Source organism: Paenibacillus sp. JCM 9796, assembly GCF_055379675.1.
Genome location: NZ_AP043723.1, coordinates 4714426 through 4772096 on the forward strand (window position 1 = coordinate 4714426; position 57671 = coordinate 4772096).

The window sequence follows — 57671 nt, forward strand, 5'->3', positions numbered from 1 at the left end:
CGATCAAGATCGTCATGCTGATCGCCCGGCAGTTCCGGATCATCCTGCAGGTCAAGGATATGACGCAGCAAGGTTATTCGCAGCAGCAGATCGCGGGGCAAATCGGCGTGCACCCGTATGCGGTCAAAATTGCGGCGGGGCAGGCGGGACGCTTCGATACCGGGCGGCTGATGAGCATCCTTCAGCAGCTGGCCGATCTGGACTACCGCATGAAGAGCGGGAAGATTGACAAGGTGCTCGGGCTCGAGCTGTTCTTGCTCCGGTTAGCGGCGGCGTGAGCGGCTTCTTGCAAACAAAAAGACCATGTGTCCTGTTGAAGGCACATGGTCTTTTTGTTTGTCGCATGCTTGTATCGGGACGCTTAGCCTTGAGCGGCAAGCGCGTTCAGCTTTTTCGCGAGGCGGGACTTTTTGCGGGCAGCTGTGTTTTTATGGACTAAACCTTTGGTCACCGCTTTATCCAGCTTTTTGCTGGCAGCGATCAAAGCATCTTTAGCAGTTTCCACGTTGCTACCTGCTGCAGCCGTTTCAAAAGCTTTTACAGCAGTACGAAGTGCGGATTTGTGAGATGCGTTGCGCAGACGGCGCTTTTCACTCACTTTCACGCGTTTGATAGCGGATTTAATGTTTGGCATGACGTTCACCTCCTACAACAACTTGCAAACAAACAAAGTTCTTATTTGTTGACAACTCTAGATATTCTAACATGGGCGGTATCAAAATGCAATAGAACGTCAGGCCGTTAGCGGAACATTTTGTATAACGCCCTCTTGTTTATCACACAATATACGAGCGAAACGATGAAGAGAGGGGATACGTTCATGGATTTGGATTTAAGCGCGTATTCGGTGCGAACGGACCTCGCGTTAGAAGCTCACGACTTGGCTTCCGCCTCCGGCTCGGCCATTCCCGGCGTACATACGTCCAGCAAAGACGAGGAGGGCATCCGGGTCAGCCTGATCGACATCACGTCGGAGGAAGGCTCCCGGGCGATCGGCAAGCTGCCGGGGCATTACATTACGATCGATGTTCCCGAGCTGCGCAAAAAAGACAGCGATCTGCAGGACCGCGTCGCGACCGTGTTTGCCCGTGAATTTGAAAAATTTCTACTCAAGCTGAATGTTCCCGCTAATGCCAGCGTGTTGATCATTGGACTCGGCAACTGGAATGTGACCCCCGACGCGCTCGGTCCGATGGTCGTTGAGAACGTGATGGTTACCCGCCACTACTTTGAACTGATGCCGGGTCAAGTCAGTCCCGGCTATCGGCCGGTCAGCTCGGTGGCGCCCGGCGTACTCGGCACGACCGGGATTGAAACGAGCGATATTGTGCAGGGCATCGTTGAACGGTCCAAGCCGGATCTTGTCATCGCCATCGATGCACTGGCTTCCCGTTCGCTCGAGCGGGTAAACACGACGATCCAGATCGCGGACACGGGCATCCATCCCGGCTCCGGCATCGGCAACAAGCGCAAGGGGCTGACGCTCGATGCGCTCGGCGTGCCGGTCATCGCCATCGGCGTTCCGACAGTCGTTTACGCCAGCACGATCGTCAACAACGCCTTTGACTTGATGCATGCCCATTTTGCGCGGCAAACGTCCAACACCGGACAAATCCTCGGTTTAATGGATACGATGCAGGAGCAGGAACGGCTTGAGCTCGTCAAAGAGGTGTTGAATCCGTTAGGTCACGATCTGCTCGTGACGCCGAAGGAAATCGACCAATTTATCGAGGATATCGCCAACATCATCGCCAGCGGCCTGAACGCCGCGCTCCATGAAGCGGTTGATGTGGACAATGTATCGGCTTACACGCACTAGCATCGGTATGAGCGGGAGGCACGCACAATTGTGTTACGGTCCCCGTACAGAGGCCATCCTTAAAGCGCAGCGGCTTTAGGGATGGCTTCCTGTTTGTTAAGTCATTTTGAAGCGGCTTAGCAGCCTCTGCAAGTTACCGGCCCTTACAAGCAACTGCGTGGTAGACGATTGCGGATGAGCCTGCCTGACTCGGCGATGGAACCGTCGATTTCCCGGAACGAAGACCCTGCGCTTTGCACCGCTCCCCCGACCTTATCGATTTCAGTTGTTACCGCACGCACCCTGTGACGGCTTGTTCCACGTACTCCTTCACGTCCTGAATCAGCACGCCTGCCTGCTCAGAGCCTGCGAGCCCTATGAAATTTATGGTTCTATCTCCCGAACGAGACTCATAGAGTAGTTACTAGAGAAGCGGGGGACACGAATCACGAATCGTTCCCCTGCCGACATCGCAGCAACGGTCGTACGACGCGATCCGGTAAAGAGGAGGAACAAGTACATGAAATGGTCTGCCGTCACCGTCAATCTAAGCAAAGTTCGCAAAACGGGACAAATGCTCGGGGTTTATTCGAAAACGTTGTCCATGTTGATGATAGGGTGCTTCATTTTTTTTATGGTGCTGGGCGTGCTCGGCTACGTGCAATCGCGGGTGTCGGGCGCCTCGCCGAACGCTTCGATGAAGGGGCTTGCCGCGTCCGTATCCAGCCGCTTTTTTATGGATATGATGGGGCTTGAGGTACCGGGCTTGCCGGCCGGCGGCAAATCGTTCACGTTCTCGCAATCGAACGTATCGAATTTTTTGTTCGCGCTCGTGACGGATTTGAATCCGAACGATCCGAAGACGCTGATAGCCCGCGAAGTGCCGGGGATGTCGCAGACCCGTGCGGTGCCGCTGAATAATGTGGGAAGCATCGATACGCCGGAGGATTACAGTCCGCGGTCGGATGTATTTGAGGGGAAGGAGCTCGGGAGCGAAGGGACGATCACGGCGAATCCGGGATCGGCGGGCGAAACGGGCGGAGCGGTGCTCGGACCGCAAGCGCCGACGGCTCAGCCTCCCGCTGCGGCAGGCAAGAATGTCGCCTTTATCTATCAGTCTCACAACCAGGAATCGTATTTGCCGGAGCTGCCGGGCGAGAAGGATCCGGATAAAGCGTACGATCCGAAGAAGAACGTCACCCAGGTCGGTCTCAGGCTTGCGCAGAGATTGGAAAAGGAAGGCATCGGCGCCGTCCATTCGGATAAAAACTATCCGGCTATCGAGAAAGGCTTCAATTATTACTTTTCCTATAAATATTCGTTAAAAACGCTGCAGGAAGCTTCGGCCGGGCATCCCGATCTGGATTATTACTTCGACATCCATCGCGATTCGCAGCGGCGCTCGAAAACGACGGCAACCATCAAAGGGGTAGACTACGCGCAAATCTATTTCATTATCGGGGGCAAAAACCCGAATTATAAACAAAATTACGAGTTTGCCGAGAAAATTCATGAGGCGTTGGAAGCGAAATTCCCCGGCATTTCCAAGGGTATTCATGCGAAGTCGGGGGAAGGGAACGGCGTATACAACCAGAACTTCTCGCCGAACAGCGTATTGGTCGAAGTGGGCGGGGTCGATAACAGCCTGGAGGAATGCTACCGGACAGCGGATGCGCTTGCTGCAGCGATCGCCGAGGTCATCCTGAACGCGGAGAAGGTCGATGCGAAACCGTCGCCCGCCTCGGACGGCACGTCTGCAAAAAAGCCAAGCTGACACGGCCAGGGGAATGAAGCGGCCAAGCCAAATCGTTGAGGACGCGGACAGGTAAGCTACAGGCGGAAGCGCGGAGAACCCCGGGGAACCCGATTGGCGCGGTTGGTCATGCGAAACCGAAACGCGGGAAGAAGAAAGGGCGCTGAGGCGGCCTGAAGAGACAAGGCAAGGAGCGTGCAAAGGATCATGAACGGAAGCGGCTGGTTCAAATTCGGCGCCATCGCATTGGCGATGGCTTTTTGCCTTTTTTTCGGGGTATCGCTTGCGACGCAGGGAACCGAACGCATTCACGGTCCGCTGACGAAGCCGCCGGGCGAAGCTTCCGCCGCCGGAGTGCGCCCGAACAGCGCAGCTCCGGCAGGGGCGAAGAAGTCGGCGCCGCCTGCGCCCGAGAAGTCGGAGCCGGTGAAGAAAACGGCCGAGAAGAAGACGAAGCCTGTAGCGAAAGCGCCTCAGGAGCCCGCCGCCGATACCGGCATCAACCGGGTCGGCAACAAGGCGGGAGAGCTGCTGCAAATCATCGCCTATCACGGCATCCGCGCCATTGTTTCTTTGTTTGAGGCGATGCTGAAGTAATGGCGCAGGCAGGGGGACTTCTCTGCAAGGCTGTCGGGGCCCGCAAGCAGGAAACAGCGCGGAATTTCCGTGCATTGATGCAAGACCCCACAACTGCTATAATGAAAAGTATTGTACAAAAAGCGAGTTTAGTGAGGTTTTGCTGCCGATGGATATCCAAGCCAGACAAAAGAAAATTAGAAATTTCTGCATTATCGCCCATATCGATCACGGGAAATCGACGCTGGCCGACCGGATCTTGGAATTTACCGGCGCGCTGACATCCCGCGAGATGCAGGATCAGGTGCTCGACCAAATGGATTTGGAGCGGGAACGGGGCATTACGATCAAGCTGCAGGCCGTACGCTTGAACTACCGCGCCGACGACGGCGAGGAATATATATTGAATCTGATCGATACGCCGGGACACGTCGATTTCACGTACGAAGTATCCCGCAGTCTGGCCGCCTGCGAAGGCGCCCTGCTTGTCGTTGACGCGGCGCAGGGGATCGAAGCGCAGACACTGGCTAACGTGTACTTGGCGCTCGACAACAACCTGGAGATTTTGCCGGTCATCAACAAGATCGACCTGCCCAGCGCAGATCCGGAACGGGTGAAGCAGGAGGTCGAGGACGTCATCGGTCTCGATGCGAGCGAAGCGGTCTTGGCTTCGGCCAAAGCCGGGATCGGCATCAAGGAAATTCTCGAGCAGGTCGTGCAGAAAGTTCCGGCGCCGACCGGAGATTCGACGCAGCCGCTGAAAGCGCTCATTTTCGACTCGCACTTCGACCCTTATAAGGGCGTTATCGTGTATGTCCGCGTCATCGACGGATCGATCCGGGCCGGTTCGAAAATCAAGTTTATGGCGACCGACAAAACGTTCGAAGTCATTGAGGTCGGCGCGTTCAAACCGCGTATGGGCATCGTGGATTCGCTTGAAGTCGGCGATGTCGGCTTTATTGTGGCCGGGATCAAAAATGTCGGGGACACCCGCGTCGGGGATACGGTGACTGACGCGAAGAATCCGACGCCGGAACCGCTGCCGGGCTACCGCAAAATCAATCCGATGGTGTTCTGCGGCTTGTACCCGATCGAAACGAGCGATTACAACGATTTGCGCGATGCGCTGGAGAAGCTGCAGCTGAACGACGCTTCGCTCAGCTTCGAGCCGGAGACGTCGACAGCGCTCGGCTTCGGCTTCCGGTGCGGCTTCCTCGGGCTGCTGCACATGGAAATCATCCAGGAGCGGATCGAGCGCGAATTCAACATTCCGCTCATCACAACGGCGCCGAGCGTCGTGTTCCGCGTCACGCAGACGAACGGCGAGGTGCTGAACATCGAGAACCCTTCGCTGTTCCCGGAGCCGGGCAAAATCGATTTCGTCGAAGAGCCGTTCGTAAAAGCCAAGATCATCGTGCCGAACGATTACGTGGGCGCGATTATGGAGCTGTGCCAGGGCAAGCGCGGCGAGTTCGTCAACATGGAATACCTGGATACGACGCGCGTGACGCTTACCTACGACATTCCGCTGTCGGAGATCGTATACGATTTCTTCGATCAGTTGAAATCGAGCACGAAAGGGTACGCTTCGTTCGACTACGAGCTGTCGGGCTACAAGCGGACGAATCTCGTGAAGATGGACATCCTGCTGAACAACGAGCAAGTCGACGCGCTCTCGTTCATCGTCCACCGCGACAGAGCTTACAACCGCGGACGCATCATTTGCGAGAAGCTCCGCGAGCTCATTCCGCGTCAAATGTTCGAGGTGCCGATTCAAGCGGCGATCGGGCAGAAGGTCATTGCCCGCGAAACGGTCAAAGCGATGCGCAAGAACGTATTGGCCAAATGCTACGGCGGCGACATCAGCCGGAAGCGGAAACTGCTGGAGAAGCAAAAAGAAGGAAAAAAACGGATGAAGCAGGTCGGCAGCGTGGAAGTGCCTCAGGAGGCGTTCATGGCCGTCTTGAAGATCGACGAATAGATCAAAAGCAGTGCGGGAAGCAGGTGTTCGGCATAACGCGAACGCCTGCTTTTGGCATTAAGGGGGGGACTAAGCATGTTGCAGCAAACGCAAACGCCCAAGGCGGTGTATCTTCATATCCCGTTTTGTACGAACAAGTGCCATTACTGCGATTTCAACTCATATATATTGAAGGGGCAGCCGGTCATGGATTATTTGGATGCCTTGGAGCGGGAGATGGAACGGACGGTAAAGAGCGTGCCGCCGGGTGAGATCGAGACGATCTTCGTCGGAGGCGGGACGCCGACGGTGCTGACGCCGGAGCAGATGGACGTATTCCTTCGCCGCGTGCGCATGTATTTTGGCAATTGGGCGGCAAATATCGAGTTCTCCATGGAAGCGAACCCGGGGACGACCGATCTGGAGAAGCTGCAGGCGATGAAAGAGGGCGGCGTGAACCGGATCAGCTTTGGCGTACAGTCGTTCGACAATGCGCTGCTCGAGCGAATCGGGCGCATTCACAATACGGACGACGTGTACCGGAGTCTGGAGAATGCGCGCAAGGCCGGGTTTACGAACATGTCGATCGACTTGATGTTCGGGCTGCCGAAGCAAACGATCGATATTATGGAGGCCACGCTGAAGGAAGCGCTCGCGCTGGAGCTGCCCCATTATTCGATCTACAGCTTGAAGGTAGAGGAGAACACGCTGTTCCACTCGCTCTACGAACGCGGCGATTTGCCGCTTCCGGAGGAGGATGAGGAGGTCGGCATGTTCCTTCATATAATGAAGCGGTTGAAGGAGGCCGGGTACGGCCAGTACGAAATCAGCAACTTTGCGAAACCGGGTTACGAGAGCAGGCACAATTCGATGTACTGGCTTAACCAAAGCTACTACGGTCTGGGGGCCGGCGCTCACGGCTATGTGCGCGGGACGCGGCACGTTAACATCAAAGGGGTTCAGCCTTACATCGACGCTACGCGCAGCGGCCTGCCGCTTCTGCAGACGAGCGAGGTCGAAGAGGTTGAAGCGATGGAAGACTTTATGATGGTTGGTTTGCGCCAGCTGCGCGGCGTGCGCAGATCCGACTTCGAAGAGCAGTTCGGGCGGCCGCTGGAATCCGTATTCGGCGGAACGATACGCCGGTTGTGCGCGAAAGGGCTGCTGGAAGAGACGCAAACCGGCTACCGGCTGAGCGATTCGGGCGTTTTGCTCGGCAACGAGGTGTTCGCGGAGTTTTTGGAGGCGTCTGAATTAAAAATAGGTTGAAGCCTTTATACGTTTTGTTGTATATTTATTCATATCATTTCATTTTCTTCATAATGCGATTGGTGGGAGCCCGTATGACTTTGACCCTGACCTGCCGGAAGGCGAACGAACAGGATATCGATACTTTATATGACATTATTCAAGGCTATGCGGAGCAGGGCATTATGCTGCCGCGTTCCAAAGAAACGTTAGCGGCTCAGCTGGATACGTTCGTCGTCGCGGAAGTCGACGGTCGGCTGGTCGGCTGCGGCTCTAACACGCGTCTCGGTCCGGATCTCGTCGAGATCCGTTCGCTCGGCGTGACGGCCGGATACAAGGGCCTCGGCATCGGCAAATCGATAGTCAACAAGCTGGTGGAAGAAGCGAGAGCTCAAGGCATTCCGAAGATCATGGCGCTGACATACGAGGTGGCTTTCTTCGAAAGAAACGGCTTCACGGTCGTGCAGAAGGAAATCTTTCCGGAAAAAGTATGGCGCGATTGCATTCACTGTAAAAAACAGCACTGCTGCGACGAAATCGCCGTGCTCAAACGGCTGGATTGACTTGACACAGACCCTTGAGGTCTGTTATTTTTGTATTAGCTTAGCACTCGATTGATCGGAGTGCTAACGAGCCCGGAATCGGAGGTGGTTTTCGAATATGCTAACCGAACGTCAGAGACATATTTTAAGCGCCATCGTTGACGATTACATCCGTTCCGCGGAGCCGATCGGCTCACGCAGCATATCCAAACGCGGCAATGTGGGGTTCAGTCCCGCCACCATCCGCAACGAAATGTCCGATTTGGAAGAAATGGGATTTCTGGAGCAGCCGCATACGTCGGCGGGCCGAATCCCTTCGCATAAAGGTTACCGGTATTACGTGGATCACTTGATGGCTTTAGGTGCGCAAGAAGCCGGCGAAGAGGTCGACGTGATGAAACGTTTCTTTGCCGAACGCATGCAGGAGATGGAACGTGTCATTCAACAGGTCGCGTTGATTTTGTCGCAGGTGACGCCGTACACCTCGATCGTCATGGGTCCGGAGATGCTTACCACAACATTGAAGCATCTGCAAATCGTCCCCTTGAACGAGCGGACCGCCGTGGCGATCGTGGTGACGAACACCGGTCAGGTGGAGAACAAGACGGTAACGATTCCGGAAGGCATTCCGATGTCGGAAATCGAGAAGTTGGTGAATCTTCTGAACGCCCGGTTGAAGAACGTGCCGCTGCTGCACTTCAAATCGAAGCTTTACACGGAGATCGCTTCGGAAATGAGCCGTTACTTGTCCGGTTACGAAGAGCTGCTGATCATGCTGGATTCCGTCTTCGAACGCGACGAAGAAGAGCGCGTGTTCCTCGGAGGCACGACGAATATGCTGACGCAGCCGGAGTTTAAGGATGTCGATAAGGTGAAGAGCATTCTCGATTTGCTGTCGGAGACGCCGAAGATCATTCAATTGTTCGAAGGCACGGACGCAGCCGGAGGCATTCAAGTACGGATCGGCAGCGAGAACAAGATGGAGGCCGTGAACGACTGCAGCCTGATTACGGCGACGTATTCGCTCGAAGGGCAGCTGCTCGGCACGATCGGCATTCTTGGTCCGACACGAATGGATTACGCTAAAGTCATCAAGCTGTTGGACCATCTGTCCAAAGATATGACACAGTTGATGGAGCGTTGGTATAAATGAGTCAGATGAAACCTTCGGGTCCGGAAGGCGAGGAATCGTACGCCAGCCTGCGGAATAACGCCAATGCGGTACGTGCGATTTGTTCGGCCGTCGAAGGCACGCTCGGCCCGAAAGGGCTCGATACGATGCTCGTCGGCGCTCATGGCGATGTAATTATTACGAACGACGGCGTGACGATTCTGGAGAAGATGGACGTCGCGCATCCCGCGGCCCAGCTGCTCATTCAAGTCGCGCGGGCGCAGCAGGAGCGGATCGGCGACGGGACGACGACAGCGACGGTGCTCGCGGGCGCGCTCGTCGCCGAAGGCGCCCGGCAGGTGACGCGCGGCGTGCCTGTGGCCAAAGTCGTGCGCGGCATCCAGGACGGCGTCGCGCACGCCGTCCGCAGTTTAAGCGAGCGGTCGCGGCCGCTGCAGGGTCTGGACGATCCGATGGCTTATCGGATCGCTTATATCGCAGGCCGCGAGCATGCCGACCTTGCAGAGCTGATCATAGACGGCGCCAGGCAGCTTGGCGCGGCAAAGCTGCGCGAAGAATCGTTTCGCTTCGCGGATGTTGTGCAGTCGCTCGGCAAGTCGCCGGGCGAAGTGTGGCCCGGGCTCGTCATCGCGAAGAAGCCCGCCAACCTGCAGCCTGATTTCCCGTCGGACGAGGCCCGCATTCTGATGATGCAGGATGCGTTCGGACCGGAAGAGGTGGAAGATGAGGCGCTGATGACCGAGGCCGGCTTTCACCGGCAAATGCAGCTGCGCGAGCAGTTCCGCGCCTCCCTCGGCCGCTTGACCGAGCTGCGGGTCGGGCTCGTCGTCAGCGAGCGTGGCGTCGATCCGGAAGCGGAGCAGTTCTGCACCGATCACGGCATCATGGTGCTGCAGCGTCTGCCGCGGGCGCAGCTGCGCCGTCTGGCCGAATACAGCGGCGCGCGGCCGGTTCGCCGTTCCGCGCTGTACCGGCCGGCGGCTGACCTGGCCCCTTATCTCGGCTTCGCCGGGCATATCGCCTACGACGAGCGCCTCGAATGCGTGCGCATCGCCGAAGGCAGAGGCAGCGTCGAAGTGTCTATCATCGTCGGCGCAAGCACGCACGAGATCGCCGGCGAACGCCTGCGCATTGCGCGCGACGCCGCTTCGGCGGTGCAGGCCGCACTGCGCGGCGGCTGGCTGCCCGGCGGCGGCGCGGCGGAAATGGCCGCCGCGCATGAGCTTGAACGCTATCGCGAAACCGTGCGGGGCATGGAAGGTTTTGGTTTCGAAGCGGTTGCTCACGCGCTGCGCAAGCCGCTCTCGCAGATCGTCGTCAATGCCGGCTACAACCCGCTGGAGAAGGTCGAGGAAGTGAAAGCGGCGCAGATCGCATCCGCCAGCGACAAGCTTGGCATCGATTGCGATACCGGCGCCATTACCGATCTCGAGGCGCTCGGGGTCATCGATCCGGCCGATGTGAAGCTGCAGGCGCTGCAGGCCGCAGGAGAAGTGGCGTCCGCCGTGCTGCGCATTCATACCGTAATCAAGATGCGGCAGCCGCGCGAAGAAGATTAAACCTTTGTTATCCAACTGCGTTATGTAGGGTTTTGAGCCCGACTACGTGGTTAGACTAATATTTAAAAGAGAGAGCGGCGGCGCATATTATGGAATGGGCGCGGCCGCAGCCGATTCGGTTAAGGAGGTGACAGACATTGAATACGGAACAACGAGATCCGCAAAGCGGTGAACAAGCCGTACAAAACGAGCAAAATCAACCGGAGAGCGCTACATACGAAGCAGAGGGCGCAGAGACGGCGGAAGCGGGCACTGCGGAAGCTTCCGAACCCCAAGATGCTGTCCAAGCGGAGCTGGAGCAGGCGAAGAAGCTGGCGGACGAAAACCACCAACGGTTTTTGCGGGCCCAAGCTGATTTTGACAACTACAGACGCCGGACGCAAAAGGAAAAGGAAGATTTTGCGAAATACGCCTCTTTGAAAGTGATCGAGCAGCTGCTTCCGGTCATCGACAACTTTGATCGGGCGCTTGCAGCCAGCAAGGATAATAAAGATTATGACGCCCTTGCGAAGGGCATTGATATGACTTTCCGTCAATTGACCCAAATTCTTGCGACGGAGGGCTTAACGGCGATGGAAACCGTCGGCACCCCGTTTAACCCCGAGTACCATCAAGCCATCATGCAGGTGGAATCCGACGAGTACGAGGAAGGCATTGTGGTCGAAGAGGTGCAGAAGGGCTATATGCTGAAAGACAAGGTGCTTCGTCCTGCGATGGTTAAAGTGAGCTCATAGCATAAATCCGTTATATGACAAACTTTCGAAAACAAAAGGAGGCTTATCCTTATGAGTAAAGTTATCGGTATTGACTTAGGAACGACGAACTCTTGCGTCGCGGTTATGGAAGGCGGCGAAGCGGTCGTTATTCCTAACGCGGAAGGCAACCGCACGACCCCTTCGGTCGTCGGCTTTAAGAAAGACGGCGAGCGCGTCGTCGGCGAAACGGCGAAACGCCAAGCGATCACGAACCCGGATCGCACGGTTATCTCGATTAAGCGTCATATGGGGACGAACCATAAGGAAATTATCGAAGGCAAAGAATATTCGCCGCAAGAAATTTCTGCGATCATCCTGCAAAAGCTGAAAGCCGACGCGGAAGCGTACCTCGGCCAACCGGTCACGCAAGCCGTTATTACCGTTCCGGCTTATTTCAATGACAGCCAGCGCCAAGCGACCAAAGACGCGGGTAAAATCGCCGGTCTGGAAGTGCTGCGGATCGTAAACGAGCCGACAGCGGCGGCTTTGGCCTATGGTTTGGAAAAAACCGAAGACCAAACAATTCTGGTCTACGACCTTGGCGGCGGTACGTTCGACGTCTCGATCCTTGAGCTCGGCGACGGCTTCTTCGAAGTAAAAGCGACGAGCGGCGACAACCGTCTCGGCGGCGATGACTTCGACCAAGTGATCATCGACTATCTCGTTGCCGAGTTTAAAAAAGAGCACGGCATCGACTTGAGCAAAGATAAAGCGGCCGTACAACGGTTGAAAGACGCTGCGGAAAAAGCGAAAAAAGAACTTTCCGGCGTATTGACGACGACGATTTCCCTGCCGTTTATTACCGTGGTCGACGGCGTTCCGCAGCACTTGGAAGTGAACTTGACCCGGGCCAAATTCGAAGAATTGTCCGCGCCTCTCGTCGAGCGCACACTCGGACCGACGCGTCAAGCGCTTAGCGATGCAGGCCTGACGGCGGACAAAATCGATAAAATCGTGTTGGTCGGCGGTTCTACGCGTATCCCGGCCGTTCAAGAAGCGGTTAAACGCTTGACAGGCAAAGAGCCGCACAAAGGCGTGAACCCGGACGAAGTCGTGGCACTCGGCGCGGCCGTGCAAGCGGGCGTGTTGACGGGCGACGTGAAGGACGTCGTGCTGCTCGACGTGACTCCGCTCTCCCTCGGTATCGAAACAGCCGGCGGCGTGTTCACCAAAATGATCGACCGCAACACGACGATTCCGACAACGAAATCACAAGTGTTCACCACATATGCCGACAACCAGCCTAGCGTAGAAATTCACGTGCTGCAAGGCGAGCGCGCGATGGCTAACGATAACAAAACGCTCGGCCGGTTTATTCTGGGCGACATCCCGCCGGCGCCGCGAGGCGTTCCGCAAATCGAAGTCACCTTCGACATCGACGCGAACGGCATCGTGAACGTATCCGCACTGGATAAAGGCACGGGCAAGAGCCAAAAAATTACGATTACGTCTTCCAGCGGTTTGTCCGACGAGGAAATCGACCGCATGATGAAAGACGCCGAGGCGCACGCCGAAGAAGACCGGAAGCGCAAAGAAACGGTCGAAGCACGCAACCAAGCGGATCAGCTCGTTTACCAAGTCGACAAAACGTTGAAAGATCTTGGCGACAAGGTCGATCAAGGCGAAATTGACAAAGCGAACGAAGCGAAAGAGAAGCTGAAAAAAGCGCTCGAAGGTGACAACCTCGACGAAATCAAAGCGGCCAGCGAAGAGCTGACGCAAATCGTGCAGGCGCTGTCCGTGAAGCTGTATGAGCAAGCGGCTCAAGAAGCGCAAAACGCAGGCGGCGAGCCGCAGGGCGCGAAAGGCAAAGACAACGTCGTGGATGCGGATTTCGAAGTCGTTGACGACAAGAAATAATCCGTTCGCATACAACAAGTCCGGCTTGACCTTCTCAAGCCGGACACTTTCCTTTTTTTGCAGGCCAGGGAGTGGGAGTGAAGGATGAGTAAACGCGATTACTATGAAGTATTAGGGCTTAGCAAGGATGCTTCGCAGGAGGATATCAAGAAAGCTTACCGCAAGCTTGCTCGTCAATACCATCCTGACGTCAACAAAGCGGACGACGCGGAGTCGAAGTTCAAAGAAGCGAAGGAAGCTTACGATGTACTGAGCGACGAACAGAAGAAAGCGCAGTATGACCGCTTCGGCCACGTCGATCCGAACCAGGGCATGGGCGGCGGCGGATTCGGCGGCAATGCGGATTTCGGCGGATTCGGCGACCTGTTCGATATGTTCTTCGGCGGCGGCGGAGGCGGCCGGCGCAATCCTAACGCTCCGCAGCGCGGCAACGATTTGCAGTATACGATGACGATCGAGTTCAAGGAAGCGGTCTTCGGGAAGAAGACCGACATTCACATTCCTCGTACGGAAACGTGCGAGACTTGTCACGGCAGCGGCGCGAAGCCCGGTACGAAGCCGGATACATGCGGCGTCTGTCATGGTTCCGGGCAGCAGGAGGTCGTGCAGAACACGGCGTTCGGCCGCATCGTGAACCGCCGGGTTTGTTCCGCCTGCCAAGGTCAAGGGAAAATTATTAAGGACAAGTGCCAGACGTGTCACGGCGCCGGCAAAGTGAAAAAGCAGCGCACCATTAACCTGAACATCCCGGCAGGTGTCGACGACGGCGCCCAGCTGCGGGTAACGGGAGAAGGCGAATCGGGTACGCGCGGAGGTCCGGCAGGCGATTTGTACGTCGTGATCCGCGTGAAGCCGCACGATTTCTTCGAACGCGAAGGCGACGATATTTACTGCGAGGTACCGCTTACTTTTGCACAAGCGGCGCTCGGGGACGAGATCGAAATTCCGACGCTGACGGAGAAGGTCAAGCTGAAAATTCCTCCCGGCACGCAAACCGACACGTATTTCCGCTTGAAAGGCAAAGGCGTACCGCGTCTGCGCGGTTACGGCCAAGGCGACCAGCACGTGAAGGTGGTCGTCGTGACGCCGACGAACTTGAGCGATGAGCAGCGCGAACTGCTGCGCGAGTTCTCCCGGCAAAACGGAGAGAATACGCACGAGCAGCAGCAATCGATTTTCGAACGAATGAAAAAAGCATTTTTAGGCGACTGAAGCGCCTATCCGAAAGCAGCCTGCGGGATTTCCCGAAGGCTGCTTTTTTCGTGAAGCGGGCCGCATATTCCCGTTAATAATGCGGACAATAGAAGCAGGTTCTTGAACCTGCACGGTGGACCCTGGGATGGATACCGACTTGAAAGGAGGCTGGACCATGGCGGAACGATGGAAAAAGGCGTTTCAAAAAAATCGATTGCCGATCGCGAAGAACGAGGACATCGAATTTTCTGCAGAGCTGGCAGATAGCGACGACTTGGAAGCGGAGGAACGCGCCGCGCTAGCCGATGCCAGACAAGAGCAGGAATAGCTGATGCCGGATCACGGCCGTAGATTTTGGAGAAATGAGGTTTGACATATGTCAGAGAAAGGCATCATGGCCTACTTTCGAACGACGGAGGATGCACAAAGCTGTGTGCCGAAGCTGAAAGCACTGCGTGCGGCGGAGGTGCAAATCGACCAGGTGGGGGAATACCCGGGACACGGGATTGGCGAAACGTTAAATCCGTTATCCAATAGCGATTTTCCCGGTTTGTCTTATTTAACTTTGGGAACGACAAGCGCGAATCAGGATGCACGCGTCCTGATGGCCGCCGACGTCGATGCAAGCGGCATGGCGGACGGCAGCAGGGAACTGCTAATGAACGATCCGGACGATATGACGCGCCGCAATGTGTTGTTGACGGTCGTGCTCGATGAGGCGGCCGTCGAGCAGGCGAAACGCGTGATCCGCGATGCGGGCGGCAGCGTCTGAAATGAAGCGCCAGGCTCACGGTATGCTAACGGCTCCCGGCATGAAGATTCATTCATGCCGGGAGCCGTTTCGCTTGAAAAAACCAGAGGCAAAATATTCGCGACAAATAAAATGTGAGCAGCAGCGTCAGCCACGTCCAATACCAGGCCCAATGCACATAATCGATGAGCGCCAGCCTGTGCTCGATCCATGCTTCCACGAGGGTCATCACGGAGGTATAGGCAAGATAGTAACCGATGCGAACCGGAAGGGAACGCCCGGAAGGGTAATGGACGTTAAAGACGGCACAAACGGCCGGGAACGCCAAATATTCGAATGTAAAGCTGGACCGGTTTTGCTCAGGAAACAATCGCACGGGGTATACGATCCACCCTTTTTCCACGACATACAGACCGGCAATCCAAGTGATCGTCTGTTTGAACAAGAAGCCGGCGTAGGCTATTCGAGCTTTACGCTTGGGCACGCAGAAGATCAGCATCGAGATGCTGATGATCCATACGCACATAAGAACGATATATTCGATCATCATGACAAACGGGAGCACCTGGTTTAGTTGGCAGTCGGCTCTGATTTGAAATACCAGCCGCAGTACAAGCGAACAACGGTGAATTCCAGAAAAAGTCTAATCCAGGTCCAGTACCAGGAATAGCGCTCGTATCGAATTAAATTCGAATAGGTGACGAGCAGCGCAACGATACCGGTTAATGCGGAGACGGTCAATGCGAGAGCGGCCAGGCGGGCGGACAGCGCTCCCTTCGGCTCATTCGCGATATAAAGCGCGCATATTAGCGGATACAGAAAGTATTCGGTCGTAAACAGCAGGTCGGTCGCTTTCGGAAATTCGCGCACCGGGAATGACAGCAGATGAAACTTGACGTGCAGCAGCGAGTCTAACCAGGTTAACGGCTGACAGGCGAGAAATGCCATAATCGCCTCTCGCCGCTTGGGCTTGGGGATCAACAGCACGGTCGCGATCGCTCCAAGCAAATAAATCAGAGCTATTATCCATCTATCCTTCGTCATTACGGACCCGCCTTTACTGTGTGTTTGTTAGATTTAGCCTTTCCCGCACCGTTTATGTAAGAACCCGTCATTTTACCCGTATCCCTAATTGTTGTATACTTGTTCTTATGCGTGAAAATGGAGCAAATTATGGGAGGGAATACCCGGTGCGTTGGCATGAAATTACGGTATATACGACAGAAGAAGCGATCGAAATGATCTCCAATTTTATACACGAGCTTGGTGCCGGAGGCGTTTCCATCGAGGAATCAGGCACGTTGAACAAACCGCGCGACACGTCGCTAGGTCAATGGTACGAGCTGCCGTTGAACGATATTCCGGAAGGACGAGCGGTTATTAAAGGTTACTTTGCCGAAGGTTCGGATACCGAAGCGATCCTCCAGGAGCTGAAGCAATCCGTTACTCAGCTCGCGGAGTTTGATATTGATACCGGCGAGCCGACTTACGAGTGGAAGCTGGTCGACGACGAGGATTGGGCGAATGCGTGGAAGCAATATTTCAAACCGCTGCGCATTACCGACCGGCTGACGATTAAGCCGACCTGGGAAGAGTACGAGCCGCAGGCCGAAGAGATTATTCTGGAACTGGATCCGGGCATGGCGTTCGGGACGGGAACGCATGCGACGACGGCCCTCTGCCTGAAGACGATCGAGCAGGTTGTGAAGGAAGGCGACGACGTGATTGATGTCGGGACGGGCTCGGGGATTCTGGCAATCGCGGCGGCGAAGCTGGGAGCCAAACACGTGCTCGCGCTCGATCTTGATCCGGTCGCCGTCTCCAGCGCGACGGAGAACGTACATTTGAACGGCTTGGACGATCGCATTACGGTGAAGCTGAGCGATTTGCTGCAGGTGATCAATGAACATCGGGCTGCCGGTGAAAGCACGGCGCTCGGCGTGAAGCTGCCGGTGCAGGTCGTGGTCGCCAACATTTTGGCGGAAATTATATTAATGTTCGTACAGGATGTGTACGAAGCGCTCGCCTCGGGGGGCTCGTATATTGTGTCAGGCGTTATCAAGAGCAAGCAGGACATGGTGCAGGACGCATTAACGTCGGCCGGCTTCCATGTAACCGAGGTGAACGAGGATCAGGATTGGGTCGTGCTCGTCGCCAGAAAGCCGTAGGTGAGCGTCGATGGATTGGAGTAGTTTTCTGCCGTATCCGGTTGACGAACTGCCCTTCGTCTTTCTTGTGCTGCTGCTTGCCTTCACGGTACATGAATTTGCGCATGCGTATCTTGCCGACAAGTTCGGCGACCCGACGCCGCGCGCGATGGGCCGGGTGACGTTAAACCCGCGCGTTCATCTGGATTGGCTGGGCATGATCTTCTTTCTCATTGTCGGGATCGGCTGGGCCAAGCCCGTGCTGATCAACCGGGGACGATTCAAACACCCGCGCGCGATGGGTATCGCCGTGTCGTTCGCGGGCCCTTTCAGCAATCTTGTACTCGGGTTTATCAGCTTGGTGTTCGTCTACGCTTTTCACGCGTACGGCTGGCTTGACGGCATGAGTCCGGGGGTTTCGAGCGCCGTGCTGACGTTTTTGCACTGGATGGTTATTCAGAACATATTTCTATTCATTTTAAATTTGATTCCGTTCCCGCCGCTGGACGGCTACCGCATTCTGGAAGATGTGCTGCCGCGTCCCTGGGCGATCAAGCTGCAGCAATACCAGCAGTGGTTGTTCTATGCCGTGCTGCTGATGTTCTTTATTCCGCCGATCCGTGTGGTAACGCTCGGCCCGATTTTCGCTTGGCAGAACGACATTTTGGCCTTGTTCGTGGCTATACTTAAACCGATATTCGGACCTCTGGCTTTTTAGCGAAAAAACGTGTATGATGAAGGTTGACCGTTCTACGAACCTGTATAACGGTCTCACCTTTTTTTTGGAAAGCGATGGGGGTTATGCAGAGATATTTCATTCAGCCGGAGCAATTTTCCGCTGATATGGTTACGATAACGGGTGACGACGCTCACCACTTGATTCGCGTCATGCGGGCTAAAGCCGGAGATCGCTGTATCGTGAGCGACGGGGCGAACCGCGAAGCTGTTGTCGTGCTTCGTTCGCTCGAAGGCGGACAAGTGTCGGCGGAGGTTGAGACGGAGCTTCCGATGGACCGCGAACCAAGCGTCGACGTATGGATCGCGCAAAGCTTGCCGAAAGGCGACAAGATGGAGCTGGTGATCCAGAAGGGAACGGAGATCGGGGCAACCCGGTTCGTGCCTTTCACGTCGGAGCGCACCGTCGTTCAGCTGGACGGGAAGAAGGAAGGCAAGCGTCTGGAACGGTGGCAAAAAATTGCCAAGGAAGCGGCCGAACAGGCGCACCGCAACCGGATTCCGTCCGTCGACGCCGTGCGCGGCTGGAAGGAGCTGCTGCAGCTCGCCGCCGAGGCGGATGCCGCTTGGTTTTGCTATGAGAAGCAGGATGTTCAGGAGCTGCGAGCGCAGATTCGCGCAGCGCTTCAGGGGCGTATGGGCCCGGAAGCGGCGGAGACCGGCGGCACTCATGCCGCTGCTCGTCCGAAGCTGCTGCTGATCGTCGGACCGGAAGGCGGATTCAGCGAACGCGAAGCGGATGAAGCGGAACGCGCCGGCTGCCGTGCGGTCTCTTTGGGCAAACGTATTTTACGAACGGAAACCGCCGCCATGGTCGGTCTGACGTGTATTTTATATGAATCCGGTGAGATGGGAGGAGAACGGTAATTATGGCATCAGTCGCTTTTCACACCCTCGGCTGTAAAGTCAACTTCTACGATACGGAAGCGATCTGGCAGCTGTTCAAACAGGAGGGCTACGAGCAGGTCGACTTCGAATCGACGGCCGATATTTATGTGATCAATACGTGTACGGTTACGAATACGGGGGACAAGAAGAGCAGGCAAATGATTCGCCGCGCAATAAGGCGCAACCCGGAAGCGATCATTGCGGTCACCGGCTGTTACGCACAGACGTCCCCGGCCGAAATTTTAGCCATCCCGGGCGTCGATCTGGTGATCGGCACGCAGGACCGGGACAAAATTTTGACCTATGTGAAGCAGCTGGAGCGGGAGCGGCAGCCGATCAATGCGGTCCGCAACATCATGAAAACGCGGGCGTTCGAAGAGCTTGACGTGCCCGATTTCGCAGACCGGACCCGTGCCTTCTTGAAAATTCAAGAGGGCTGCAACAACTTCTGCACGTTCTGTATCATTCCGTGGTCGCGCGGATTAATGCGCAGCCGCGAACCGCAAAGCGTCATCAACCAGGCGCGGATGCTGGTGGACGCAGGCTATCAGGAAATCGTGCTGACGGGGATTCATACGGGCGGATACGGGGAAGATATGGAAGATTACAGCTTGGCCAAGCTGCTTTGGGATTTGGACAAGGTGGAAGGCTTGAAACGGATCCGCATCAGCTCCATCGAAGCCAGCCAAATTACGGATGAGGTGCTCGAGGTGCTCCAGCATTCCGAGAAAATGTGCCGTCATCTGCACATTCCGCTGCAGGCGGGCGATAATGACGTGCTGAAGCGGATGCGCCGGAAATATACGACCGAGGAGTTTGCCGCGAAGATCGAGCATATTCACCGCATTATGCCGGGCGTCGCGATTACGACGGACGTCATCGTCGGCTTCCCGGGCGAAACGGAAGAGATGTTCCGGAACGGCTATGCGTTCATGGAACGTATGGGCTTCTCGGAAATGCACGTGTTTCCGTACTCCAAGCGGACCGGTACGCCGGCAGCGCGGATGGAGGATCAGGTCGACGAAGAGCTGAAGAACGCGCGCGTGCACGAGCTGATCGATTTGTCCGAACGGATGCAGCTCGCTTACGCGCAGAAATTCATCGGCCAAGTGCTGGAGATCATCCCGGAGCGCGAGCATAAAGCGCAGCCCGGCAGCGGGATGATTATGGGCTACTCGGATAACTATTTGTCGGTTGTGTTCGAAGGCAGCGAAGACTGGATCGGGCAAGTGTGCCGGGTGAAGGTGACGGAAGCGGGCGTCAACGAATGCCGCGGACAAATCGTCGGCGCGCCGCAGCTGCCTGCCGTCAGCGGCTTGAAGAGAGCGACGAAGGCGACGGCAGAGGCAATTCCAGGACAAGCGGCCAAAGCAATCGTATAAATGGAAGGGTGTTGTCGATGAAGGAGATTTCAGCTGGCGGCGTGGTGTACCGAAAAGCCGGTGACGATTTGCAGGTGCAGATGATCCAAGACCGTTACGGGAAAATTACGCTGCCGAAAGGGAAAATGGAACCTGGCGAAACGGTCGAACAAACCGCGCTCCGAGAAATTTTGGAGGAGACAGGCATCGTCGGCCGCATCGTGAAACCGCTCGAGACAATCACCTATCAGTTCAATTTGTCAGGCGTCGGGGTCGTGGATAAAGAGGTGCACTACTATCTGGTCGAGGCGACCGGGGGGACGCTGCAAGCGCAGGTGGAGGAAATTCGCGGCGTTGAGTGGCTGCATCCCCTCGAAGCGTGGCATCAGCAGACGCATTCGGGTTACGGCAACAACGATTCGGTATTAAAAAAGGCGCTGGACGCGCTAGGTTATGAGGTGGAGTAACGATGACGGCCTTTGATGTAAGCAAGCTGCCCGGGTATATCGATCATACTCTGCTGAAAGCGGACGCCGACGAACAAGCGATCCGCAAAATTTGTGAAGAAGCGCGTCAATACCGCTTTTACAGCGTGTGCGTCAACGGCACTTGGGTGCCTTTGTGCCGCGAGCTCCTGCAGGGCTCCGGGGTGAAGATCAGCGTCGTCTGCGGTTTCCCGCTGGGCGCGATGGAAAGCTCCGTGAAAGCGTTGGAAGCGGCGAAAGCGGCCGAGCAGGGCGCGGCGGAGATCGATATGGTGCTGCAGATCGGACGATTGAAGCAGGGCGATTACGCCGCAGTCCGCGAAGACATCCGCGCAGTCGTGCGTGCGGTGGAAGGCCAAGCGATCGTGAAGGTGATCTTCGAGACGGGCGCCTTGAACGAGGAGCAAAAGAAAACGGCCTGCCAGCTGTCTGTCGAAGCAGGCGCCCATTACGTCAAGACGTCGACAGGCTTCGGCCAGGGCGGCGCGACGGTGGAAGACATTGCCCTGATGCGTTCGTCCGTTCCGGATTCCATCGGCGTGAAAGCGTCCGGCGGCATTCGCGATCTCGAGACCGCGGTGCGCATGATTGAAGCCGGCGCGACGCGGCTCGGCACGAGCTCCGGCGTCGCTTTGATGCAGGGCAGCACCGGCGCGTCGTCCTACTAGGCGGGCGGGGCTATCGCGGCTCTCGGCGGCCGGGGTGCGCCGATTGCACCGGCAGCATGCGTTCGCGCCGGACGGTTGGTGCTCCCTCTGAGCGCTCATCATGGAATAGCGGAACTCGGATGCTTGATTTGGGGCATCTTACGCCTGCACTTCATCAATAGCGGAACCAGGATGGCTTATTTGCGGCGAATCTCCCTTTTCAAACGAAATAGGAGCAAATAAGACACTGCAGTTCCGCTATTTCTTTGATAGGGCGTCCAAAAGGTCCAATGGCGTACCAAAGCTCCGCTATTTGTCGCGATTATTGGCCGCAGTCGGGTACACAGAGTAAAGGATGGGGAAGCATGATGGCGATCGTTTATTTACATAAAAAACGGAAAAAACGGCTGGAAGAAGGCCACCCTTGGGTATACCGCACGGAAATCGAACGGGTGGAGGGCGAAACGGAGCCGGGCCGTCTTGTCGCCGTGCACCGGCATGACGGTCAATATCTCGCTACCGGTTATTATAATCCTGCGTCACAGCTGACGGTCCGGATCGTCTCTTACGAGCCGCTCGCCGAGCTGACGCATGATTGGTTCGCGGATCGCTTGCGGCATGCGAAAGCACACCGCGAGCGCTTTTTGCCGGAGGCCAGGTCGTACCGGCTCGTGTACGGCGAAGCGGACTTTATGCCCGGGCTGATCGTAGACAAGTTCGAGGACGTCCTTGTGGTGCAGCTGCTGACGCTTGGCATGGAGACCGCGCGGGAGGCGATTGTGTCCGCGCTTGTAGAGGTGATGCAGCCGGCGGGGATTTACGAGCGAAGCGACGTCTCCGTCCGCGAGCTTGAGGGCTTGGAACAGCGCAAAGGTGTACTGTACGGCGAGTGCCCGCGGCATATTGCGATTCGCGAGAACGGGCTGCTGCTGGAGGTGGATATCGTCGAGGGGCAAAAGACGGGCTATTTCTTCGATCAGCGGGAAAACCGGGCGGCCATCGCGCCGTTGATGCTCGGCTGGGGCAAACGCAGCGGCATTCAGACCGTCGACAAGCTGACCGACGACGGCACGCTCAGACGGGTGCCGGTCAATAAAAGCGGGCAGGAAGTAACGTTCCCCTATTGGGACGGAGCGACCGTTCTCGAATGCTTCTCTCATACGGGCAGCTTTACTCTTAACGCTTGCCAATACGGAGCGAAGAAGGTAACCTGCCTCGACATCTCCGAGCACGCGGTAGAGACTGCGCGGCGCAATGTGGAGTTGAACGGATTCGGAGACCGTGTGGAGTTCGTAGTGGCCGATGCGTTCGATTATTTGCGCGAGCAAGTGCGCGGGATCGAGCAGCGTCAGGAACGGGGGCAGGCCGACCGCCGCAAAGTCGATACGTCGGTTAAGCTGGAGGCTAAGGGGCGGACGTGGGACGTCGTCATTCTGGACCCTCCGGCGTTCGCCAAATCGCGGAGCGCGGTGGAAGGCGCATGCCGAGGCTATAAAGACATCAACCTGCACGGGATGAAGCTGGTGAACGAGGGCGGATATTTGGTTACGGCGAGCTGCTCCTATCACATGAAGCCGGATTTGTTCCTGGAGACGATTCATGCGGCGGCCCGCGACGCGGGCAAGACGCTGCGCCTTGTCGATTTTCGGGCGGCGGGCAAGGATCATCCGCGCATTCTGGGCGTGGATGAAGGACATTATTTGAAGTTTGCCATATTTGAGGTTACGACGAGAGTATAGGCAGCGATCACTCACAATGGGGAGGAGTGGAAGACATGGATGTGTTTAAAGCGATTCGCGAAAGGCGCACGATCGGTCGTGTGAAAGACATAGCGGTGCCCCGCGAACAGATCGAGCAGCTGTTGGAAGCGGGCAATTGGGCGCCCAGCCATCATGCGACGGAGCCTTGGCGCTTCTTTGTGCTGACGGGGAATGGACGGCACATTCTGGGCGAAGCCTACGCCGACATTGCGGAGCAAACGCAAAGTCCGGCCAAGTTGGCGCCGGAAGAAAGGGAAGCGTTCCGCGCGAAGCATGCGGCTAAAGCGTTCCGGTCGCCGGTGGTGATTGCGGTCGCCGTTTCGCCTTCGGCGGAGAAGGGCGTCAGCCAAATCGAGGAATTCGCAGCCGCCCACGCGGCCGTGCAAAATATGCTGCTTGCCGCGCATGCGCTCGGGCTCGGGGCGATCTGGCGCTCGGGCGAGCCGATGTATCATCCGCGCATGCAGCAAGCGTTCGGCTTAACCGGCGACGAAGCGCTCGTCGGGCTGTTGTACGTCGGGCAGCAGGCTATGCCGCAGCCGGAAGGAAAGCGCCGTCCGGTCGCCGATAAGACGCGGTGGATTACCGAACATCTGACCTAAGTCATGTTCACCGTTCCGATTTATTTCGAACAGCCTGATGCAATCCGTGCGTCAGGCTGTTCTTCGTATACGCCCAGCGAAGGCGTTATCCGAAAAGGGGAGAGGAAAGCAATGCGTTCGCGCGAAGAGCAGCGGCAGGAGGGTGGAAATCCCAAACCGGGAGGCGGCGTGCGTTGCCCGGTTTACGTCAGGAACGTGTGTTCTTATTTCTCAATATATGATATAATGTACCAGAACCTACCTTTTACCTGAACTACGGTTTCTTTGGTAGAATAGTAGAGTTAAGGACAAGGTGCGGTGTGGGAAGAGGAGGAGCTAACATGGCGTTTCGATTCGTGCTTGGGCGTGCGGGCAGCGGCAAGACAACGCTGTGCCTGAACGAAATTAAACAGAGACTGAAGGCGGAGCCGCAGGGGCCTCCGCTCATCTGGCTCGTGCCGGAGCAGGCGACGTTCCAGGCGGAGTACGCTTTGATCTCGGTGCCGGAGCTTGGCGGGACGCTTCGGGCGCAGGTGCTCAGCTTCCGGCGTCTGGCCTGGCGCGTGATGCAGGAAGTGGGCGGTACGGCGCGGCTGCCGATTGACGAAACGGGCAAGAAGCTGCTGCTTCACCGCATTTTACATAAACAACGGGATCGTTTGAAACGGCTGCATACGGCTGCGGACCAAATGGGGTATTTGGATCATGTCAATCAATTGTTTACCGAATTTAAAAGGTATGGCGTGACGTCGGCGGATTTCGGCCGTTTTTATCGGGAGCGGTTTGCGGCGGGAGCCGGGCCGACAGGATCGCTCGCAGACAAGCTGCATGACCTGCAGAGCGTGTATGCCGAATTTGAGGAGGAGCTGTCCCGGCTTTATTTGGACGGGGAAGATTATTTGACGCTGCTCGCCAGACAGATCGGCGAATCGTCCTACATCCGCGAGGCGGTTTGTTGGATCGACGGTTTTCACGGTTTTACACCGCAGGAAGCCGCCGTGATCGAGCAGCTTGCCGTGCATGCAGAGGATGTGACGCTCACGCTGAGCTTAAACCGGCCGTACCGGGACGGGAAGGAGCTGCAGGAGCTCGACTTGTTCCATCCGACGGCGCGGACGATGGTTCAGCTGCGGCGCAGGCTTGACGAGCTGGGGATTGCCGTCCGGGAGCCGGAAGTGCTGCCGGCGGCGCCGCCGGCCCGGTTTCGCGCCAACCCGATGCTCGCGCACATGGAGGCGCACTGGGGCAGCCGGATGAAGCAGGCGTACCGCATGTCGCCGGAAGAGCGAGAAGGCGCGGCATTGCGTGTTACGGCAGCCGTTCACCGCAGGGCCGAAGTAGAGGGACTGGCGCGGGACATCCGGAGCCTGGTGCGGGAAGAGGGGATGCGCTGGCGCGACATCGCCGTCTCCGTACGCAACATCGAGGCTTACGGCGATTTGATTGCCGGAACGTTTGCGGACTTCGGCATCCCTTTGTTTTTCGACCAGAAGCGGTCGGTGCTGCATCATCCGCTTGTTGAATTCATCCGTTCCGCGCTGGAAGTTGCCCGGCTTCATTGGAAATATGATGCGGTGTTCCGCTGTGTGAAGACGGGGTTCTTGACACCGCTGCCGAATACCGGCGGCGGGGAGGGCGAGGCGCCGCAGCTCCAAGTCGGCCGCTATGCGTTCGATCAGCTGGAAAACTACGTGCTGGCTTTCGGGATTCAAGGCTCGAAGTGGCGGGTGAACGCGGACTGGACGTACGTTTATGAGGCTTCGCTGGAGCAGGAGGAAGGCCGGCGCGAGGCGGATACGGCTTTTTTACGCCAAATCAACCGCTGCAGGAGGCTTGTGGCTGACCCTCTCGGCCGGCTGCAGGACCGTCTGCGCGAGCGGAAGGCGGTGCGCGACCGCGTAGAGGCGTTGTACGAGCTGCTTGAAGGGCTGCGAGTGCCCGAGCGTCTCGAAGCTTGGGGACAAGCGGCGCTTCGGTCGGGCAAGCCCGAGAAGGCGAGAGAGCACGCGCAAGTGTGGGATCGCGTGATCGATATGTTCGATCAGCTTGTCGAGCTGACGGGCGACGAAGAGACGTCGCTGGAGCAGTTTGCCAAGCTCGTCGAAACCGGCCTGGAAAGCATCAAGCTCGGGCTTGTCCCGCCGACGCTGGATCAGGTGCTGATCGGCAGTATGGACCGCACCCGGTCTGACGGCGTCAAGCATCTGTTCGTGCTGGGCGTCAACGAAGGGGTCATGCCGTCCAAAATCGTCGAAAGCGGCGTACTGACGGAGGCCGAGCGGCTGCGGCTGGCGGAAGCCGGTCTTCAGCTTGCGGAGGACAGCCGGAGAAGGCTGCTCGACGAATCGTTCTTGATTTATAACGCGCTGTGTACGCCCAGCGTCGGGTTGTGGCTCAGCTATCCGCTGGCTGACGAGGAAGGCAAGTCGCTGCTTCCGTCCGATGTGATCCGTCAGATCAAACGGCTGTTTCCCGACATTCCGGAAAGGCTCCTGCTGAACGAACCGGCTGCGCAAACGACGGCTGGCGAGCAGCTCGAATTCGTGTCGCACCCGAACAAAGCGCTGTCCCTTCTGATCGTGCAGTTGAAGCAATGGATGCGGGGAACGCCGATCCACGGTGTCTGGTGGTCGGTGTACAATTGGTTCGCCCGCCAGCCTGAATATAGCGGCAGATTGGCGAGAATGATGGAGGCGCTGCAGTATACGAACCGGATTCAGCCGCTAAGTCCGGCTGCGAGCCGGCAGCTGTACGGGGACACGATCGAGACGAGCGTATCCCGGATGGAGCGGTTTGTCGCATGCCCCTACTCGCAATTCGTTTCTCACGGCTTAAGGCTGAAGGAACGGCGGATGTTTCGGCTGGAGGCCCCGGATATCGGGCAGTTGTTCCATGCGGCGCTCAGCCAATTCGCCGAACAGGTCGTCCGCGAAGGCGTCGACTGGGGCGGCATGACGGCGGCCGAAACCGAACGCCGTGCGGCACTCGTGATCGATGCGCTGACGCCAAGACTGCAGGGCGAAATATTGCTCAGCTCGAAGCGGTACCATTACATCGCCCGCAAGCTGAAGCAGGTGATCGCCAGAGCGGCGCTCATGTTAGGGGAGCATGCGAAACGGGGGCAGTTCCGTCCGGTCGGACTGGAAATCGCCTTCGGCGCAGGCCAGTCGATACCGCCGCTTCAGTACGAGCTGGAGAACGGCGTTCATATGAACCTGCGAGGCCGGATCGATCGCATCGACCGGGCCGATACGGAGCGCGGCACGCTGCTGCGGGTCATCGATTACAAGTCGAGCTCCAAGGCGCTGCAGCTCGGCGAAGTGTACTATGGACTATCGCTGCAAATGATGACGTATTTGGACGTCATTCTGACCCATGCCCCGCTTTGGCTCGGTACGGAAGCTCAGCCTGCGGGGGTCCTGTACTTCCACGTGCACAATCCGCTGCTGAACGTCAAGAATGCGATCAGCGCCGAGCAAATCGAGAAAGAAATGAAGAAACGGTTTAAAATGAAAGGTCTGCTCACTGCCGATCCAGACACGATTCGCTTGATGGATAGCGGTTTGATCGGCTCCAGCGGTTACTCGGAGCTGCTTCCGGTTGCGTTGAAGGCGGACGGCGGCTTTTACAAGACGTCTTCGGTCGCAACGGAGGCGGAATGGAATACGGTGCGCAAGCATGTCCGAAGGACCATTCGCGATATCGGCACCTCGATGACCGACGGTCATATCGGGATCGAGCCGTTCCGTATCGGTACGGCGACAGCCTGTCAAGGCTGCTCGTACAAGCCGGTATGCCAGTTCGATCCGCAGCTTGCCGGCAATGCGTTCAAGCAGCTGCCTGCGCTCGGCAAAGAGACGGCGCTGGAGCTGATGGAGCGCAAAGCGCAGACTCCTGCGGGCGGAGAGAAGGCGCGGACGTTCCGCCCTGCGGCCGCACGCACGAGCCCGCTTGCGGCGCTGGAAATCGGACAGGAGCCTGAAGAGGAGTCGGCGGAATCCGAAGAAGGAGGGAATGAACGATGAAGATGAGCATACCCAGACCAGAGGATAGCACGTGGACGGACGATCAGTGGAGCGCTGTAGCGACTCGCGGTCGTTCCGTCCTGGTGGCGGCGGCGGCCGGATCGGGCAAGACGGCGGTCTTGGTCGAGCGCATCATCCGGCGCATAGCCGATCCGAACTCGCCAATCGACGTTGACCGTTTATTGGTCGCGACGTTCACGAAGGCGGCCGCTGCCGAGATGCGTCACCGGATCAGTGAGGCGCTTGAGAAGGCATTGACCGCCGATCCGGAATCGGAGCATTTGCGGCGGCAGCTGGCGCTGATTCCGCGCGCGTTTATTACGACCCTTCATTCCTTTTGTATGGAAGTGATTCAGAAGCATTACCAGCGTATCGGACTTGATCCGGGCTTTCGTATCGCCAATGAGACGGAAAGCGCGCTGCTGCGTCAAGAGCAGCTGGAGGAGCTGCTGGAAGAACGGTACGGCGAAGCGGCGGAAGGCGATCCGTTCTGGACTTTGGCCGACTCGTTCAGCGGCGATAAGAACGACGAAGGGTTGTTTCGCCTTGTGCAGCGGTTGTACGACGATTCGCGCAGCCATCCTTGGCCGGAGCATTGGCTGAACGAATGCGTACGCATGTTCGGGGAACGGCGCTTGGAAGATGATCATCCGTGGCTGTCCAGCCTCCGGGCTGCGGTACGGATAGAGCTGCAGGGCGCAATCGGGCTGCTGCGGGAAGCGATCCGGCTGTCCCGGACGCCGGGCGGCCCCGAGCCGTATTTGGCCAATCTGGACGACGACCTGACGGTTATCGAGTATTTGCTGGAGCTGTCGGAAGGACACGGATGGGAGCATTTGTATCACGCTGTACAGGGCGCGGGATTCGGCAAGCTGAAGCCGTGCAAGGGCGATCATTACGATAAAGAGCTGCAGGAACGCGTCAAGGAGCTTCGCAATGCGGCGAAAGACAAGCTGGCGACCCTCAGGGAGGAATGGTTCTCGCGCAGCTTGGAGCAATACGACGAAGAGTTGAAGCGAATGGCGCCTTTAATGAGCGCGCTGGCCGAGCTGGTCGTGACGTTCGGAGAGCGGTATCAAGCGGCCAAACTGGATAAAGGGCTGGTTGACTTTGCCGATCTGGAGCATTACTGCCTCCGCATTCTAAGTGAGGAGGGGGCAACCCCGGACCATCCGGTTCCATCCGCTGCGGCGCTGGAATACCGCGAACAATTCGAAGAAGTGCTGCTTGACGAATACCAGGACACGAATCGGGTGCAGGAAGCGATCGTCGCTTTGATCTCGCGGGAACGGCCCGGCAACCGGTTTATGGTCGGCGATGTGAAGCAGAGCATTGTGCGCCCATAAGGCGCATCAGTTTTCCTCATTAAGCGGAGGGGCTTCCAGGGTATCGAAGTCATGCCGCCCAACTTATCCAAAGGGGAAACCTGGCGGGGAGTGCAGCATGTTGGGAAAGTCGTAAGTTGGTGAGCTAACGCACCACGACTGAACGGCGAGGCATAAAGATAAGTACAAGGATGAAAGCTAAACTGCTTAAAGTCTAGTCTCAGCGGGCCCATGCTTGCCAGACAGGAAAGTTAGCTGCTACCTGTTATCAGCACGCTGACAGTGGATAGATGGAACGCTGTCAGACATCTCATATCGGATAAATGCTATAATATGAGATGATACCCAAGCTTCTCAAGTGCTGACGCACACCTGGACAGGTGGAAAGGACGAAAGGACCATCCGACAACTTATCGCGCTTGGACTGATGTGACTAAATGGGGATTACCTAAGTGAGAATGCCCGATATGGCTATATCCGAAGGGATTGAATATCTCATAAGGTAACGGAGTCTCCGTAGTAGTTCGAGATAGGGAAAGCCTGTCACATGGCGAAGGGAGACAGCTTGTCGGTATAAAATTTGCGGAAAGGAGCGCAAGGCTCCGTGAATTCTAGCGAAACTTTATACCTATTGACCAAGATATCCAGTGAGAAACCTGACTATAGATTTGATAGGGTATATCGGCTTTTCTACAACACAGACTTTTACTTCCTGGCCTATAACAATTTATATGCGAATGACGGCAGTGGAACACGGGAGATCGATGGTGTGACCGCTGACAAGTTCAGCTTGGAGAAAGTCAACGCTTTAGTTGAGTCGATGAAAAACGAATCGTATCAGCCTAAACGGGTTCGGAGAACGGGTATCCCTAAGAAAAACGGTCAAAAACGACCGCTCGGGAATCCTTCCTTCCCGGACAGAATCATCCAAGAAATATGCAGGATGATCCTTGAGGCGATATACGAACCCGCTTTTGCAAATTTCAGTTACGGCTTTAGACCTAATCGCAGCTGTCACACGGCCCTCCACGAAGCCAAAGTTCAATTCAAGGGAGCGACCTGGTTCATTAAAGGAGATATTAATGGTTATTTGGATCATCTCTCCCATCATAAACTAATAGCTATCCTTGAAAAGAAAATAAAAGACGCCAAGTTCATCCGACTCATATGGAAATTGCTTAGAGCTGGTTATTTGGAAGATTGGAAGTACAATGGTACTTACAGCGGCACCCCTCAAGGCGGCCTTGTAAGCCCTGTTCTTGCCAACATCTATCTGGACTGCTTGGACAAGTGGTTTATCTCTTATAAGGAAAAGTTCGACACGGGTTCTCCGAAAATGAAGAAAGTTTCTACCGAATACAAGAAACTGGACATGCGGGTTGTTCGGGCTAAGCGGAAGCTGGAAGCTGCTGACGACGCAAGCACTCGCGAGACCGTGACTGAATTTTTTAAAGAGCAATCCGCTGTAAGGAATAATCTTCCATATGACGCATCGGATGAATCGGAGTTCAAGCGTATCAAGTGCATTCGATACGCCGGCGAATTTGTCATCGCGGTCTGGGGCAGTAAAGAGCACAGTGAAAAGATTAAACAGGATGTCAAGGATTTCATGCTTCGGGAATTGGAGATTGAAGGGTCGGAAGAAAAGACGCTCATCACTCATGCTGAAGCAGGGACTAAATTCCTTGGGCACATCATGAAGGTCAAAAGCGACTGGAATTTCAATAAAGATCAAACCGGCGCCAGAAAGAGAGAGGGGCAGGATCGTGTCGAACTCTATATGCCGGATGATATCGTCAGGAACTTCATCATCAAACACAAGATGGTTAAAGACATTGATGCCAAGCCATGGCGGATGCTCCACATTCCGTCCATCATCCATCTTCCCGATATCGAAATTGTTGCGTTATACAACGCACGCCTTCGAGGTTTATACAATTTTTACAAAATGGCTATGAATGTGAGCACGTACATGCGGCAATTGCGGTATGTTATGGAATACAGCTGTTTGGCGACCCTTGCCAACAAGCATAAGTCCAGTATCGCTAAAATAAAGCGGAAGTTCGCTGTTGATAAGAATTGGGGCATTCCTTACGAAACGAAAACAGGTCTAACCAAGACTCTCTTTTTCTATAAGGACGGATTTTCAAGGGCCAAGGCTCCCTATACGTTGTCTGACCCGGACCTTCATCCCCGTCTAATGCCTTTCTTCAACAATGCTGCGAGCTTACTCGATCGGCTGCGTGCCGGTCAGTGCGAGCTCTGCGGTACAAACGACTTCAGGCTTGACTACGAAGTACATCACATGAATAAACCCATTAACCTCGGGGACAAAGAGATACGGGAACGAATGAGGATCGGCAAGAACCGGATCATGCTTATCGTTTGTCCGGAATGTCATCATAATATCCATCAGGGTTACTAGGAATCTAGGGTCGAGATGACAAGTGGCGAGCCGTATACCCGGAGACGGGTACGTACGGTTCTGAGGGGAGTTCTTCGAAACCTGTCACAGCAATGTGACAAGGCGCGGGGTTCTTACCCTACTACCGCTTTCGGCTGGCAGAGCCGGGATTGTTTCAGGAGAAGTATAAAAGCTATCGGGCGGACGGCAGCGAACCGGGGCAGCGCATCGATTTAGCGCGTAACTTCCGCAGCCGGCGCGAGGTGGTCGACGGGACGAACTATATTTTCCGTCAGGTGATGAACGAGAGCGTCGGCGAGATCGACTACGACGCCAGAGCGGAGCTCGTCTGCGGCGCGTCCTATCCGGAGGACGGGGGCGACCGTGCGGCCGAGCTGATATTGATCGACAGGTCTGCGGATTCCCGTGAGGAGCCGGGCGCAGGCGCTTCGCCGGACGCGGATGCGGAAGGGCAGGAACCCGAAGGCGGCGGAAGCGACCCGATGTCGGAAGCGAAAGAACTCGAGACGGCCCAACTGGAAGGGCGGTACATCGCAGAGCGCATTCTTTCGATGATGGGAGCGGACGGCGGAAGCAAGTACCAGGTCTATGACAAAGGTGCGAAAGCGATGCGCGACATTGCGTTCCGTGACATCGTCGTGCTGCTGCGGGCGACCCGGCAGTGGGCGCCGGTGCTGATCGAGGAGCTGCGCCTGCGGGGGATTCCGGCTTATGCGGAGCTGAACACCGGTTATTTTTCGGCGACGGAAGTGCAGGTTGTGCTGTCGCTGCTTCGGATCATCGACAACCCGTATCAGGATATCCCGCTTGCCGGAGTGCTCCGGTCGCCGCTCGTCGGCTTGGACGAAGAGGAGCTCGCGCATATTCGGATCGGACGGCGCCACGGACCGTTCTTCGATGCGGTTCGCGCTTACATCGGCCGGGAATCCGCAAGCGGCGCGCATGAATCTGGGCAGGCTCGTCAAGCCGCAAGCGGTTCGGGAGATTGGCTTGCGGCGAATGGAAGCGGGAGCGGCGATCAGAGTCCAGCCGGAACGAGCGAAGCGGACTTGGCTGGCTGCGGCGCGGAAAGCGAGCAAAGTCTTGCGCAAGCCTCCAACGACATGTTCGTACCGCGTCCGGCGTTGCGGCACAAGCTTCAGCGGTTCCACGAGGCGTTGAAGACGTGGCGGCTGCAGTCGCTGCAAGGGCCGCTTGCCGATTTGGTCTGGGATATTTATCGGGAAACCGGTTATTTCGACTTCGTCGGAGGGCTGCCCGGCGGGGAACAGCGTCAGGCGAATTTGCGGGCGCTGTACGACCGTGCCAAGCAATACGAAGCGACGAGCCTTCGCGGCTTGTTCCGGTTTTTGCGGTTTGTGGACCGGATGCAGGAGAGCGGAGGGGACCTGGGAACGGCCCGCGCGCTTGGGGAACAGGAAGATGTCGTGCGGATTATGACGATTCATAAGAGCAAGGGTCTGGAATTCCCGGTCGTGTTCGTCGCCGGCTGTGCCAAGGCGTTCAACCGCCGCGAGCTGACCGATGCATTCCTGCTGCACAAGGAGCTCGGCTTCGGCCCGAAGCTGACGGAGACGGATACGCGTGTCAGCTATCCGACGCTGCCGTGGCTTGCAATCAAGCAAAAAATCAGGATGGAGTCGCTCGCCGAAGAAATGCGGGTCTTGTATGTCGCGTTGACCCGGGCGAAAGAGAAGCTGATTTTGCTGGGAAGCGTGCGCGGTTTGGAGAAGCTGCTCGGAACCTGGGGACGTTACGTCGGCCGCGATGTGCTGCCGCTGCCCGACGATACGCTGGCCTCGGCCCGCTGTTATTTGGATTGGATCGGACCGGCTCTGATGCGTCATCCGGACGGAGAGCTGATGCGGCAAGCGGTAGGAATCGACGAATCGCCGCATGCGATCGTGATGCGCGAGCCCTCGCGTTGGCGAATCGAAATTTTAAGCCAGGAGCGGTTCGCCGGAACAGTTCAGGCGGCGGCGGGGACGGAAGCGGCGAGCTCGGATCCCCGTTGGGCGTCGCTTGCCCGGCTGGAGCCGGTGGACGATACGGAACGCTGGGAGCGCGAAGTATGGCGACGGTTATCGTGGCGCTATGCGCATCCGGACGCGACGCAGGTGTTCTCCAAAACGTCGGTGACGGAGCTGAAGCGGCTTTCCGAGCACGACAAGCTGCTCGATCTGCTGGCGGAAGACGGGGCTGCTGCGACGGTACGCTGGGACGAGTTCGGCGAGGCTTTGTTCGGCGGAACGGCGAAGGCGGCACGCTCGTTGCATGCATCCGCTCCACAGAGCGAATCCGGCACAACGAGTGAATGGCCGGCAGCCGGCGCTTCGGGCCGGCGGGCTTCGGCTTACCGGCCTCTCATCGTGAGGCGGCCGCGCTTCCTGGAGCAGCGGGAGCTGAATGCCGCCGAGCGCGGATCGGTGTTCCACGCGGTTATGCAGCATATGCCGCTCGGCCGTCTTCCGCAGGAAGCGGATATCCGCGAAACGCTCGCGGATCTGGTGCGCAGGGAACTATTGACGGAGTCGCAGCGCGAGCTCGTCGACCCGCAGGTGATCGCTTCGTTCTTTCAAAGCGAGCTCGGCGGTCGCCTGCTGTCCGCGCAGCGCGTATACCGCGAGGTGCCGTTCAGCTTCGGCCTGCCCGCCAGGGATGTATATCAGGGAGACGAAGCCGGACTTGCCGAGGAGACGGTCATGCTGCAGGGCGTCATCGATTGCTTGATCGACGAAGGCGACGGTTACGTGCTGGTCGATTATAAGACGGACCGTTTAAAAGGAGCCTCTCCGGCCAGCATCGCGGAGAAATATCGGCTGCAGCTTCAATTGTACGCGAGAGCGGTTCAATCGATTTGGAAAAAACCGGTGCACGGCACGTTCATCTTTTTGTTCGACGGCGCGCATATCGTGGAGCTTTAGCCCTCAGGGGCGAATGCCCGGATACTAGAAACGCGAAGGAGGAATGAATCCCATGCGGATTTTGCATACGGCCGACTGGCATTTCGGGCGAACGCTGGAGGGCCGCAGCCGGCTGTCCGAGCAGGAGGCGTTTGTCGACGAGCTCGCGGCGATCGTTCGCGATCAGCAGATCGATCTCGTCCTGCTGGCCGGGGACGTCTACGACTCGGTCAATCCGCCGGCGGCGGCGGAGCAGTTGTTTTACGAGGCGCTGGCGCGACTGTCCGATCAAGGCAGCCGACCGGTGTTTGCCATCGCGGGCAACCACGATCACCCGGACCGGCTGACCGCAGCCGCGCCGCTCGCCGGGAAGCTTGGCGTTACGCTGATCGGGCTGCCTGAGCCCAGGGTGCATCGCGTGCCGATCGCCCGAACGGGGGAGACGGCGGTTTTGTTCGCGCTGCCGTATCCTTCCGAATCGCGGCTCCGGGAACTACTGACCGATGAAGCCGACGAGGCGGTGCTGCGTGCGGCTTATTCGGATCGCGTGCGCCACATCGCGATGGAACAGGCGAAACATTTCGGTCCGCAAACGGTCAATTTGCTGATGAGCCATTTGTATGTGCTCGGGGGCAAAGAAACGGAATCGGAGCGGCCGATCCAGGTCGGCGGCGCTTATACGGTGGATGCGTCGGCGTTGGAGGTCGGCGCCCGTTATGCGGCGCTCGGGCATTTGCATCGTCCGCAGCAGCAGCTGAGCGGCGATACGGTTATCCGGTACAGCGGTTCTCCACTGGCGTACAGCTTCTCTGAAGCGGGACAAGCGAAGTCGGTGACGATTGTCGACTTGAAGCCGGGCGGCGAGCCGGTGCTGGAGGAGGTGTTCCTCTCATGCGGCCGCCCGTTGGTGGAGTGGAAGGCGAAGGGCGGCTTGGCGGAAGTGTACCGCTGGCTCGATGAAGCGAAGGACGCGACAGCCTGGATCGATCTGGAGCTGCATTTGCAGGAGACGATCTCGCTCGAGCAAATCCACCGGCTGCGGCAGACGCGGGAAGGCTTGATTCATATCCGGCCGGTTTATCCGGAGCTGGAAGCGGAGAGCGAAGCCTACCGGGCGACTTCGAAGCTGCCGATGGATGAGCTGTTCCGCCGTTTCTACGAACGGCAGACCGGCGGCGCGTTGCCCGAGCCCGAGCTGACCCGGCTGTTTCTGGAGCTGCTGTCGGATGAGCAGGAGGAAGAAGAATCGGCTTAACGCTTACCATAGATTGGCAGAAGGGAGGCGCGTACGATGCGTCCGATATTGCTGCAAATTGGCGGATTGCAAAGCTACCGCGAAGTGCAGGAAATTGATTTCGGGGCTTTGACCGGGGCGGGCGTGTTTGGTATTTTCGGCCCGACGGGCAGCGGCAAATCGACGCTGCTGGACGCGATTACGCTGGCGCTGTACGGCAAGGTGGAACGTGCGCCGGGCGGCACGCAAGCGGTTATGAACCAGGCCGAGGACACGCTTTCCGTATCGTTTACTTTCGAGCTGGCCACGGCTGGAGGAAGCGAGCGGTATCGGGTAGACCGCCAGTTTAAACGGAATGGCGAGCTGTCGATGCTCGGCAGTCTTTGCCGCTTGATTCGCTACGAACAGGGAGAGACGATCGTTCTCGCAGACAAGGCCGGCGAAGTCAATCAGCATGTCCAAGAGCTGCTTGGCTTGTCGATGGCCGATTTCACCCGCGCGGTTGTGCTGCCGCAGGGGAAGTTTGCGGAGTTTTTGACGCTTGCGGGCAAAGACCGGCGGGCGATGCTGCAGCGGCTGTTTCACTTGGAGCCGTACGGCGATCGTTTGAGCGCGAAAACGGCCAGCCGCTATAAGGCGGCCGATGCGGCCGTCAAGGAGCTGCAGGCGGAGCAGCAAGGGCTTGGCGACGCTTCGGCGGAAGCGCTCGCGCTGGCCGAGACGCGGCTGGCCGAGGCCCGCGAGGCGTGCGCGCGCGTGCGCGAGCGGCTCGCCGCCTGCGAGCTCCGCGCCGCCGAGCAGCGCGCCGTGCGCGAGCTGCAGCGCGAGCACGCGGCGGTAACCGCGCGCGAGGCCGCGCTGGCTGCCGACGCGCCGCGCGTGGCGGCGCTCGCGGCGCGGCTCGCGCGCGCGGGCGAGGCCGAGCGGCTGCGCCCGCTCGTGCGCCGGCGCGCCGCTGCGGCTGCGCAGGCACAGGCCGCGCGCGAAGCCGCAGCGGCTGCTACGGCCGCGGCGGAACGCGCCGCGCAGGCGCTCGCTGCGGCGCAGGCGGCGCACGAGGCCGCGCGCGACGCGCTGGCCGCGCAGGAGGGGCCGCTGGCCGCGCGGCTCGAGCAGCTGCGCCAGGCGGCCGAGCTCGCAGCTGAGCTGGCGGCGGCGCGCGACCAGCTGGCGGCGCAGGCGGCCGAAGCCGCGCGCGGCGAAGCGCAGCTGGCCGCGCAGCGCGCCGAGCAGGCGCGCGAGCGCGAGCTGCGCGAGAAGGCGCTGCACCGGCAGGCGCAGCTCAAGGCCGAGCTGGCGCGCGTCGAGACGCCGGCTGCGTACCGCAAGCGGCTGCAGGAAGCGCTGCAGGCCGCGCGGGAGCTGGAGCGGACGGCTGCGCTGGCCGCCGAGCGGCAGACCGCGGCGGCTGCGCGGGCCGCGGAAGCGGAGGAGCAGCGGAGGCTGCTGCAGGAGCTCGCTGAGCAGGAGCGGGACGGAGAGCGGCGTACGCTGGAGTGGGCGGAACGTTTGATGGCTTTACATAACGATGCGGCAGCAGGCGAGCGCCGTATGGCCTTGCTGGAACAAGCCGCCGCACGGGAAGGCGAACGCGTGCGGGCTCGCTTGAAGGCGGCGGAAGCGGAGGCGATGGCAGCGGCGCTTGCGGCGCATCTGCACGACGGCGGTGCTTGTCCGGTGTGCGGTTCGACCGAGCACCCGAACCCGGCCTCCCATCGCCCGGAGGGCGGTGACGGGACGGCTGCTGCGACTGACGGAGGCGAGGTGTCGCCGGAAGCGCTTGAGGCGTGCCGGCAGGAGCTGCGCGAAGGCCGGTTTCATGCGCGACGACTGCTGGATAAGCTGGAATCGCTGGAGAAGCAATGGGCGCAGCAAGCCGCAGCGGACGGCGTCCCGGCAGCCGAAACGCCGGCGTCGATCCTGAAGCTGCGCGAGGCGGGGCAGGCACGGTTGGAAGCCGCCGCCGCGGTAGCGGAGGAGGCGGAAGTCCGGACAACGGCCGCGTTCGAGCAAGCGCTCGCCGCCCATTCGGATGTAACGCAGGGGCTCGAACGGGAAATCGAGGCGCTGGAACGCAGCTGGCAAACGCTGCTTCAAGACCGGCGGCAATCGGCCAAGCGCCGACAAGAGCTGGAAGCGCGGCTGCAAAGCGTCCAGAGCCTCGTAGACGCCGAGTCGCGCAAAGCGCAGGAATGGACGGATACGCGAAGCCGGCTGCGCGATCAATGGCAAGCCTCTTACGCCGAATGGGAGCCGGAGCAGCTGCCTGAGTTAGCCGGGCAGCTCGAACGCTCGGATGCGGCGGCGGAAGATATCCGGCAGCGGCTGGCGAAAAGCGTTACGTTCCTCGAGGAACAGCAAGTCCGGCTGGAGCAGCTGCACAAGGAGCTGGCCGACGCCGAGAAACTGGCGGTGCGGACGGCGGCCGAGCAGGAAGCGCTGCAACGCCAAATCGGCCAGCGGCAGGAACGGCTCTTTGCGCTCGTCGGCGACGGCGACGCGAACAAGCTGACCCTTGAAGCGAATGGCGCGCTGTCGAAGCTGCGAGCCGATGCGGCGACGGCGGCGTCGCTGCGCGATCAAGCGCAGGCCGCGCATCAGTCGGCGGCTTCGCAAGCGGCGGCAGCTGTGCAAGCCGAGCAGTCGGCGGCTGCGCTGGAGCGCGAGACCCAGAACGAGTGGGAGCAGCAGTCGCTCGCCGCCGGTTTCGCCTCTGCGGCCGAAGTGGAGGACGCGCTGATCGCCGAGGCGCAGCGCGGCGAATGGGCGGCCGAGGTGGAGGCGCACGGCAAGCAGGAGCATCAGCTGGCGGTCCGCCGCCAAGAGCTGGAACAAGCGCTCGCCGGCCGTCACGTCTCGGATGAAGCTTGGGACGCGTTGGAGCAGGAACTGGCGCTTTGCAAAGCCGAGGATGAAGCGGCGCTGCAGACGAGCGCCAAAGCGGAACGTGATTGCGAAGACGTACGGGCGAAGCACGGGCGTTGGCTGGAGCTGGAGCAGAAGCGCGCTGCGCTGCAGGCGGAGCTGACGCTGCTTGGCAAGCTGCAAAGCGTGCTGCGCGGCAATGCCTTCGTCGAATTTTTGGCCGAGGAGCAGCTGATGCATGTCAGCCGGGCGGCTTCGGAGCGGTTAGGTCAGTTGACCCGCCGCAAATACGCCATCGAGGTCGATTCGGGCGGCGGCTTCGTCATCCGCGACGACGCGAACGGCGGTACCAGACGCCCGGTCACGACATTGTCGGGGGGCGAAACGTTCCTGACATCGCTGTCGTTGGCGCTCGCCCTCTCCACCCAAATTCAATTGAAGGGCGAATATCCGCTTGAATTCTTTTTCTTGGATGAAGGCTTCGGGACGCTGGACCCGGAACTGCTCGATGCGGTGGTTACCGCATTAGAGAAATTGCATCTGGATAACTTAACGGTCGGCGTCATCAGTCACGTGCCGGAATTAAGAGCCCGGCTGCCGCGCCGGCTGGTCGTCCAGCCTGCAGAACCGGGGGGCCGTGGAAGCCGTGTGACGCTGGAAACGATGTAGGTGTCGGCACGGCGCATCATCACGCATAAACATACCCGGCCGTGCATAGGTAGAGATATCCATATGGACACGTTATCGGCGTGACATGCTTTCGGCGGCCGGCGGCATGTCACGAGCACAAGGGGGAACGAACGATGGACCGATCAACAGATCAGCCTATGCGAATCAGGAAGCGGGATCAAGCAACATATCGCATGGGGGCAGTCCGGCGAACCGCCGCCAATTTTACGAAATTAGCGCTGTCCGCCTTGCTTGGTATCGGCCTGTTGGTAACCGGATCCGCGCCGGCCTACGCCGATGCGATTTGGGACCGCTGGAAAGCGGCGGATGCCGCCGTTTCGTCCGGTAACCCGGCAGCGGCCGTGCCGCATTGGGAGTTTTTGGCAGACCATTATGTGTCCGCCGGGGACTGGGAAAGCGCAGCGTTGTTCAGCGGCAAGCTGAACCAATATTTTGACGGAATCGGCGATTATGAGAAAGCCATCGCTTACTATGAACGCGAGAACGAGTATTGGCTGAAGGACGGCAAAGACTGGGGCGCGGTCGACCTGCAGCGTGCGGAGCAAATCCGGACGACCGTCGAAGCGTACATATCCACGGCCGACACCGAAGCGCTTCGGCAGCGGGCGCTGCCTGCGAGCGGCAAACTGTCCAAGTTCGAGCCCGAATACGGCATGTATATCGGAATGTACACGGAGCGCGACCCGAAGATGCTGAACTACTACGACCGCTCGGAGTCGTTCTACGGCAAGAAGCATGCGTTATATTTGGCGTATACGCAGGTCGGCAAGCCGTTCCCGAAGCAGTACGCCCAACGTGCGAAGCAGGCCGGTGCCGGACTGCAAATCGCCTGGGAGCCGATGAACGGGCTGGACGCGGTGACCGACGAGGTCGTGCGGGCTTGGGCGCGGGAAGCGAAAGCGGCGGGAATTCCGATTTTTCTCCGTTACGCCAGCGAGATGAACGGCAACTGGGTGCCCTGGCACGGCGATCCGGATACATATATCCGCAATTTCCGGATGGTTCACGACATCATGGAGCAGGAAGCGCCGAACGTGGCGATGGTTTGGAGCCCCGGCGACGTGCCGATGTATTCGATGGATGCGTATTACCCCGGCGACGATTATGTCGATTGGGTAGGGGTCAGCTTGTACAGCGAGCCGTACGAGAACGGCGATCCGAAGCAAGGCAATATGCAGGCGACAAGCCCGGTCGAACGGCTCGATTACTTGTACCGCACATACGCCGAGCGCAAGCCGCTCATGATCAGCGAAACGGCGGTGAGCCATTACGCGAATATTCCGCAAGAGTCTTTCACCGAATATGGCACGCTGAACTTGCAGCGGTTGTACGGGATTATGCCGTATAAGTATCCGAGACTGAAGGCGATCACCTACTTCAACGTCAACCTGGAGATGAAGGAAAGCAAGAACAATTACTTATTGCGCGACAACGACGCCATGTACAGCTTGTACAGGAAGCTGATCGAGCCGCCGTTTTACTTAACGAACATCGAAAACGCGGCAAAACCGCCCGAGCCATCCGGTCAAGTGCCTTTGACCGCTGGCGTCGCGATTTATAAGAGGGCTTTGATTACCCCGTTCGTCAAAATTCCGGATATTTATATCGGTAAAATCGAGTATGCCGTGAACGGCCGGCTCGTACAAACCCAAACCTCCCCGCCTTACGGCATCGAGCTGAAGGCGGGAGATGTGCCGGAAGGCTCTGTGCTGGAGCTCGGGATCTACAATCATGCCGGCAAGAAGGCGGCGACCCGGTCGTTTCCGATCACGTCCGGAATCTCGGTGTCGATCGACGGGAAGGACGTCGACTTCGAGCAGCCCCCCGTCATTCGCGAGGGCAATACGCTTGCGCCGGTTCGCGCCATCTTCGAAGCAATGGGCGCGAAAGTCGACTGGAACGCCGCTGCGAAGACGGCAACGGCGACCAAAGGCGGCACGACCGTCTCGATCGCCATTGGCAGCGGAGAAGCCTACAAGAACGGAAAGCCCGTTAAGCTTGAGATGCCGGCGCAGCTTGTGAACGGAGCCACGTTGGTTCCTGCGCGCTTCGTCGGCGAGGCGTTCGGAGGCGTTGTCGGGTGGGACGGCGAAACAAGGACGGTGACGATCCGGATGGACGGTAAATCGGCAGCCGCCTTCCCCGGCGAAGCGGTGAAAGTAACAGCGGCGTCAGCCGTGTCTACGTTGACGCCGAGTGCTTCGGAACGATCGGCGAACGGCGCGCCGTCCCGAACGGCTGTCTGGTTCGGCTGGTTCAAAGATCAGCTTGGCCGGCTTGCCGACCTGTGGGGCCGTCTGGTTTAAGTACCGGTAAGTCTTTGCCCAAGGCTTCCCCGGCCGGAATCCATCCGGCCAAGGGGAAGCCCGTTTTTCTTTACTCCCACGCTGCTATTCCGAATTGTGCCTCTCTATCGATTTGCGCCGTCCGATACATCGATTAAACGGAAAAAGACTGCTCGCCGGGAGAATCATCTCTCCCGGAAAGCAGTCTTTGTTTCGTTATACCGTCACCGCGGCCAGCTCGTCGATAATGGCTTTGGCCGCTTGTCTCGCGGTGGAGAAGGCGCGCTCGGCCAGCTCCCCTTTTCCTTGACAGCCGTCTCCGCAGAAATGGAACGGAACGCTTTCTAGCCGTGTCGGCAGCAGCCGGTTGCCGGCGATGTTCTTCACGCTGGCAACCATCGCCTTCTTGGAGACGCGCTTGACCTCTGTCGCCTCGCGCCAACCGGGATAATACCGGTCGAACAACGCTTCCATCTGCTGCGTCTTTTTGTCCAAATACGCTTTGCGCTCCGTTTCGTCGGCGAAGGCGTCGTTCAAGTAGGCGATTCCCTGAAGCAGTTGGCCGCCTTCGGGAACGAGCGTATGGTCGGTCGCGGACACGTCGCTGATGAACAGCTTGTTGTCCATGTCGCTGATATAGCTGAACGGACGGGCGACCACTTCCTTCAACCCGACATCGTACACCATTACTTCGGTAGCCGTATTGTTCTCGTACGGCGCCAGGAAGGGCTCCCATGGCGTCCCTTTAAGCAGCTTGCACACCTGCTGGACCGGCATGGCAAATATAATGCGGTCGAACGCCACCTCGCGGTTTTTTGTTTTCAGAATAAACTGCTGGTCGGCATACCGGATGCTCTCGACTCCTTCCTGCAGCGCAATGTCCCAGCGGCGGGACACTTCGATCTTCTGCTTCAGCTGGTTGGTGATGACGGCCCAGCTGCCGAGCACGTAGTTCACCGGCCGGGTGGAGAGGAACAGGTTGTGATAATAGTCGCTAATGACCGGCCCGGGCACTTTGCGGGCCTCTTCCGGCGTAATAAAGAAGTTGGAGCAGACGAGGTGCTCCCACAGCTCCTTGACATCTTCGTCTGCATCCGATTCGGCCAAATAATCGCCCAAGGTCGGGTAGTTCCGCACATTGTGAATATTGGCGATGATCGCCGATATTTCCCCGACGAAACGCACCTTCTGCATCGGGTTCAACAGCTCCGTCCGCAGCAAATTGACGAAGTCGAGCGGAGCGGGGGTCAACTGTCCGTTCTTGGCGTACATGACGTGCCGTTTATCGACCTGCTTGGAGCTGAACGATAAGCCGAGCTCGCGCTCCATCACGCTCAATTTGTGCCGATCGATGCCGTAAATGGCATGTGCGCCGTAGTTCAAAGTAAATCCCGCTTTCTCATAAGTAAAAGCCCGCCCCCCGAGCTGCGGGCTGCGCTCGAACAACACGCCTCGAATTCCGGCTTGCTCCGATAAATAAGCGGCCGCGGTTAATCCCGCCAGTCCGCCTCCGATAATCGCCACTTGCATATGAAATTCTCCTTTCGGTTCCTCTTCCAGCGTCGCGGTTCGTTCTTCCGCCGTATGCCGTATGCCTTCCCAAACCCAGATCAGCTGCGACCGCATGGCGGCTGGCAAATCGCTGCCGTCGTCCCGCGAACACCACAGCAGCAGCGTGCCGAAGAAGGCGGATACGAGAGCGTTCGTTTTGCCGGGCTCCGGAAGCCAGCGCAGCAGGCTCTGGTACAGCGTCTGCTGCAGCTTCTCCATGGCCGATTTTAGACTGTCGTTCTGGAGCGAGAGAGCGATCCAGCTTCGCAGCAAACGCGCAGACGGGGCGACCTGCTCGGCAAGCTCGAGCAGCAGCCGGTTAATATGGTGCTCCAGGGACGGAACTTGAGTCGGTTTCCGTTCCGACCAAGCTTGTATAATCGTGATTAGTTTGCGCGGCAAGTCCAACAATATTTCGTCTTTGCCTTTGAAATAATGGTAGAACGTTCCCTTCGACGTGCGAGTCGCTGCAATAATATCGTCGACGGACACCTGCTCGTATCCGCGTTCGATAAACAGCCGAATGGCGACCTCAAGCAGATGCTCCCGCTTTTTACGTGTGGCCGCGCGCATGAATCGGCTCATGTACAGGCCTCCTTTGTATTGGACTTGGTTTCAGGAGGAAGGTTATACCGTTATTATATGACAACTTCGCCAAAGTTCCTATACATTTTTAGACTCTGAGTCTAATTTTATGTTCGGACACGCCACCAGCTTGAGAAGCGCGATGCAGCCGTATTTCGGGAAGCTGGAGCAACGGCTTGCAGGACCGAGCGGGACCGTGCTGCAGGAAAGTCGTTAGTCTTCCATGCATGGATGGGCAAGGGAATATCGCGGGTCTGCCGGCGTTACGGCGAGCGGTTGGATTTTTCTTCAAAAATTCGATATGATAGAAGCGATATAAAGTGGATAGGACGGGGGTGTAGGTCATTGGATTGTATTTTTTGCAAAATCGTCGAAGGAACGCTGCCTTCGAAGAAAGTTTATGAGGACGAGCGCGTGCTCGCGTTTCATGACATTAAACCGGAAGCGCCGGTGCATCTGTTGATCATTCCCAAGAAGCATATTCCGACGATGAACGACGCGGCGGCGGAGGATTTGCCGCTGATCGCCGATATGCATCGCGCGGCCCAGCAAATCGCCAAGGAGCAAGGCGTAGCCGAGACCGGCTACCGGCTGATTAACAACTGCAACCCGGACAGCGGGCAGCTCGTCTACCACATTCATTATCACTTGCTGGCAGGCGAAAAGCTGGGGCCATTAAACGGAAAATAAAGCGTGTTTTCTTTGCTCGCAAGACTTTCCGTATATAGGTTGACACCTGTATATTTTTTGGCCTATAATGAAATTTGATGAATGTCTTTTTTCGTCTTGGACGGTCTGTTCGGAGGGAGGGAAAACTGGTGTCAGAAACTCGAGTTCGCAAGAACGAAACGATAGATGCTGCACTTCGCCGCTTTAAGCGTTCCATCGCTAAAGATGGCGTGTTGGCGGAGGTCAAGAAACGTAAGCATTATGAGAAGCCTAGCGTTAAGCGCAAGAAGAAGTCTGAGGCTGCTCGCAAGAGAAAGTTCTAGGGGGCTTAATCGATGAGCTTAAGCGACAGATTGAACGAAGACATGAAGCTCGCGATGAAGAGTCAAGACAAGTTTAAACTCTCCGTAATCCGTATGGTTCGTGCCGCTATCAAGAACATTGAGATAGATCAGCGTAAAACCTTAGAGGAACAAGAAGTTCTTGACGTTTTGAATCGCGAAGTCAAACAGCGCAAAGATTCCCTCCAAGAATTTGAGAAGGCCGGTCGTGAAGATTTGGCCGAAAACCTTCGTGCTGAGATTGCCATATTGATGGAATACATGCCGCAACAGCTTTCCGATGAAGAAGTAAAAGCCATTGTACAGCAGACCATCCAAGAAGTGGGGGCTTCTTCAAAAGCGGATATGGGTAAAGTCATGGGCGCGTTGATGCCGAAGGTGAAAGGACGAGCTGACGGTAAAGTCGTCAATCAGTTCGTTCAACAATTATTAAACTAACGACCCGGAGAAACACTCCAGTACTGGAGTGTTTCTTTTTTTGTGCGCCACGCATGGCGACTAACTAGGCGGTGAAAGTCCGCTGTGGGGGTTTGTAGTTACCAACCACTAGCCAAGAGCAAGGGTGTCCATCGCGAGGTGGAATCTGAAGGAAGCTGGAGGCAAAATTCCGACCCGAGGAACACGAACATCATCAGGCATAAGGTATGGGATGAGCTTGCAAAACAAAGCGAAGTCCAATCAACTACACGGACGTACCATTGTAAATGATGCGGGTGCATGGAAGGAAAGTGAGTCGTCTTACCGTGGGAGGTCTCATGGACGTGAGGAGATGGACTTCGAATCACGGTTGAAACAAGATTTATCATGAGAAGTCAGCAGACGCCATAGTACCTTCTGCCGTCGACAGCAGAAGGGAAGGGCTGAACCTTAGGAGGTGATCATCAATGAATGTTACCAGAACAGGAGCAAAGGGCAGCCAACTTCGAAAAGAAGGCTCCACGCAGAAAGATAGTGCGGAACACGAAGGATATGCGGGAGTGCACATTCCTGAGAGGATAGCTGAAAAGGACGATGCCAACACAAGCAAGTCGGGGGATAAGTTGCTTGAGAAGATCGTGAGCCGAGACAACCTGAACGAAGCGTTCAAGCGAGTCAAAGCGAATAAGGGAACGCACGGAGTCGACGGGATGGGAGTAGATGAACTTCTACAATATCTCAGAGAAAACGGTGAAACCATCAAACAACAAATCCTGGACGGCAAATACCGTCCAAATCCCGTTCGACGGGTCGAAATCCCGAAAGAGAACGGAAAGAAAAGAAATCTGGGAATCCCAACGGTGGTGGACCGATTCATCCAGCAGGCTATTGCCCAAGTGTTGACACCGATCTGCGAAAAGCAATTTTCGGAGAACAGTTACGGCTTCCGCCCGAAACGGAAAGCACACGATGCGATCCGGAAAAGTCAGGTGAATATTGATGATGGCTATGAACATGTCGTCGACATGGATCTGGAGAAATACTTCGATACGGTCAACCAAAGTAAGCTGATCGAAGTGCTGTCTAGAACCATAAAGGACGGACGAGTCATATCGCTCATTCACAAATATCTGAAGGCTGGCGTGGTTGTTAAACACAAATTCGAAGAAACGGAACTCGGCGTGCCACAGGGAGGGAACCTAAGTCCAATCCTGAGCAACATCATGTTAAATGAATTGGATATGGAACTAGAGAAGAGAGGACATCGTTTCGTTCGTTATGCAGACGACATGCTCATCTTCTGCAAGAGCAGAAGGAGCGCGGAACGAACATTGACAAATATCCTCCCCTTCATCGAACAGAAATTGCTCCTCAGGGTGAATCGAGAAAAGACGGTTGTGGATGAAGCGAAAAGAATAAAGTTTCTTGGCTTCTCATTCTATAGCCGAAAGGGACAAACAAAGGTCAGGATACATCCTAAATCGATCTCCAAGATGAAAGCCAAAGTAAAAGAGCTGACGTCGAGAAGAAACGGTATGGGGAACGATGACCGGGCAATGAAACTCAAACGGTACATCACGGGGTGGGTGAACTACTTCAAGATTGCCGATATGAAGAAGTTGCTCCAAACGACGGACGAATGGATGCGAAGGCGAATTCGAATGATTTTCTGGAAACAATGGAAACGGGTGAGAACAAGATTCGATAGATTGAAGTCACTTGGAATCCATGATCAGAAGGCGTGGGAATACGCAAACACAAGAAAGGGCTATTGGCGAACGTCCAACAGCCCGATCCTCGCAACATCCCTCAACAACACCACAATTAAGAATCTGGGATTCCTATTCTTTTCAGATTATTACCGGCAAGTCACTGTGTAAACTTAGGAACCGCCGTATACCGAACGGTACGTACGGTGGTGTGGGAGGTCGGCTACTCAAATAATGAGTAGCCTCCTACCCGATTAACCTGAAAGGGTATCTTCGAACGAATAATGCGTATCGGACGAATCAAATGCCGAACATTTGCGTATTACTTTCCGATAGGGCATATTTCATCCTGATCGAAGGAGGCTAGCCTATGTACGCAGCAGCCGATAAAACCAGCGAACCGTGCTTCATCCGCAGGTTGATCCTATGGCTTGCGCTTGTGGCAGGCGTCGCGTTCGTATGCTTGCTGCCGGGTGCGCACGCCGCGTCCGTACCGCAAGCTCCGTCCGCACCGCCGCTTGCCGCCCCGGTTGTCGTCATTCCGGTGGATCGGACGATCGAAAGCGGGCTTGAACGGTTTATGCAAAGAGCGTTTGCCGAGGCGCAAGAGCTTGGTGCCATGCACATCATTCTGGACATCGATACGCTCGGAGGAAGCGTGGAATCGGCCGAGCATATCGGGCAGCTCGTGAAAGAAAGTCCGATACCGACAATCGCTTACGTGCGGGGGAAAGCGATTTCGGCCGGCGCGTATATCGCATTGAATGCGAACCGCATCGCCATGGAGCCCGGCAGTTCCATGGGAGCGGCCGCCGTAGTGGACGGGACCGGCAGCGAGATCGAGAACGTGAAGGTCGTCTCGTATTGGTCGGGGCAGATGAAGGCCGCCGCGGAGCTGCGCGGCCGCAATACGCAAGTCGCCGAGGCGATGGTGGATAAACAGGTCGGGCTTTCGCTGCCGGAGCTTGGACGCGAAGTACCGAAAGGGCAAATTTTGACGCTTACGGCGGGAGAGGCCGTGAAGGTCGGTTATGCCGAGACGATGGCCGCCGACGTGCAGGAAGTGGTGCGCTTTATCGGCGGCGCGGATCATCCGCTCGTCACGATTGAAGCAAGCGCTGCGGAGCAGGTGGCGCGTTTTGTGACGCTCCCCTGGGTGTCCGTGCTGCTGTTGTTGATCGGCATCGCCGGGATCGCCATCGAAATGCTTGTAGCAGGCTTCGGCATCGCAGGCGTGCTGGGTATTTTAGGGTTTGGACTTTACTTTTTCGGGCATTATATCGCTGGATTTGCGGGGGTGGAAGACGTGGCGCTGTTTATTGCCGGCATATTCCTGCTTATACTGGAAATTTTCGTGTCCAGCTTCGGCATTCTCGGCTTCCTTGGAGCGGTTTGTCTATTCAGCGGCGTCGTGCTGTCGGCCTATAACATGAAGCTGGCGGCGCTGAATCTGGGCATCGCGTTCCTCGGGGCCGTCGTCGTTGTAGCGATTGTCGTGAAAATCTTCCAGCACCGCGGCGTTTGGAACCGGTTCATCTTGCGCGATAAGCTGACGACCGAAGAAGGCTACGTTTCCGTCGTTACCCGGCGCGAGCTGGTCGGCAAGACCGGCACGTCGGTTACGCCGCTTCGGCCTGCGGGGACGGCCGTCTTCGATGAAGAGCGGCTCGACGTCGTCGCCGATGGTGAATTTATACCCGCCAACCGGACGGTGACGATTACGTTCGTCGAAGGATCGCGTATCGTTGTGAAGGAAGTAAAACAATAAGGAGGCGTTGTGTTTCATGGATACGAGTTTGATTTCGGTTTTATTTTTAGCGGTTGTGGTCATTATTGCGCTGTCGGTGTTTTTCACGTTTGTGCCGGTCATGTTGTGGATTTCCGCGTTGGCGTCCGGAGTGAGGATCGGCATTATCACGCTGGTCGCGATGCGCCTGCGCCGCGTCTTACCAAGCCGCATCGTCAATCCGATGATCAAAGCGACGAAGGCGGGAATAGAGTTGACGATCAACCAGCTGGAAAGTCACTTTCTGGCGGGCGGTAACGTCGATCGCGTCGTCAATGCGCTGATTGCCGCACACCGCGCGAACATTCATCTTGAGTTCGAACGCGCGGCGGCGATTGATCTGGCCGGACGGGACGTGCTGCAGGCCGTGCAAATGAGCGTCAATCCGCGCGTTATCGAGACGCCTACCGTATCGGCCGTGTCGAAGGACGGGATTGAAGTAAAGGTTATCGCCAGAGTGACGGTACGCGCCAATATCGAGCGGTTAGTCGGGGGCGCCGGGGAAGAGACGATCATCGCCCGTGTCGGCGAAGGCATTGTCACGACGGTCGGCTCCAGCGGCTCGCATAAGGACGTGCTGGAAAATCCCGACTTGATTTCACGCACCGTGCTTGGCAAAGGATTGGACGCCGGTACGGCATTCGAAATTTTATCCATTGATATTGCGGACGTCGACGTGGGCAAAAATATCGGCGCCAACCTTCAAACGGAGCAAGCGGAAGCCGACAAGCGCATCGCCCAAGCGAAGGCGGAGGAGCGGCGCGCGATGGCTGTCGCGCAGGAGCAGGAAATGAAAGCGAAGGTCGTCGAGATGAAGGCCAAGGTGGTCGAAGCCGAATCCGAAGTGCCGCTTGCGATGGCCGAAGCGCTTCGCGAAGGCAAGCTTGGCGTCATGGATTATATGAACTTGAAAAATATCGATGCGGATACGCAAATGCGCTCCAGTCTCGGCAAAATGAACAACAACCCCGGCCAACAGGGCGAGGACGCGTGAAGCGGGAGCGACGCGCGGTAAAGGCGGTGAATAACCCGTGAACATCATCGGTTTTTTATTGGAAAATTGGATCGTTGTGGCGATTGTTTTCTTCGTCTTCAGCTCGTTGTTCAAACAGATGAAGCAAGGAAACCCTGCTAAGCCGCAATCGCCCGGCAAGCCGGTTTCAAGCATGCCGCCCTTCGGGGGCGGAGGTTCCGGCTGGCCGAAAGGTTCGGACGCCCGGCCGATGCGCAAGGCGGCTCCTGGGCAGCCGCAGGCGGCTTCTGCGGAGCGTGCAGACACGCGCGGACACGCGAACAAGCCGCCCGTCATTCGCGAGTCTGCGGAGCGCCAGGCCGCAGCTGAAGACCCGTACGCGGCTCAGCGCGAGCAGCGGGAGCGCCCGCTAGCCGTGGGCCGCGGCTTGGGCGAACGCGTCACCGGCGGGGCGGGAGCCGCCGAGCCGGCTTCAGCGCCCGGTCCGCTGCGCCCGGAAGACGCGGCGCTCGGCGTCCTCTGGGCGGAAATTCTTGGCCCGCCGCGCGCTAAGCGTCCTTATCGGCGTTAGCGGAACCGGCTTACATCTAACCGCCGCAAGCGATGAAGGTTGTCCTTCATCGCTTGCGGCGGTTTTTGGCGTTGGCGCAGTTCAAGCCTCCTGCGCGAAACTGCGCATCCCCGGTTCCGCGGGCAGGCTTCCTAGCTATATTTCGGCCTGGATTTCGGCCGGGTCATTTTACTCTTTTTCCCGGCCCGACGTCATAATTTCGATTCCCCGGCATATCGTGTAAATAGCCCGTGATCTTCCGCTATTTTGCAAAGCGCCCGCTACCGGAGGAGGTTAAGTATGCGCAGTCTGACTCACAAAATCAATCAATTTACGGCAAAACTGCTCGACCTGCCTCAGGACGTCGCTATGGACCTGCCCCGCATTACGATGATCGGGAATATGCAGCTTTATATCGAAAATCATCGGGGCGTCCTTCACTTCTCCAGCGATTCTTTGAAATTGGCCTTGGCGAAAGGGAAACTTGAAGTGGACGGCTCCGATCTGGTGATTCGCGCGATCCTGCCTGATGAAGTGATGATTGAAGGGAAAATCCGAGATATCAAATATATGTCCTAGAGCCGGAAAGGGGATGAGAGTCTTGAAAGCTTCGTTAATTTACCGTCTGCGCGGCTTTGTTCATCTGGAGGTCACCGGAGGCAAGCTGGAGCATTTGGTTAACCGCTTATCACAGAAAAGGATGTCCGTCTGGGACATCCGTTATTTGGACAAGGAGCGGATTTCGTTATATGTCACCGTGCCCGATTTTTTTCGGCTTCGTCCGCTCTTGAAAGAGACAGGCTCCCTGATTCGCATCAAGGAAAAACGCGGCTTTCCGTTTTGGCTGGACAAGCTCGAGAGGCGCAAATTTTTCGCCATCGGGCTGCTCGGCTTCGTCATCGGCATTTATTTGCTTTCCCAGCTCGTCTTGCAGGTTCGCGTGGAGGGCAACGAGACGATTCAAACCGAACAAATTTTGCAGGCGGCCAAGCAGCAGGGGGTGTACCGGCTGCAGTGGAAGTTTAAGCTGAAGGAGCCTTCCGAGCTGTCCCGGGCGATGCAGAGTCAGCTGCCGGCCGCCGCTTGGATCGGCGTTGAGGTGCGCGGTACGCATGTCGTGATCAAGGTCGTCGAAGCGACGATTCCGGAGAAGCCGCCGCTGATGAATCCGCGGCATCTGGTGGCCTCGAAGCATGCGCTTGTGACGGAGATTTTTGCTGAAAAGGGACGTCCCGCCGTTAAGCCGAATACGTATGTGCGCAAAGGAGACATCCTCATATCCGGCATGATCGGCGACGAGCTCCATCAGCAAACGGTCGTAGCTTCCGGCACCGTCAAAGGTGTGGTCTGGTACAAACCGACGGTCGAAGTACCGCTCGTGCGTCAATATAAAGTTTACACGGGCGAAAGTAAACAACGCTCTTACTTGGTCCTCGGCAGCCGCGGGTTGCAGGTGTCCGGGTACGGTAAAGTGCCGTTCGGGCAGACGGAAACGATTCAGGAACGCAAAACGCTCAGTTGGCGCTCCTACACACTGCCGATCGGATGGCTCAGCGAGAAGGTGATGGAAGTGGAGCTTCAGGAGCAGCCGATCGATCCGAAGGAGGCGTCGAGCGTCGGATTGACGGAGGCGAAAGCACAAATATTGTCTGCCGCGGGCGGGGGCGCAAGGGTCGTTTCCGAAAAAATTTTGCATGAGAAGGCGGAGAATGGTAAAGTTTATATGGAAGTGCTTTTGGAAGTCGAGGAGTCAATTGCGGTTGAACAACCGATTGTGCCTTAATTTCATATGACGAACGGTTATCGTTGAAGGAGAACTGGATGGAACAAGCGACAACGGTGAAAGTATCTTTGAAAAATCCGTCCGAGGGCCAGGCGCTTTTCGGGCCGCAGGATAAGTTTCTGCACTTGATTGAACGGGAAGTGCAGGCGTCCATTTTTACGCGCGAAGCGGAGATCGTCATTCAAGGCGCGAGCGCCGAAACCGCGCGTCTCGAGCATTTGTTTGCGGTACTGCTCGAGTTGATCCGAAACCAGTACGTGCTGACCGAGCGCGACGTGATTTATGCATTGGATTTGTCCAAAGAGATGAAGGCCGATCAGCTGCTGGATCTGTTCAAGGGCGAAATCGCCGTTACGCACAAAGGCAAGCCGATTCGTGTGAAGACGATCGGGCAAAAGCAGTATGTAAACGAAATCAAGAAGAAGGATATCGTCTTCGGGATCGGACCTGCGGGGACGGGTAAAACCTACATCGCCGTCGTTCTCGCCGTAGCCGCGCTGAAAGAGGGCAAAGTGAAGCGGATCGTGCTGACGCGCCCTGCCGTCGAGGCGGGAGAAAGTCTCGGTTTCCTGCCGGGCGACCTTCAGGAAAAAGTTGACCCTTATTTGCGCCCGTTGTATGATGCTCTTAACGACGTGCTGGGTCCCGAGCAGGTGCTGAAGTCGCTGGAGCGCGGATTGATCGAAATCGCGCCGCTCGCCTACATGCGGGGGAGAACGCTTGACGATTCTTTTATTATATTGGACGAAGCGCAGAATACGACTCCGGAACAGATGAAAATGTTTCTGACGAGGCTCGGCTTCGGGTCGAAGATGGTCATTACCGGCGACGTCACCCAGATCGACCTGCCGCGCGGCAAGTCTTCGGGTCTTGTGGAAGCGAAACGGATCCTGGGCCGGATCGAAGAGCTCGGATTTATTACCTTCGCCGAACAGGATGTCGTTCGTCACTCGCTCGTGCAAAAAATCATCGTAGCCTATAATGAAGACAAAGAAGGCTGAGAAAGGGCTGACCTTTCATCATGAGCAATCGCGTTTCCATTCGGGGCAAATACCAATATCGGCTTGCCGGCTGGAGATATAGCGCCATCGTGCGCTTTCTTCTGTTTTTGGCGCTAGCCGTCTTTTTTTACTTTGCGCTTTTGCACCGTGTTGTCCCGCAAACCTACGATATCACGCTGAACGCCGTCGCCGAGAAAGACATTCTGGCGCCGCGCGCCATATTGAATGAAGTAGCCACGGAGAAGGCCAAGGAAGAGGCGGCTGCGAAAGTGCAGCCTGTTTACAAAATCGTTTCGTTGAAAAACGAGATGGCGCTTGAAGCCGTCTTCGAGAAGCTGCAGCAAATTAATGCCGACGCGGACGTGTCCACAGCCGATAAAGTGAACATTTACAAAACGGTCATTCCGCAGCTTATTCAAGACCACCTGTACCGTCAGCTGAAGCAGTTTCAGGACAGCGGGCAGTACAGTCCCGAATTGCTGGCCGAGATGCGCCAGGATTTCGACGAGCAGCAGTACCGGATTCCAGAGGAAGCGTTTTATAAAATTCCGCGGCTGAGCAAGGATGATTTACTCCAAATGCAGCCGGTCGCCAAAGAAATCGTATCACGGCTGATGACGGATCAGCTGCTGGAGGCGCAGCCGGGCCGGGCGAAAGTGGCGGAGCTGGTTAACGCCTCGACCTTGTCGAAGAACAACGCGAGGGAGATTGTGCAGGAGCTGGTGCGGGCGGCGCTGACGCCGAACAAGTTCTACGATCAGAAAGGTACGGAAGAAGCGAAAGGCCACGCCCGGGACAATGTGAAGCCAATTTTTATCAACAAGAACGAGGTGCTCGTGGCCAAGGGTGATAAAATTACCGAAGACGTCTATCAGCGGCTGGCTGCGCTGGAGCTGTTGAAAGACGATCGCTCGTATTGGCCTCATCTCGGTCTGTTTATTTTCGTTTCCTTATGCGGACTTGCGCTGTATATGTACGTCCGGCAAAGCGCGCTGCCGATCAAGTATAACAACGTGCAGCTGTTAATGCTCGTGCTCATTTTATTTTTGACGGTTACGTTTATGAAAGTGTTCTCGATGATGCAGAACCTCGACTACCCGATGATCGGGTATTTGGCACCGACAGCCATGGGAGCGATGCTGATCACGATTTTGTTAAACCCGCAGCTGGCGTTTATCGCAACCGTGCTGTTCAGCGTGATGGCGAGCATCATTTTCAACTCCGACCACGTGCAAACGTTCGACTTCCGCTACGGCTTGCTGACATTCTCCACGTCGTTCGCCGCGATTTTCTCGATTCAGCGGGCGAGCCAGCGCTCGTCGATTCTCAAGGCGGGCATGATGGTTTCGGTGTTCGCGGTGGCGCTTGTTGCCGCCTTGCTGTTGTTCGAGGAGCAGGAGTCCAAACGCGCCGCCATCTTCGCGGCCTCGTTCGCCCTTGGCAGCGGGCTGCTGACCGCCGTATTCGTCATCGGCTTGCTCCCGTTCTTCGAAGTGGCGTTCGGCATTCTGTCGCCGTTGAAGCTCGTCGAGCTGTCCAATCCGAACCATCCGCTGCTGCGCAAGCTGCTGACGGAGACCCCGGGGACGTATCATCACAGCGTGATGGTCGGCAATTTGTCGGAGGCCGCCGCGGAAGCGATCGGCGCGGACGGCTTGCTGTGCCGGGTCGGATCGTACTATCACGATATCGGCAAGACGAAAAGACCGAGCTATTTTATCGAGAATCAAACGAATATCGAAAATCCGCATGACAAAATCGATCCGGCGCTCAGCAAGTCCATTATCGTGGCTCATGCCCGCGACGGGTCCGAAATGTTGAAGGATGTTAATATTCCCAAGCCGATTCGCGATATCGCCGAGCAGCATCACGGCACGACGCTGCTTCAGTTTTTTTACCACAAAGCGAAGAAACTAGCCGAAGAGCGGGGCGAAGAACCGCCGGAGGAGAAGGACTACCGCTACCCGGGACCGAATGCGCAGACGAAGGAAGCGGCGATTGTCGGCATCGCCGACTGCGTCGAGGCGGCTGTCCGCTCGCTGCGGAATCCGACCGTGGAGCAAATCGATTCGATGGTTCGCAAGATTATCAAGAGCCGATTGGACGACGGTCAATTCAATGAATGCGATTTGACGATTAAAGAGCTCGATCAAATTGCGAGAACGTTGAACGAGACGCTGCTCGGTATTTTTCACTCCAGAATCGAATATCCGGCCGACGTTCAAGTGACGCGGGCAGATCCAAAAGCTCGTAAAGACAAAGACAAGGCTGCGGACGAGAATAAAGCGGACGAGAATAAAAAAGAGGTGGACCCATGAGTTTGAGATTATCGTTTAGCAATGAGCAAGACCATATCGAGATTAGCCCGGAGCTGGTCCGGAAGCTGGAAGAGCTGCTGCGGCTGGCCGGGAAGGCCGAGCAGGTATCGGACGGCGAAGTGACGTTAACGTTCGTCGACGATGCGGCGATTCAAGCGCTGAATAAACAGTACCGCGGACTGGATAAGCCGACGGACGTTCTCTCCTTCTCGATGCTCGAGATGGGCGAGGATGAGATTGAGATCGTGTACGGCGACGAGGAGTACGACGAAGAGGAATTCGAATTCATCGGCAACGGTGCGGATTCGGACGCCGATGAAGACGATGCTTCGGACGAAGGGGACGACGAGGAAGAAGGCTTCGAGGAGCCGATCGGAGACGTCATTATTTCCGTACAAAAGGCTGTGGCGCAAGCCGAAGAGTACGGCCATTCCGTCGATCGGGAGCTAGGGTTCCTGTTCGTGCACGGCTTCCTCCATTTGCTCGGGTACGACCATCAGGACGAAGGGGCAGAGAAGCAAATGTTTGCGAAGCAGGAAGCGATCTTGCAGCAGGCGGGCTTGACCCGGTGAGACAGCCGGTCAAATGGCAGCGCAGCTTCCGGTACGCGTACGAAGGCGTCAAATATGCGCTCTCCACCCAGCGCAACATGAAATTTCATTTCACGCTAGCGTTTCTGGCCTTGGTGCTTGCCTTGCTTTTCGGTCTTTCCAAAACGGACGTCTTGTTCATTCTGCTTGCGGTGACGCTCGTTATCGTGACGGAACTCATCAATACCGCCATTGAGAAGTCGGTCGATCTGGCGATGCCGGACATCCATCCGCTCGCCAAAATCGCCAAAGACGTAGCGGCAGCCGCGGTATTGGTGACTGCGGCTTTTGCCGTTGTTACGGGCATGGTCGTGTTCTACGATCCGATCGACCGGCTGCTGCGGACCGGTCGCGCCATGGAAGGCCATGCGCTGACCGCAGGCGCGGTATGGATTTTGCTATCATTGGTTATTCTGACGGTAATCGTCATTCAGACGCGGTTCACGGAGAAGGGCACCTGGGTGAAGCCGAGCTTGCTCAGCGCGGTAGCCTTCGCCGTTGCGACGCTGATTGCATACCGCATCGAGGATACGCTCGCATCGCTGCTAGGTTTTTTTCTCGCTATCGTGCTCTCGCTCGTGTTATATGATAAACGGCGGAGATCTTTCGCCTCGCAGCTGCTGGGAGCCTTGATAGGCAGCCTCATCACGTTGCTTTGCTTTTATTTATACACGATTTTCTAATCAAAGAAGGATGTGACCGCATGCAACGCTCGGAATTGATCGAATGGGCCAAGCAAGTGCGGGAGCGGGCTTACGTGCCGTACTCCCGCTTTAAAGTAGGCAGCGCATTGCTCGATTCATCAGGCCGCGTTCATCTCGGCTGCAACGTGGAGAATGCGGCGTACGGGCCGACCAACTGCGCCGAACGAACGGCGCTGCATCGCGCGATCGCGGACGGGGAAGCGCCGCGTACGTTTCAGGCCATTGCGGTCGTCGGCGATACGCCGCATCCGGTTTCTCCTTGCGGCGTTTGCCGTCAAGTGCTCGTGGAGCTATGCGCTCCGGATATGCCGGTGTATTTGGCGAATTTGCGCGGAGACGTCACGGAGACGACCGTATCGGCGCTGCTGCCCGGGGCATTCACATCTCAAGATCTGGACGGAGGAACAGACAACTGATGTCAAACTCTTCAAAGAACGACACCAAGAAAGCGCCTTTTAAATCCGGCTTCGTGGCCATTATAGGCCGGCCGAACGTGGGCAAATCAACGTTGATGAATCAAGTGATCGGCCAAAAAATCGCGATCATGTCGGATAAGCCGCAAACGACGCGCAACAAAATTCATGGCGTATATACGACCGATGAAGCGCAAATCGTCTTTCTCGATACGCCGGGTATACATAAACCGACATCGAAACTCGGCGATTATATGATGAAATCCGCTCAAAGCGCACTCAGCGAAGTGGAGGCCGTGCTGTTTCTGATCGACGTTGTCGAAGGGCTCGGCGGCGGCGACCGGTTCATTATCGAGCAGCTACGTAACGTCAAGACGCCGGTCATCCTGGTCATGAACAAAATCGACCAGGTGCATCCCGAGCAGCTGCTGCCGGTAATTACAACGTACAAGGAGCTGTACCCGTTCGCTGAAATCGTGCCGATCTCGGCGAAGAACGGCAACAACGTGAACACGCTTCTCGAGCAGGTGATCAAATATTTGCCGGAAGGACCTCAGTATTATCCGGCGGATCAAGTGACGGATCACCCGGAGCAATTCGTTTGCGCGGAGCTGATCCGGGAGAAATTATTGCATCTGACGCGCGAAGAAATTCCGCATTCCATCGCGGTGTCCATTGAAGATATGCGAGTGCAGGAGAACGGTCTCGTCCGCATTTCGGCCGTCATCTATGTGGAACGGGATTCGCAAAAGGGCATCATCATCGGCAAGAGCGGCGCATTGTTGAAGGAAGTCGGC

Annotated in this window: 47 protein-coding genes and 1 pseudogene (2 of these 48 only partly in view); 44 read left to right on the forward strand and 4 right to left on the reverse strand. The window is 57.1% G+C overall.

Annotated elements, in window-relative coordinates:
* Window positions 1–278: the final stretch of a DNA polymerase III subunit delta gene (holA, locus tag ACZ439_RS22655; RefSeq protein ID WP_464620245.1), read on the forward strand. Its footprint begins 745 nt before the window's first position; the window shows 278 of its 1023 coding nt (coding positions 746–1023); its start codon lies beyond the left edge, outside the window; it ends in the stop codon at window positions 276–278.
* An 83-nt stretch (window positions 279–361) separates the two neighbouring features.
* On the opposite strand, the gene rpsT is transcribed toward holA, so the two are convergent.
* Window positions 362–634 carry a 30S ribosomal protein S20 gene (gene rpsT, locus ACZ439_RS22660; RefSeq protein WP_127606913.1) on the reverse strand — a complete coding sequence of 91 codons (273 nt, stop codon included), beginning with the start codon at window positions 632–634 and terminating at the stop codon, window positions 362–364.
* 186 nt (window positions 635–820) lie between these two features.
* Here rpsT and gpr point away from each other — a divergent pair, with 186 nt between their 5' ends.
* From gpr to ACZ439_RS22725, 13 genes are all read left to right on the forward strand, one after another.
* A complete protein-coding gene (gene gpr / locus ACZ439_RS22665; protein WP_127606911.1) occupies window positions 821–1819 on the forward strand; it encodes a GPR endopeptidase in 999 nt (332 codons plus the stop codon).
* A 499-nt stretch (window positions 1820–2318) separates the two neighbouring features.
* Complete coding sequence (locus tag ACZ439_RS22670) at window positions 2319–3572, forward strand: stage II sporulation protein P (protein ID WP_141336754.1); 1254 nt, start codon at window positions 2319–2321, stop codon at window positions 3570–3572.
* A 186-nt stretch (window positions 3573–3758) separates the two neighbouring features.
* The gene (locus tag ACZ439_RS22675; protein WP_141336753.1) at window positions 3759–4148 is read left to right on the forward strand and encodes a hypothetical protein; all 390 of its coding nucleotides are present in this window, start codon (window positions 3759–3761) and stop codon (window positions 4146–4148) included.
* 148 nt (window positions 4149–4296) lie between these two features.
* Window positions 4297–6108, forward strand: a complete 1812-nt coding sequence (gene lepA / locus ACZ439_RS22680; RefSeq protein WP_127606905.1) for a translation elongation factor 4 — start codon at window positions 4297–4299, stop codon at window positions 6106–6108.
* A gap of 75 nt (window positions 6109–6183) precedes the next feature.
* The gene (hemW, locus tag ACZ439_RS22685; RefSeq protein WP_464620246.1) at window positions 6184–7356 is read left to right on the forward strand and encodes a radical SAM family heme chaperone HemW; all 1173 of its coding nucleotides are present in this window, start codon (window positions 6184–6186) and stop codon (window positions 7354–7356) included.
* Between the two features lie 74 nt (window positions 7357–7430).
* Window positions 7431–7898 (forward strand): N-acetyltransferase, encoded by a 468-nt coding sequence (locus ACZ439_RS22690; RefSeq protein WP_127606901.1) that lies wholly within the window; start codon window positions 7431–7433, stop codon window positions 7896–7898.
* Window positions 7899–7995: 97 nt separating this feature from the next.
* On the forward strand, window positions 7996–9030 hold the full coding sequence (gene hrcA / locus ACZ439_RS22695; RefSeq protein ID WP_464620247.1) for a heat-inducible transcriptional repressor HrcA: 1035 nt from the start codon (window positions 7996–7998) through the stop codon (window positions 9028–9030).
* A complete protein-coding gene (locus tag ACZ439_RS22700) occupies window positions 9027–10568 on the forward strand; it encodes a TCP-1/cpn60 chaperonin family protein (RefSeq protein ID WP_127606897.1) in 1542 nt (513 codons plus the stop codon). The genes hrcA and ACZ439_RS22700 overlap by 4 nt, the downstream gene beginning before the upstream one ends.
* A 137-nt stretch (window positions 10569–10705) precedes the next feature.
* On the forward strand, window positions 10706–11302 hold the full coding sequence (grpE, locus tag ACZ439_RS22705) for a nucleotide exchange factor GrpE (protein ID WP_054798018.1): 597 nt from the start codon (window positions 10706–10708) through the stop codon (window positions 11300–11302).
* 51 nt (window positions 11303–11353) lie between these two features.
* Window positions 11354–13183 carry a molecular chaperone DnaK gene (dnaK, locus tag ACZ439_RS22710; protein ID WP_141336543.1) on the forward strand — a complete coding sequence of 610 codons (1830 nt, stop codon included), beginning with the start codon at window positions 11354–11356 and terminating at the stop codon, window positions 13181–13183.
* An 84-nt stretch (window positions 13184–13267) separates the two neighbouring features.
* Complete coding sequence (gene dnaJ / locus ACZ439_RS22715) at window positions 13268–14395, forward strand: molecular chaperone DnaJ (protein ID WP_141336544.1); 1128 nt, start codon at window positions 13268–13270, stop codon at window positions 14393–14395.
* Window positions 14396–14552: 157 nt separating this feature from the next.
* On the forward strand, window positions 14553–14705 hold the full coding sequence (locus ACZ439_RS22720; protein ID WP_127606891.1) for a YfhD family protein: 153 nt from the start codon (window positions 14553–14555) through the stop codon (window positions 14703–14705).
* A 48-nt stretch (window positions 14706–14753) separates the two neighbouring features.
* Window positions 14754–15149: a hypothetical protein gene (locus tag ACZ439_RS22725; protein ID WP_054798016.1), complete on the forward strand. Its 396-nt coding sequence runs from the start codon at window positions 14754–14756 to the stop codon at window positions 15147–15149.
* 52 nt (window positions 15150–15201) lie between these two features.
* Here ACZ439_RS22725 and ACZ439_RS22730 read toward each other — a convergent pair whose 3' ends face one another.
* Complete coding sequence (locus ACZ439_RS22730) at window positions 15202–15678, reverse strand: CBO0543 family protein (RefSeq protein ID WP_054798015.1); 477 nt, start codon at window positions 15676–15678, stop codon at window positions 15202–15204.
* A 20-nt stretch (window positions 15679–15698) separates the two neighbouring features.
* Window positions 15699–16172, reverse strand: a complete 474-nt coding sequence (locus ACZ439_RS22735) for a CBO0543 family protein (protein WP_054798014.1) — start codon at window positions 16170–16172, stop codon at window positions 15699–15701.
* A gap of 146 nt (window positions 16173–16318) precedes the next feature.
* On the opposite strand from ACZ439_RS22735, the gene prmA reads away from it, so the two are divergent.
* From prmA to ACZ439_RS22810, 15 genes and pseudogenes are all read left to right on the forward strand, one after another.
* Window positions 16319–17296 (forward strand): 50S ribosomal protein L11 methyltransferase, encoded by a 978-nt coding sequence (prmA, locus tag ACZ439_RS22740; RefSeq protein WP_054798013.1) that lies wholly within the window; start codon window positions 16319–16321, stop codon window positions 17294–17296.
* Window positions 17297–17306: 10 nt separating this feature from the next.
* Window positions 17307–17993, forward strand: coding sequence for a site-2 protease family protein (locus ACZ439_RS22745; RefSeq protein ID WP_141336547.1), 687 nt, complete (start codon window positions 17307–17309; stop codon window positions 17991–17993).
* Window positions 17994–18076: 83 nt separating this feature from the next.
* The gene (locus ACZ439_RS22750) at window positions 18077–18877 is read left to right on the forward strand and encodes a 16S rRNA (uracil(1498)-N(3))-methyltransferase (protein ID WP_127606881.1); all 801 of its coding nucleotides are present in this window, start codon (window positions 18077–18079) and stop codon (window positions 18875–18877) included.
* A gap of 2 nt (window positions 18878–18879) precedes the next feature.
* Complete coding sequence (gene mtaB / locus ACZ439_RS22755; RefSeq protein WP_054798012.1) at window positions 18880–20280, forward strand: tRNA (N(6)-L-threonylcarbamoyladenosine(37)-C(2))-methylthiotransferase MtaB; 1401 nt, start codon at window positions 18880–18882, stop codon at window positions 20278–20280.
* A gap of 17 nt (window positions 20281–20297) precedes the next feature.
* Window positions 20298–20726 (forward strand): NUDIX hydrolase, encoded by a 429-nt coding sequence (locus ACZ439_RS22760; protein WP_155613909.1) that lies wholly within the window; start codon window positions 20298–20300, stop codon window positions 20724–20726.
* Window positions 20727–20728: 2 nt separating this feature from the next.
* On the forward strand, window positions 20729–21412 hold the full coding sequence (gene deoC / locus ACZ439_RS22765; protein ID WP_054798011.1) for a deoxyribose-phosphate aldolase: 684 nt from the start codon (window positions 20729–20731) through the stop codon (window positions 21410–21412).
* 347 nt (window positions 21413–21759) lie between these two features.
* Window positions 21760–23130 (forward strand): class I SAM-dependent rRNA methyltransferase, encoded by a 1371-nt coding sequence (locus ACZ439_RS22770; RefSeq protein WP_141336554.1) that lies wholly within the window; start codon window positions 21760–21762, stop codon window positions 23128–23130.
* Between the two features lie 35 nt (window positions 23131–23165).
* Window positions 23166–23753, forward strand: a complete 588-nt coding sequence (locus ACZ439_RS22775) for a nitroreductase family protein (protein ID WP_464620248.1) — start codon at window positions 23166–23168, stop codon at window positions 23751–23753.
* A gap of 320 nt (window positions 23754–24073) precedes the next feature.
* Window positions 24074–27757, forward strand: a complete 3684-nt coding sequence (gene addB, locus ACZ439_RS22780; protein ID WP_464620249.1) for a helicase-exonuclease AddAB subunit AddB — start codon at window positions 24074–24076, stop codon at window positions 27755–27757.
* Window positions 27754–29103, forward strand: coding sequence for a UvrD-helicase domain-containing protein (locus ACZ439_RS22785; protein WP_308645023.1), 1350 nt, complete (start codon window positions 27754–27756; stop codon window positions 29101–29103). Before addB ends, ACZ439_RS22785 begins: the two co-directional genes overlap by 4 nt.
* 583 nt (window positions 29104–29686) lie before the next feature.
* The gene (locus ACZ439_RS22790; protein ID WP_464620250.1) at window positions 29687–31507 is read left to right on the forward strand and encodes a reverse transcriptase domain-containing protein; all 1821 of its coding nucleotides are present in this window, start codon (window positions 29687–29689) and stop codon (window positions 31505–31507) included.
* Window positions 31508–31629: 122 nt separating this feature from the next.
* A pseudogene (locus ACZ439_RS22795) lies at window positions 31630–34431 on the forward strand (3'-5' exonuclease); the annotation flags it as partial.
* 52 nt (window positions 34432–34483) lie between these two features.
* Entirely contained in the window at window positions 34484–35665 is a 1182-nt protein-coding gene (locus ACZ439_RS22800; protein WP_054798007.1) for an exonuclease SbcCD subunit D, read from the forward strand.
* 36 nt (window positions 35666–35701) lie between these two features.
* Window positions 35702–39178 carry an AAA family ATPase gene (locus tag ACZ439_RS22805; protein ID WP_464620251.1) on the forward strand — a complete coding sequence of 1159 codons (3477 nt, stop codon included), beginning with the start codon at window positions 35702–35704 and terminating at the stop codon, window positions 39176–39178.
* Window positions 39179–39312: 134 nt separating this feature from the next.
* Window positions 39313–41505, forward strand: coding sequence for a stalk domain-containing protein (locus ACZ439_RS22810; RefSeq protein WP_464620252.1), 2193 nt, complete (start codon window positions 39313–39315; stop codon window positions 41503–41505).
* 195 nt (window positions 41506–41700) lie between these two features.
* Here ACZ439_RS22810 and ACZ439_RS22815 read toward each other — a convergent pair whose 3' ends face one another.
* On the reverse strand, window positions 41701–43620 hold the full coding sequence (locus ACZ439_RS22815; RefSeq protein ID WP_464620253.1) for an FAD-dependent oxidoreductase: 1920 nt from the start codon (window positions 43618–43620) through the stop codon (window positions 41701–41703).
* A gap of 345 nt (window positions 43621–43965) precedes the next feature.
* Between ACZ439_RS22815 and ACZ439_RS22820 the strand changes: the two genes are divergently transcribed.
* From ACZ439_RS22820 to era, 15 genes are all read left to right on the forward strand, one after another.
* On the forward strand, window positions 43966–44310 hold the full coding sequence (locus ACZ439_RS22820; RefSeq protein ID WP_054798584.1) for a histidine triad nucleotide-binding protein: 345 nt from the start codon (window positions 43966–43968) through the stop codon (window positions 44308–44310).
* Window positions 44311–44438: 128 nt separating this feature from the next.
* The gene (rpsU, locus tag ACZ439_RS22825) at window positions 44439–44612 is read left to right on the forward strand and encodes a 30S ribosomal protein S21 (RefSeq protein WP_010491812.1); all 174 of its coding nucleotides are present in this window, start codon (window positions 44439–44441) and stop codon (window positions 44610–44612) included.
* A 12-nt stretch (window positions 44613–44624) separates the two neighbouring features.
* On the forward strand, window positions 44625–45068 hold the full coding sequence (locus tag ACZ439_RS22830) for a GatB/YqeY domain-containing protein (RefSeq protein ID WP_054798583.1): 444 nt from the start codon (window positions 44625–44627) through the stop codon (window positions 45066–45068).
* 446 nt (window positions 45069–45514) lie between these two features.
* Window positions 45515–46927, forward strand: a complete 1413-nt coding sequence (gene ltrA, locus ACZ439_RS22835) for a group II intron reverse transcriptase/maturase (RefSeq protein WP_054798695.1) — start codon at window positions 45515–45517, stop codon at window positions 46925–46927.
* Window positions 46928–47126: 199 nt separating this feature from the next.
* Window positions 47127–48524, forward strand: coding sequence for an NfeD family protein (locus ACZ439_RS22840; protein WP_054798683.1), 1398 nt, complete (start codon window positions 47127–47129; stop codon window positions 48522–48524).
* Window positions 48525–48540: 16 nt separating this feature from the next.
* Window positions 48541–49536 carry a flotillin-like protein FloA gene (gene floA / locus ACZ439_RS22845; RefSeq protein WP_127610808.1) on the forward strand — a complete coding sequence of 332 codons (996 nt, stop codon included), beginning with the start codon at window positions 48541–48543 and terminating at the stop codon, window positions 49534–49536.
* 37 nt (window positions 49537–49573) lie between these two features.
* Entirely contained in the window at window positions 49574–50086 is a 513-nt protein-coding gene (locus tag ACZ439_RS22850; RefSeq protein WP_141333782.1) for a hypothetical protein, read from the forward strand.
* Between the two features lie 279 nt (window positions 50087–50365).
* Window positions 50366–50644: a sporulation protein YqfC gene (yqfC, locus tag ACZ439_RS22855; RefSeq protein WP_054797344.1), complete on the forward strand. Its 279-nt coding sequence runs from the start codon at window positions 50366–50368 to the stop codon at window positions 50642–50644.
* Between the two features lie 13 nt (window positions 50645–50657).
* A complete protein-coding gene (gene yqfD / locus ACZ439_RS22860; RefSeq protein WP_464620254.1) occupies window positions 50658–51848 on the forward strand; it encodes a sporulation protein YqfD in 1191 nt (396 codons plus the stop codon).
* A gap of 38 nt (window positions 51849–51886) precedes the next feature.
* A complete protein-coding gene (locus tag ACZ439_RS22865; RefSeq protein ID WP_127608493.1) occupies window positions 51887–52849 on the forward strand; it encodes a PhoH family protein in 963 nt (320 codons plus the stop codon).
* Window positions 52850–52869: 20 nt separating this feature from the next.
* A complete protein-coding gene (locus ACZ439_RS22870) occupies window positions 52870–55167 on the forward strand; it encodes an HD family phosphohydrolase (protein WP_127608494.1) in 2298 nt (765 codons plus the stop codon).
* Window positions 55164–55739 carry an rRNA maturation RNase YbeY gene (gene ybeY / locus ACZ439_RS22875; RefSeq protein ID WP_054797345.1) on the forward strand — a complete coding sequence of 192 codons (576 nt, stop codon included), beginning with the start codon at window positions 55164–55166 and terminating at the stop codon, window positions 55737–55739. Before ACZ439_RS22870 ends, ybeY begins: the two co-directional genes overlap by 4 nt.
* A complete protein-coding gene (locus ACZ439_RS22880) occupies window positions 55736–56440 on the forward strand; it encodes a diacylglycerol kinase (protein WP_127608495.1) in 705 nt (234 codons plus the stop codon). The genes ybeY and ACZ439_RS22880 overlap by 4 nt, the downstream gene beginning before the upstream one ends.
* 20 nt (window positions 56441–56460) lie before the next feature.
* A complete protein-coding gene (locus tag ACZ439_RS22885; RefSeq protein ID WP_054797346.1) occupies window positions 56461–56877 on the forward strand; it encodes a cytidine deaminase in 417 nt (138 codons plus the stop codon).
* On the forward strand, window positions 56877–57671 hold the 5' portion of the coding sequence (gene era, locus ACZ439_RS22890; RefSeq protein WP_127608496.1) for a GTPase Era. Its footprint extends 129 nt past the window's final position; 795 of the gene's 924 nt are visible here — the first part of the coding sequence; the start codon lies at window positions 56877–56879; the stop codon falls past the right edge of the window. The genes ACZ439_RS22885 and era overlap by 1 nt, the downstream gene beginning before the upstream one ends.

What these genes read in the sequence shown, in the direction of transcription:
- rpsT (WP_127606913.1), bottom strand. Translation starts at nt 634, where the DNA reads ATGCCAAACATTAAATCCGCTATCAAACGCGTGAAAGTGAGTGAAAAG.
- gpr (WP_127606911.1), top strand. Translation starts at nt 821, where the DNA reads ATGGATTTGGATTTAAGCGCGTATTCGGTGCGAACGGACCTCGCGTTA.
- ACZ439_RS22670 (WP_141336754.1), top strand. Translation starts at nt 2,319, where the DNA reads ATGAAATGGTCTGCCGTCACCGTCAATCTAAGCAAAGTTCGCAAAACG.
- ACZ439_RS22675 (WP_141336753.1), top strand. Translation starts at nt 3,759, where the DNA reads ATGAACGGAAGCGGCTGGTTCAAATTCGGCGCCATCGCATTGGCGATG.
- lepA (WP_127606905.1), top strand. Translation starts at nt 4,297, where the DNA reads ATGGATATCCAAGCCAGACAAAAGAAAATTAGAAATTTCTGCATTATC.
- hemW (WP_464620246.1), top strand. Translation starts at nt 6,184, where the DNA reads ATGTTGCAGCAAACGCAAACGCCCAAGGCGGTGTATCTTCATATCCCG.
- ACZ439_RS22690 (WP_127606901.1), top strand. Translation starts at nt 7,431, where the DNA reads ATGACTTTGACCCTGACCTGCCGGAAGGCGAACGAACAGGATATCGAT.
- hrcA (WP_464620247.1), top strand. Translation starts at nt 7,996, where the DNA reads ATGCTAACCGAACGTCAGAGACATATTTTAAGCGCCATCGTTGACGAT.
- ACZ439_RS22700 (WP_127606897.1), top strand. Translation starts at nt 9,027, where the DNA reads ATGAGTCAGATGAAACCTTCGGGTCCGGAAGGCGAGGAATCGTACGCC.
- dnaK (WP_141336543.1), top strand. Translation starts at nt 11,354, where the DNA reads ATGAGTAAAGTTATCGGTATTGACTTAGGAACGACGAACTCTTGCGTC.
- dnaJ (WP_141336544.1), top strand. Translation starts at nt 13,268, where the DNA reads ATGAGTAAACGCGATTACTATGAAGTATTAGGGCTTAGCAAGGATGCT.
- ACZ439_RS22720 (WP_127606891.1), top strand. Translation starts at nt 14,553, where the DNA reads ATGGCGGAACGATGGAAAAAGGCGTTTCAAAAAAATCGATTGCCGATC.
- ACZ439_RS22725 (WP_054798016.1), top strand. Translation starts at nt 14,754, where the DNA reads ATGTCAGAGAAAGGCATCATGGCCTACTTTCGAACGACGGAGGATGCA.
- ACZ439_RS22730 (WP_054798015.1), bottom strand. Translation starts at nt 15,678, where the DNA reads ATGATGATCGAATATATCGTTCTTATGTGCGTATGGATCATCAGCATC.
- ACZ439_RS22735 (WP_054798014.1), bottom strand. Translation starts at nt 16,172, where the DNA reads ATGACGAAGGATAGATGGATAATAGCTCTGATTTATTTGCTTGGAGCG.
- ACZ439_RS22745 (WP_141336547.1), top strand. Translation starts at nt 17,307, where the DNA reads ATGGATTGGAGTAGTTTTCTGCCGTATCCGGTTGACGAACTGCCCTTC.
- ACZ439_RS22750 (WP_127606881.1), top strand. Translation starts at nt 18,077, where the DNA reads ATGCAGAGATATTTCATTCAGCCGGAGCAATTTTCCGCTGATATGGTT.
- mtaB (WP_054798012.1), top strand. Translation starts at nt 18,880, where the DNA reads ATGGCATCAGTCGCTTTTCACACCCTCGGCTGTAAAGTCAACTTCTAC.
- ACZ439_RS22760 (WP_155613909.1), top strand. Translation starts at nt 20,298, where the DNA reads ATGAAGGAGATTTCAGCTGGCGGCGTGGTGTACCGAAAAGCCGGTGAC.
- deoC (WP_054798011.1), top strand. Translation starts at nt 20,729, where the DNA reads ATGACGGCCTTTGATGTAAGCAAGCTGCCCGGGTATATCGATCATACT.
- ACZ439_RS22770 (WP_141336554.1), top strand. Translation starts at nt 21,760, where the DNA reads ATGGCGATCGTTTATTTACATAAAAAACGGAAAAAACGGCTGGAAGAA.
- ACZ439_RS22775 (WP_464620248.1), top strand. Translation starts at nt 23,166, where the DNA reads ATGGATGTGTTTAAAGCGATTCGCGAAAGGCGCACGATCGGTCGTGTG.
- addB (WP_464620249.1), top strand. Translation starts at nt 24,074, where the DNA reads ATGGCGTTTCGATTCGTGCTTGGGCGTGCGGGCAGCGGCAAGACAACG.
- ACZ439_RS22785 (WP_308645023.1), top strand. Translation starts at nt 27,754, where the DNA reads ATGAAGATGAGCATACCCAGACCAGAGGATAGCACGTGGACGGACGAT.
- ACZ439_RS22800 (WP_054798007.1), top strand. Translation starts at nt 34,484, where the DNA reads ATGCGGATTTTGCATACGGCCGACTGGCATTTCGGGCGAACGCTGGAG.
- ACZ439_RS22805 (WP_464620251.1), top strand. Translation starts at nt 35,702, where the DNA reads ATGCGTCCGATATTGCTGCAAATTGGCGGATTGCAAAGCTACCGCGAA.
- ACZ439_RS22810 (WP_464620252.1), top strand. Translation starts at nt 39,313, where the DNA reads ATGGACCGATCAACAGATCAGCCTATGCGAATCAGGAAGCGGGATCAA.
- ACZ439_RS22815 (WP_464620253.1), bottom strand. Translation starts at nt 43,620, where the DNA reads ATGAGCCGATTCATGCGCGCGGCCACACGTAAAAAGCGGGAGCATCTG.
- ACZ439_RS22830 (WP_054798583.1), top strand. Translation starts at nt 44,625, where the DNA reads ATGAGCTTAAGCGACAGATTGAACGAAGACATGAAGCTCGCGATGAAG.
- ltrA (WP_054798695.1), top strand. Translation starts at nt 45,515, where the DNA reads ATGAATGTTACCAGAACAGGAGCAAAGGGCAGCCAACTTCGAAAAGAA.
- ACZ439_RS22840 (WP_054798683.1), top strand. Translation starts at nt 47,127, where the DNA reads ATGTACGCAGCAGCCGATAAAACCAGCGAACCGTGCTTCATCCGCAGG.
- floA (WP_127610808.1), top strand. Translation starts at nt 48,541, where the DNA reads ATGGATACGAGTTTGATTTCGGTTTTATTTTTAGCGGTTGTGGTCATT.
- yqfC (WP_054797344.1), top strand. Translation starts at nt 50,366, where the DNA reads ATGCGCAGTCTGACTCACAAAATCAATCAATTTACGGCAAAACTGCTC.
- yqfD (WP_464620254.1), top strand. Translation starts at nt 50,658, where the DNA reads ATGAGAGTCTTGAAAGCTTCGTTAATTTACCGTCTGCGCGGCTTTGTT.
- ACZ439_RS22865 (WP_127608493.1), top strand. Translation starts at nt 51,887, where the DNA reads ATGGAACAAGCGACAACGGTGAAAGTATCTTTGAAAAATCCGTCCGAG.
- ACZ439_RS22870 (WP_127608494.1), top strand. Translation starts at nt 52,870, where the DNA reads ATGAGCAATCGCGTTTCCATTCGGGGCAAATACCAATATCGGCTTGCC.
- ybeY (WP_054797345.1), top strand. Translation starts at nt 55,164, where the DNA reads ATGAGTTTGAGATTATCGTTTAGCAATGAGCAAGACCATATCGAGATT.
- ACZ439_RS22885 (WP_054797346.1), top strand. Translation starts at nt 56,461, where the DNA reads ATGCAACGCTCGGAATTGATCGAATGGGCCAAGCAAGTGCGGGAGCGG.